44 protein-coding genes and 7 pseudogenes (1 of these 51 running past the window's edge) are annotated in these 57,671 nt (G+C 58.7%); 12 read left to right on the forward strand and 39 right to left on the reverse strand.

Translation table 11 applies throughout. From position 1 onward, the window contains the following. The 7 genes and pseudogenes from IU397_RS23325 to hmgA form a co-directional block, all read right to left on the reverse strand. A pseudogene (locus IU397_RS23325) lies at positions 1-165 on the reverse strand (IS3 family transposase); the annotation flags it as partial. Positions 166-180: 15 nt separating this feature from the next. Next, a complete protein-coding gene (locus tag IU397_RS14520; RefSeq protein ID WP_204415011.1) occupies positions 181-351 on the reverse strand; it encodes a hypothetical protein in 171 nt (56 codons plus the stop codon). Next, complete coding sequence (locus IU397_RS14525) at positions 348-530, reverse strand: DUF2783 domain-containing protein (protein ID WP_204415013.1); 183 nt, start codon at positions 528-530, stop codon at positions 348-350. The genes IU397_RS14520 and IU397_RS14525 overlap by 4 nt, the downstream gene beginning before the upstream one ends. 4 nt (positions 531-534) lie before the next feature. After that, positions 535-2,145: an FAD-dependent oxidoreductase gene (locus tag IU397_RS14530; RefSeq protein ID WP_204415015.1), complete on the reverse strand. Its 1,611-nt coding sequence runs from the start codon at positions 2,143-2,145 to the stop codon at positions 535-537. Between the two features lie 24 nt (positions 2,146-2,169). After that, positions 2,170-3,120: an MBL fold metallo-hydrolase gene (locus IU397_RS14535; protein WP_204415017.1), complete on the reverse strand. Its 951-nt coding sequence runs from the start codon at positions 3,118-3,120 to the stop codon at positions 2,170-2,172. Between the two features lie 61 nt (positions 3,121-3,181). Next, entirely contained in the window at positions 3,182-4,438 is a 1,257-nt protein-coding gene (gene fahA / locus IU397_RS14540) for a fumarylacetoacetase (protein WP_204415019.1), read from the reverse strand. Between the two features lie 70 nt (positions 4,439-4,508). Beyond that, positions 4,509-5,801 (reverse strand): homogentisate 1,2-dioxygenase, encoded by a 1,293-nt coding sequence (gene hmgA / locus IU397_RS14545; protein WP_204415322.1) that lies wholly within the window; start codon positions 5,799-5,801, stop codon positions 4,509-4,511. A 138-nt stretch (positions 5,802-5,939) separates the two neighbouring features. Here hmgA and IU397_RS14550 point away from each other — a divergent pair, with 138 nt between their 5' ends. After that, the gene (locus IU397_RS14550; RefSeq protein WP_204415027.1) at positions 5,940-6,398 is read left to right on the forward strand and encodes a MarR family transcriptional regulator; all 459 of its coding nucleotides are present in this window, start codon (positions 5,940-5,942) and stop codon (positions 6,396-6,398) included. 215 nt (positions 6,399-6,613) lie between these two features. Here IU397_RS14550 and IU397_RS14555 read toward each other — a convergent pair whose 3' ends face one another. From IU397_RS14555 to IU397_RS23330, 3 genes and pseudogenes are all read right to left on the reverse strand, one after another. Then, positions 6,614-6,763, reverse strand: coding sequence for a hypothetical protein (locus IU397_RS14555; protein ID WP_204415029.1), 150 nt, complete (start codon positions 6,761-6,763; stop codon positions 6,614-6,616). A gap of 50 nt (positions 6,764-6,813) precedes the next feature. After that, positions 6,814-6,939, reverse strand: a pseudogene (locus IU397_RS23935) (integrase); the annotation flags it as partial. Continuing rightward, positions 6,933-7,790: pseudogene (locus IU397_RS23330) on the reverse strand (carbon-nitrogen hydrolase family protein). The pseudogenes IU397_RS23330 and IU397_RS23935, both read right to left, overlap by 7 nt. Positions 7,791-7,940: 150 nt before the next feature. Between IU397_RS23330 and IU397_RS14570 the strand changes: the two are divergent. Together IU397_RS14570 and IU397_RS14575 are read left to right on the forward strand one after the other, a co-directional pair. Continuing rightward, positions 7,941-8,456: pseudogene (locus IU397_RS14570) on the forward strand (hypothetical protein); the annotation flags it as partial. Continuing rightward, on the forward strand, positions 8,441-8,692 hold the full coding sequence (locus IU397_RS14575; RefSeq protein WP_204415033.1) for a helix-turn-helix domain-containing protein: 252 nt from the start codon (positions 8,441-8,443) through the stop codon (positions 8,690-8,692). The pseudogene IU397_RS14570 and the gene IU397_RS14575, both read left to right, overlap by 16 nt. 633 nt (positions 8,693-9,325) lie before the next feature. Here IU397_RS14575 and IU397_RS14580 read toward each other — a convergent pair. The 23 genes and pseudogenes from IU397_RS14580 to IU397_RS14690 form a co-directional block, all read right to left on the reverse strand. Further along, on the reverse strand, positions 9,326-10,105 hold the full coding sequence (locus IU397_RS14580; protein WP_204415035.1) for a YHYH protein: 780 nt from the start codon (positions 10,103-10,105) through the stop codon (positions 9,326-9,328). Positions 10,106-10,327: 222 nt separating this feature from the next. Further along, positions 10,328-11,209 carry a DMT family transporter gene (locus IU397_RS14585; RefSeq protein ID WP_204415037.1) on the reverse strand — a complete coding sequence of 294 codons (882 nt, stop codon included), beginning with the start codon at positions 11,207-11,209 and terminating at the stop codon, positions 10,328-10,330. Between the two features lie 4 nt (positions 11,210-11,213). Beyond that, the gene (locus IU397_RS14590) at positions 11,214-12,026 is read right to left on the reverse strand and encodes an ABC transporter permease (protein WP_204415039.1); all 813 of its coding nucleotides are present in this window, start codon (positions 12,024-12,026) and stop codon (positions 11,214-11,216) included. Continuing rightward, positions 12,023-12,967 (reverse strand): ABC transporter permease, encoded by a 945-nt coding sequence (locus tag IU397_RS14595; RefSeq protein WP_204415041.1) that lies wholly within the window; start codon positions 12,965-12,967, stop codon positions 12,023-12,025. The genes IU397_RS14590 and IU397_RS14595 overlap by 4 nt, the downstream gene beginning before the upstream one ends. Beyond that, positions 12,964-13,731 (reverse strand): ABC transporter ATP-binding protein, encoded by a 768-nt coding sequence (locus tag IU397_RS14600; protein ID WP_204415043.1) that lies wholly within the window; start codon positions 13,729-13,731, stop codon positions 12,964-12,966. The genes IU397_RS14595 and IU397_RS14600 overlap by 4 nt, the downstream gene beginning before the upstream one ends. 4 nt (positions 13,732-13,735) lie before the next feature. Then, the gene (locus tag IU397_RS14605) at positions 13,736-14,524 is read right to left on the reverse strand and encodes an ATP-binding cassette domain-containing protein (protein ID WP_239479822.1); all 789 of its coding nucleotides are present in this window, start codon (positions 14,522-14,524) and stop codon (positions 13,736-13,738) included. Then, positions 14,514-16,076, reverse strand: coding sequence for an ABC transporter substrate-binding protein (locus IU397_RS14610; protein ID WP_204415045.1), 1,563 nt, complete (start codon positions 16,074-16,076; stop codon positions 14,514-14,516). Before IU397_RS14610 ends, IU397_RS14605 begins: the two co-directional genes overlap by 11 nt. 253 nt (positions 16,077-16,329) lie before the next feature. Further along, positions 16,330-16,884 (reverse strand): annotated as a pseudogene (locus IU397_RS14615) (IS5 family transposase); the annotation flags it as partial. 377 nt (positions 16,885-17,261) lie between these two features. Beyond that, a pseudogene (locus tag IU397_RS14620) lies at positions 17,262-18,871 on the reverse strand (IS66 family transposase). A gap of 106 nt (positions 18,872-18,977) precedes the next feature. Next, positions 18,978-19,279 (reverse strand): annotated as a pseudogene (gene tnpB, locus IU397_RS14625) (IS66 family insertion sequence element accessory protein TnpB); the annotation flags it as partial. Then, positions 19,276-19,659, reverse strand: coding sequence for a transposase (locus IU397_RS14630; protein WP_204415053.1), 384 nt, complete (start codon positions 19,657-19,659; stop codon positions 19,276-19,278). The pseudogene tnpB and the gene IU397_RS14630, both read right to left, overlap by 4 nt. 527 nt (positions 19,660-20,186) lie before the next feature. Next, positions 20,187-22,958, reverse strand: a complete 2,772-nt coding sequence (gene tssH, locus IU397_RS14635; RefSeq protein ID WP_204415062.1) for a type VI secretion system ATPase TssH — start codon at positions 22,956-22,958, stop codon at positions 20,187-20,189. A gap of 41 nt (positions 22,959-22,999) precedes the next feature. Further along, the gene (gene tssG, locus IU397_RS14640; RefSeq protein ID WP_204415065.1) at positions 23,000-24,001 is read right to left on the reverse strand and encodes a type VI secretion system baseplate subunit TssG; all 1,002 of its coding nucleotides are present in this window, start codon (positions 23,999-24,001) and stop codon (positions 23,000-23,002) included. Next, on the reverse strand, positions 23,998-25,959 hold the full coding sequence (gene tssF / locus IU397_RS14645) for a type VI secretion system baseplate subunit TssF (protein WP_204415069.1): 1,962 nt from the start codon (positions 25,957-25,959) through the stop codon (positions 23,998-24,000). The genes tssG and tssF overlap by 4 nt, the downstream gene beginning before the upstream one ends. Next, the gene (locus tag IU397_RS14650; RefSeq protein ID WP_204415071.1) at positions 25,956-26,510 is read right to left on the reverse strand and encodes a type VI secretion system baseplate subunit TssE; all 555 of its coding nucleotides are present in this window, start codon (positions 26,508-26,510) and stop codon (positions 25,956-25,958) included. The genes tssF and IU397_RS14650 overlap by 4 nt, the downstream gene beginning before the upstream one ends. 105 nt (positions 26,511-26,615) lie before the next feature. Further along, on the reverse strand, positions 26,616-27,104 hold the full coding sequence (locus tag IU397_RS14655; RefSeq protein WP_204415073.1) for a type VI secretion system tube protein Hcp: 489 nt from the start codon (positions 27,102-27,104) through the stop codon (positions 26,616-26,618). A 59-nt stretch (positions 27,105-27,163) separates the two neighbouring features. After that, positions 27,164-28,654 (reverse strand): type VI secretion system contractile sheath large subunit, encoded by a 1,491-nt coding sequence (tssC, locus tag IU397_RS14660; RefSeq protein WP_204415080.1) that lies wholly within the window; start codon positions 28,652-28,654, stop codon positions 27,164-27,166. Between the two features lie 56 nt (positions 28,655-28,710). Continuing rightward, positions 28,711-29,226: a type VI secretion system contractile sheath small subunit gene (gene tssB, locus IU397_RS14665; protein WP_204415087.1), complete on the reverse strand. Its 516-nt coding sequence runs from the start codon at positions 29,224-29,226 to the stop codon at positions 28,711-28,713. A gap of 90 nt (positions 29,227-29,316) precedes the next feature. After that, a complete protein-coding gene (locus IU397_RS14670) occupies positions 29,317-30,636 on the reverse strand; it encodes an ImpA family type VI secretion system protein (protein WP_204415096.1) in 1,320 nt (439 codons plus the stop codon). A gap of 83 nt (positions 30,637-30,719) precedes the next feature. Then, positions 30,720-31,232 (reverse strand): OmpA family protein, encoded by a 513-nt coding sequence (locus IU397_RS14675; protein WP_204415098.1) that lies wholly within the window; start codon positions 31,230-31,232, stop codon positions 30,720-30,722. 95 nt (positions 31,233-31,327) lie between these two features. Continuing rightward, positions 31,328-32,848, reverse strand: coding sequence for a type VI secretion system-associated FHA domain protein TagH (gene tagH / locus IU397_RS14680; RefSeq protein ID WP_204415105.1), 1,521 nt, complete (start codon positions 32,846-32,848; stop codon positions 31,328-31,330). 202 nt (positions 32,849-33,050) lie between these two features. Then, on the reverse strand, positions 33,051-33,644 hold the full coding sequence (locus IU397_RS14685) for a hypothetical protein (RefSeq protein ID WP_204415107.1): 594 nt from the start codon (positions 33,642-33,644) through the stop codon (positions 33,051-33,053). Positions 33,645-33,661: 17 nt separating this feature from the next. Beyond that, positions 33,662-35,662 (reverse strand): type VI secretion system Vgr family protein, encoded by a 2,001-nt coding sequence (locus IU397_RS14690; protein WP_204415115.1) that lies wholly within the window; start codon positions 35,660-35,662, stop codon positions 33,662-33,664. Positions 35,663-36,028: 366 nt separating this feature from the next. Here IU397_RS14690 and IU397_RS14695 point away from each other — a divergent pair, with 366 nt between their 5' ends. From IU397_RS14695 to IU397_RS14725, 7 genes are all read left to right on the forward strand, one after another. Then, the gene (locus IU397_RS14695; RefSeq protein WP_204415117.1) at positions 36,029-40,252 is read left to right on the forward strand and encodes an S-layer family protein; all 4,224 of its coding nucleotides are present in this window, start codon (positions 36,029-36,031) and stop codon (positions 40,250-40,252) included. Positions 40,253-40,376: 124 nt separating this feature from the next. Continuing rightward, the gene (gene tssK / locus IU397_RS14700; protein WP_204415124.1) at positions 40,377-41,711 is read left to right on the forward strand and encodes a type VI secretion system baseplate subunit TssK; all 1,335 of its coding nucleotides are present in this window, start codon (positions 40,377-40,379) and stop codon (positions 41,709-41,711) included. Next, positions 41,708-43,219, forward strand: a complete 1,512-nt coding sequence (gene icmH / locus IU397_RS14705; protein ID WP_204415132.1) for a type IVB secretion system protein IcmH/DotU — start codon at positions 41,708-41,710, stop codon at positions 43,217-43,219. Before tssK ends, icmH begins: the two co-directional genes overlap by 4 nt. Positions 43,220-43,243: 24 nt before the next feature. Further along, positions 43,244-46,837: a type VI secretion system membrane subunit TssM gene (tssM, locus tag IU397_RS14710; RefSeq protein ID WP_204415137.1), complete on the forward strand. Its 3,594-nt coding sequence runs from the start codon at positions 43,244-43,246 to the stop codon at positions 46,835-46,837. 4 nt (positions 46,838-46,841) lie between these two features. Next, positions 46,842-48,068 carry a type VI secretion system-associated protein TagF gene (gene tagF, locus IU397_RS14715; RefSeq protein ID WP_204415140.1) on the forward strand — a complete coding sequence of 409 codons (1,227 nt, stop codon included), beginning with the start codon at positions 46,842-46,844 and terminating at the stop codon, positions 48,066-48,068. A gap of 70 nt (positions 48,069-48,138) precedes the next feature. After that, positions 48,139-48,915 carry a PP2C family serine/threonine-protein phosphatase gene (locus IU397_RS14720; RefSeq protein ID WP_204415141.1) on the forward strand — a complete coding sequence of 259 codons (777 nt, stop codon included), beginning with the start codon at positions 48,139-48,141 and terminating at the stop codon, positions 48,913-48,915. A gap of 6 nt (positions 48,916-48,921) precedes the next feature. After that, entirely contained in the window at positions 48,922-51,168 is a 2,247-nt protein-coding gene (locus tag IU397_RS14725) for a serine/threonine-protein kinase (protein ID WP_204415142.1), read from the forward strand. A 20-nt stretch (positions 51,169-51,188) separates the two neighbouring features. On the opposite strand, the gene IU397_RS14730 is transcribed toward IU397_RS14725, so the two are convergent. The 6 genes from IU397_RS14730 to IU397_RS14755 all read right to left on the reverse strand — a co-directional run bounded on the left by IU397_RS14730 (position 51,189) and on the right by IU397_RS14755 (position 55,448). After that, the gene (locus IU397_RS14730; RefSeq protein WP_204415143.1) at positions 51,189-52,673 is read right to left on the reverse strand and encodes a hypothetical protein; all 1,485 of its coding nucleotides are present in this window, start codon (positions 52,671-52,673) and stop codon (positions 51,189-51,191) included. A 50-nt stretch (positions 52,674-52,723) separates the two neighbouring features. Then, the gene (locus tag IU397_RS14735) at positions 52,724-53,137 is read right to left on the reverse strand and encodes a biopolymer transporter ExbD (protein WP_204415144.1); all 414 of its coding nucleotides are present in this window, start codon (positions 53,135-53,137) and stop codon (positions 52,724-52,726) included. Beyond that, entirely contained in the window at positions 53,134-53,583 is a 450-nt protein-coding gene (locus IU397_RS14740) for a biopolymer transporter ExbD (RefSeq protein ID WP_204415146.1), read from the reverse strand. The genes IU397_RS14735 and IU397_RS14740 overlap by 4 nt, the downstream gene beginning before the upstream one ends. Before the next feature lie 18 nt (positions 53,584-53,601). Next, a complete protein-coding gene (locus IU397_RS14745) occupies positions 53,602-54,258 on the reverse strand; it encodes a MotA/TolQ/ExbB proton channel family protein (RefSeq protein ID WP_204415148.1) in 657 nt (218 codons plus the stop codon). 78 nt (positions 54,259-54,336) lie between these two features. After that, positions 54,337-54,708, reverse strand: a complete 372-nt coding sequence (locus tag IU397_RS14750) for a hypothetical protein (protein ID WP_239479823.1) — start codon at positions 54,706-54,708, stop codon at positions 54,337-54,339. Between the two features lie 212 nt (positions 54,709-54,920). Beyond that, positions 54,921-55,448 carry a hypothetical protein gene (locus IU397_RS14755; protein WP_204415157.1) on the reverse strand — a complete coding sequence of 176 codons (528 nt, stop codon included), beginning with the start codon at positions 55,446-55,448 and terminating at the stop codon, positions 54,921-54,923. A 165-nt stretch (positions 55,449-55,613) separates the two neighbouring features. On the opposite strand from IU397_RS14755, the gene IU397_RS14760 reads away from it, so the two are divergent. Together IU397_RS14760 and IU397_RS14765 are read left to right on the forward strand one after the other, a co-directional pair. Continuing rightward, positions 55,614-56,018: a DUF1036 domain-containing protein gene (locus IU397_RS14760; protein ID WP_204415159.1), complete on the forward strand. Its 405-nt coding sequence runs from the start codon at positions 55,614-55,616 to the stop codon at positions 56,016-56,018. 204 nt (positions 56,019-56,222) lie between these two features. Then, positions 56,223-57,671, forward strand: partial view of a caspase family protein gene (locus tag IU397_RS14765; protein WP_204415161.1) — the 5' portion only. Its footprint extends 459 nt past the window's final position; only the first 1,449 of its 1,908 coding nucleotides appear in the window; it begins with the start codon at positions 56,223-56,225; the stop codon falls past the right edge of the window.

The raw sequence follows: 57,671 nt of genomic DNA on the forward strand, positions 1-57,671 counted from the left end.
CGCCTTCTTGCCCCACGCGTTCAGCGTCTGAGATGCGCAACCGATCTTCGAGGAAATCGACAGGATCGCCGACCAGCGGCTCCCATGCTGCCCGGCGTGGTCCAGAACCATGCGAACCGCTCGTTCGCGCAGTTCGGGGGAATACTTGTTCGTCGTCTGGCTCATGATGCTCCATCCTACTCAGGAGTTGGAGCCTCCAGAAAACACGGCGCGGTTCAGGGCTGTCCTGTTCGCACCGTCAGAGAGGTCGACCATAGCGGTCTCATAAGGTTCCCCGGTCATGTTCAAGGCGATACGGACGCGGTAACTGGCCGAGGATTTGGGGTAGTCCCAGAGGATGGCCCCCGTCATTTCGCCGCTTCCAGGGCCAGGCGCAGCAAGTCGCGGTCGCCGATATGATTTGCAAGCACCAGGACAAGCCGTGCGGTCAAGGCATCGCTTTGATCCTTGTCCAGCCCTTCATGGGCGGCCAGCAATTCATCATAGAAGCCATCAGGATCAGTAATGTTCGGCGTCAGGATCAATGCCATCCGGTCAATCCTTGCCCAACGCCCGGTCCAGGGCGACCCGGATCGTCCGGGCATCGATACCGGGCCAACGTCCGGCAATGTGTTGATCCGGTCTGATCAAGTAGATGGCCCCGGAATTGCCCCCCAGATAGCGCACGGCAAGCTCCGGCGTGGGATCCGGAATATGGACGAGCCGCAGCTCTGGCATGTCAGGTGGTGTGGACCCGCCCAAGACAAGCAGCACAAAGTCATGGCCCAACAGGTCCAGAAGAAAGCCGTTGCCCACAGGCGCATCGACACAGGCCGCTCCGGGCCGCGTCGCTGCGGGCCCGTCCAGCGCATCGGCGCTGATCAATGGAAGGCCCTGGTAAGTGCAGGGGACAGAGAGACGTCCGGAATTGACCATGGGGCGCGCGAAGGGGTGGCGACCTGCCAGGTTAAGAACCGCATCGCGAAACAACCGGCTCGCTTGCGTCTTGGGGGTCATGAAATCGGTGGCGCGAGAAGAGTTCAGGATGTTTTCATCTGCCCCATGACCGCGTTCCTGGCTATAGCTGTCTAGCAGCGGTTCGCCGGCCAGCCCCTTGATCACGTGGTCCAGTTTCCAGGCCAGGTTTTCGGCATCCTGCACCCCGGAATTCGCGCCCCGCGCCCCAAAGGGAGAGACTTGATGGGCGCTGTCACCTGCAAAGAAGACGCGACCATGGCGGAACTCTTTCATGCGGCGGCATTGGAACGTGTAGATCGAGGTCCAGACAAGTTCATAATCGGGCACTTCGCCGGTCTGGCTGGACAGCATCGCATCCACCCGGGCGCGAATGCGATCTTCCTGCAATTCTTGGTCGCGGTCGATATCCCAGCCAAGCTGAAAATCGATCCGCCAGATATCATCGGGCTGTTTGTGCAGCAGGGCTGATTGACCGCTATCCTTGAAGGGCGGTTCGAACCAAAACCAGCGTTCGGTGGGAAAATCAGCGGTCATGCGCACATCGGCGATCAGGAAGTTATCTTCGAACATGCGACCGTCAAAGCTGAGCCCCATCATGTCACGCATCGCGGAGCGGGCGCCATCGCAGGCGACAAGGTAATCCGCCTCGATCTGGTAGGGGCCGTCCGGTGTGTCGATGTCGAGCGTGACGAAATCCGCATGGGTTTTTAGGCCGATGACCCGATTGCGGCCACGGGTTTCGATGGGGGCCCCTTGGGATTGAACCCTGCGGATCTCGTCCATCAGGAAACGCTCGAAATAAGGCTGTTGCAGGTTGATGAAGGCTGGGTTGCGGTGACCCGCCTCGGGCTGAAGGTCGAACGAAAAGAGCCTGTCATCGCCATGGAAGACCCGGCCCACATTCCAGATCACGCCTTTGTCGATCATCGGTTGTGCTGCGCCCAATCGGTGGGCAATGTCGAGCGTGCGTTTGGCGAAACAGATGGCCTTGCTGCCCAGACCAGCGCCCTCATGGTCATCAAGGACCAGCGCAGGTGTGCCCTTTTTGCCCAGATCAAGGGCAAGCGTCAAGCCCACCGGGCCGCCACCGACGATGACGACGGGATGCCGCACGGGGGTGCCTGTCTGCTCCGGCACCTTTTTGTAAGGGTATAGCGTGAACGCGGTTTTGTAACGAACGGCAACCATCGAGCTCCTCGCTTGTCTTTTTGATCAGCCCTGAAGGGCGGCCCACATGTCCAGATCGCGTGTGTCGGTCCAGATGCGGGGATGGGCGATGCCGCGGGCCTCGTCATAGGCGCGCGAGACATTGAACGGCAGGCAATGCTCATAAATGGCATAGTCGCTGAACTTGGGATCGCAGGTCGTCCGCACTGCCTCCCACGCGTCCTTGAGGGACCCGCCGCGTGCGGCAATCCGGGCTGCCGGGGCATAGGTGCTGTCGACGAAATCCCGCGTGCTTTCAATGGCCCGGTCGACCGCCTGCTTGCCGACAAGGGCTGCACCCCTTCCCGGGGCGATGGCATCGACGTCATAGGATTTGATCCGGTCGAGGGTGTCGCCCCAATCCGCGAAATAGCCATCCCCGCAATAGCAGGCGGAGTGATCCTCGACGATATCGCCGGTGAACATCACATTTTCATCGGGCACATGGATCACGGCGTCACCGGCGGTATGGGCGCGGCCGATCTGGCAGATATCAACGCGGCGCTTGCCCAGATAAACGGTCATGCTGTCGCTAAAGGTCGTGGTGGGATAAGTCAGGCCGGGGATGCTTTCATGGCCTTCGAACAGCCGGGGGAAGCGCTGGAATTCGCTATCCCAGTCTTCTTGCCCGCGTTCTTCGACCATGGCGCGGGCCGCATTGGACATGATGATCTGATCGGCACCATAGGCGCTGGCCCCAAGAACCCGCACGGCATGGTAGTGGGTCAAGACCAGATGGCTGATGGGTTTGTCGGTGACGCTGCGCACCTTTTCGATCACCTTTTGCGCCAGGCGCGGTGTCGCTTGCGCCTCGACCACCATAACGCTGTCATCGCCGATGATGACGCCGGAATTGGGGTCGCCCTCGGCGGTAAAAGCCCAAAGATCGCGCCCGACCTCGTCAAAGGTGATTGTCTTTTCGGTCATGTCGCCTTGCGAGGCGAATGCTTTGGCCATGGAGTTCAGTCCTTTGATCGGCGCCGGAACCTCCGGCAGTGGGCATTGGCTGCGGAGGATATCATGGAAATTGACGCGCGGGTTTGACGGTGCCGGTGCAGCTGCCAAATCCGATCCGGTAGCCGTCGCCGTGTGCCGCGCCATGCAGGGTCAGCGTGTCACCATCCTCGATAAAGGTCCGTGTCTCACCGGTATCCAGGGTCAGGGGCTCCTGGCCGCCCCATGTGAGTTCCAACAGGCTGCCGCGTTCTGATTTTTCCGGGCCCGAGATTGTGCCGGAGCCTATCAGGTCGCCGGTAGTCATGGCGCAGCCTGACGAGGCATGGTGGGCCACCTGTTGTGCGGCAGAATAATACATCTGCTTATAGTTCGTGCGGACGATGGTCGTTGCGGGTTTGCCCGGCGGGGCCATCGTGACGGACAAATCGATGTCATACAGCATTGGCCCCGGCTCCTTGAGATAGGGAAGCAGGTCTTTTTCCCGCGCAGGCGTGGATGTGCGAAACGGCTCAAGCGCTGCTTTGGTCACGATCCACGGGCTGATCGAGGTGGCGAATGCCTTGGCTTGGAACGGGCCCAACGGCTGATACTCCCATGCCTGGATGTCACGCGCCGACCAGTCGTTCAAAAGCACGTAACCAAAGATCATGTCATCGGCTTGCCGGACGGTGACCGGTTGGCCAAGAGGCGTTGTGCCGCCGATGATCGCCCCCATCTCCAGTTCGATATCAAGCCGCGCGCTGGGCCCGAAAGAGGGCATATCCGCACCTGGCGCCTTGATCTGTCCATTGGGGCGGATGATGTCCGTGCCCGACACGACAACGGAAGACGCCCGCCCGTTATAGCCAATGGGGATGTGCAGCCAGTTGGGCGGCAAGGCATTGTCCGGCCCCCGGAACATGGTGCCGACATTGGTGGCGTGGTGTTTGCCCGCGTAGAAATCGGTGAACTCCGAGACACAGACGGGCATCACGAGCTTTGCCCCTTCCAAAGGGTGCAGATAGGTCTTTGCGATCTCGCGCTCCGGTGCTCCGTCATGCAGGAGTTCGATCATTCGGCTGCGAAACGCCGCCCAAATTTCGGGCTCACGGCGCATCAGCCCGGTCCAGTCGCCCAGGCAGGCCACTGGCAGCCCGCCCAGCGCGATGACATCGTCCAACTCGGCTTCATGGGCATCAAACAGGTAATCGCCGATCGCCACGCAACAGCGGGGAAGGTCGTCACCGTCAGGCACATAGGCGCCATAGGGCAGGTTGTTGAGCGGGAAGGGCGTGTTTGGATCGTTCGCACTTTCAACCCAACTTTGCATCAATGGCATTTGATATCTTTCAATATGACGGCCGCCTTACTCCGGGCGCTGGCTAAAAAAGGTGCACCGATGCCAGCGGTCATTTCTTGCCGGGCGTGCCGTCGAATTTCTTTTCCAGATCCGACCAGCAATCGATGTAGTCGTCCTGCAACGGTGCCTCCTTTGCCGCAAAAGCTGTAAGGTGCTGTGGAAACCGCGTCTCGAACATAAAGCTCATGGTTTTGGCCAAGTATTCTGGCCCAAGTGTCGCGTTCGACGCACCCTCAAAGGCGTTCTTGTCTGGGCCATGGGGCAGCATCATGTTGTGCAAGCTCATGCCGCCTGGCACGAAGCCCTTGGGTTTGGCGTCATAGATACCAAAGATGTTGCCCATCAGTTCTGACATGACATTCTTGTGGTACCAAGGCGGACGAAACGTATCTTCGGCCACCATCCAGCGGTTGCGGAACAGGACAAAGTCGATATTGGCCGTGCCTTCTACCCCGGATGGCGCTGTCAGGACTGTAAAGATCGACGGATCCGGGTGATCAAACAGGATCGCACCGACGGGGCAATACGTGCGCAAGTCATACTTGCAAGGAGCGTAATTGCCATGCCAAGCCACGACATCCAGGGGCGAATGCCCGATACTGGTTTCATGGAACTGGCCCGCCCATTTGATCGTGACGGTACTGGGTGCATCGCGATCCTCGAACGCGGCGACTGGCGTCTTGAAGTCCCGCCGATTGGCCATGCAATTCGCGCCGATCGGCCCGCGACCGGGCAGATCGAATTTCTGGCCGTAATTCTCGCACACGAACCCGCGGGCTGGACCCTCCAGCACCTCAACCCTGTACAGCAGCCCGCGCGGCAGAATTGCGATCTCCTGCGGTTCGATGTCGATCACGCCAAGTTCGGTGCAAAACCGCAGACGGCCCTCTTGCGGGACAACCAGCAATTCGCTGTCGGCGGAATAGAAATACGCGTCCACCATGCTTTGCGTCACCAGGTAGACATGGCTCGCCATGCCGATCTGCGTGTTGACGTCGCCAGCCGTGGTCATGGTGCGCATGCCGGTCAGCCAGGTCAGCGGCTGATCGGTGTGGGGTACCGGATCCCACCGGTATTGCCCGAGAGAGATCACGTCGGGGTCAATCAGCGGCGCTGATTTCCAATAGGGCAGATGGGTCTTGGTGAACCTGTGGGTGTGCTTGACCGATGGCCGGATGCGATAACACCAGGTGCGTTCGTTCTGGTGGCTGGGCGCGGTGAAGGCTGTGCCGGACAACTGCTCACCATACAGACCGTAATTCACCTTTTGCGGGCTGTTTCGCCCCTGCGGCAAGGCACCCGGCAGCGCCTCGGTCTCAAAATCGTTGCCAAAGCCGGGCATATACCCGGCATGGGTTTCGGCTGTCTGACCTGCCGGATGCAGGCCGGGTTCCGCTGTCTGTTTGTTCACCGCAACCTCCCTTACTTGGTTACAGAATATTGGTTGATTTTGTAACTAACAACAGATCAAGTTACGTTTGTGACTGATTTTGACCTCAAAGACTTCACCCCCTACCTGCTGACTATCGCAGCGGAGACATCCAGCGCGGTGTTCCAGGCCTATTACAAAGACCGCTATGGGATGTTGCGTACGGAATGGCGGGTCTTCTTTCATCTTGGGCGCTATGGCCCGATGACCGCCAAGGAAATCTGCGACCGCGCGCGGATCCACAAGACCAAGGTCAGCCGGGCCGTCGCCGCATTGGCGGCCAAACGGTACCTGACCCGCAAGGAATTGCCCGAAGACCGCCGACAGGAAATATTGCGCCTAACGAAATCCGGTGAACTTGTGTTCAAGGAGCTTTATCGGGATGCGGCGGATTTCAATGTGCAAATGATGGCCGATTTCACGGTTCAAGAGCAGATGATCTTGCGCAAGTGCCTGATCAAAATAGCTGATCTTGATGCGCCGGAACCGGCACCCACTGACACCGGGTAACGTCATCGTGGCCTGTCCGGTCTCAGGGCGTGCCGTGCGATATTACTCGCTATGCCGAACAGATCCAAAGGCCCGATGCGCTATCATGGTCCCGGTCATGATGTGCCTTGAGACACTTCTTCCAGGTATTCTTCCTCGGTGATGGTGCCATCTTCGCGCTTCGCCTGACCCTGGTCATCGGGATGGAGGAAGGGTTGCAAAGGGTGTATCCGCTTTCATGCCGGGAAGAGCTGTTTGCCCGTGACATCCGGCACATACGGGGAGGATTCGATGCGTTTGTGTTCGTGAATGCAGCGCGCACAATTCTGGAACACGACCGTGACCCCAACATCGACCACCATGTTGCAGCCCGGGAAATGGGCCATCAGATCCGCGTCCTTGGATAACTTTGTGAGCGATACTTGAACTGCGACGCCTATTGCTTCTGAGGGTAGGGGGGCCGGCCCATCTCTTCGATCATCTTGTCGCGGAACACCTCGGCCAGTGTTTTCCATCCGAGGCATTTTCGAGATGTCGCGTTGAGGCGGTCACTGATCAGGCGTTGCCATGCGGGGCCTCCTTCATCGGGTCTCCGTCGCACAGCATGTCCTGTTGTTCCTTGCTGACAAGGGCGCAGGCCGCGATGACGAAACAGCCCCCTTCTACGGCATAAATCATGCTGGCGCCGTTGTTCACCTGGTGGCCCAGCGCGCAGGCCCCGCCTTCATACAGCGCCAGGTTTGGCCACGCGGCGCAGTGGATCTGCTCATTCTGGGCATACATCGCGTATTTCGAAAGCGGTTGCAGATGCGCCCAACAGGATAACTGACCGATCCGACCGATGGCGATATCATTGATCACAAGGTCACTTCCATCCCCCTCACCAAAAACCATGCGTTCGACATGGGTTGGCTTGAGCTTGCGACGGCGCCGGATGATCTCTCCGTCTTGTCCGTAATGCCACTGCGCGATGTAGAGGCTGCCGCCAGCACGTTGGGACAGGCCGAGCGAGACCTAGATATTGTCGTCGCGGGCGGCCTTGACGATGGCCGTATCGTGGTCACTTCCGGCTTCAATCGAATTGTCGAAATAACGACCGACAAATTGCATGCCCCAGGCAACGGGGCCAAGCCAGATATGGTTGGGATAGCCGGGCAACCAGGTTTCGGGGAAGACGACAAATTTGGCTCCCGCCGCGGCGGCCTTTTCGATATGATTTGCGGCGCGAGCAACACCAGCATCGATGTCAGGGAAGGACGGTGCGGCCTGAACAGCAGCAACCTTGAACGGTTGCGTCATGACGTGGCTCCCTGTTGGATTACACGATTGAATTGACAGCAGGTTCCGTCCAATCGTCAGCAGTTGCCTTTGAATACGGGCGGAAAAACTTGTGTTTTTAGGCAAAGCAGGCATTGTTGGGTGAAGTTGAGGTCAGTGGCGATGGATCTCCAAACCCGATATGACACGGACGATATCGCAGTGGCTGACCGTTTTGCCTATTGGCGCGGGTCCATGTGCGACAACTATGTGCAGCTGGGATGAGAGGCCAAAGACAGGCTTCGGTTCCAGGGCTCCATCAACATTGCGCGCCATTCATTGTTGTCGATTTCCTGCGTTTCGGGGCAAGCCCATCAGGTTGAGCGGCGCGAGCGGGATATCCGGTCCGCGTCGCAGGCATTCTATCTGTTGAGCCTTCAGATTGCTGAATCGTCACGTGTTTCGCAATTTGGTCATGACGCCGTTTTGCATCCCGGTGACATGGCGCTGTACTCCAGCAGCGAGCCCTATCGTCTGGATCTGTCCGCCGGTTTTGGGCAGATGGTGGTGCAATTGCCGGCGGAGATGCTGACGGACCGGTTGCCCCAAGCCAGATCACTGACGGCCCACAAGATCAGTGGCCAATCGGGGATCGGGAAACTGGTGCAGGAGACATTGGTTGACTTGATTGCCACGTGTCTGGCGGCGTCGGGTCCTGAGAAATACGCATTGTCCCGTCCTGAACAGCAGGTGATATTGCGCGCAAAGGCGTTCATCCGGGATATCCCCAGCTTGACCGCACGCGCGTGGCAGAGGAGGTGAGCCTGTCGGTGCGGGGGCTTGGTGAGATTTTTCCCAAGGAAGATCAGCCGATTGGTGCCGACATCCGGGAGCGTCGGCTGGAGAGGGTTGCCGCTGATTTGCGCGAGGCGCGGTTTGCCCGCCAATCCATCGGTGAGATTGCCTTTCGATATGGGTTTTCGAACATGCAGAATTTCTTGACCCTGTTTCGAACCCATTTCGAGCGCAGCCCGAGGGATTTTCGCCGGTCGCGCTGAGCGTACGATACGCTATTAGGGGGCAGAAGGATCGTCTGGGGTGGGACGGGGACGACGCTCGTGCTGCGCACATCGCCCCGCCCGCCGTCCCTTTGGCTGTTGCGGGTTTAGCGTGCGTGCGGTGGGCTGGCATCTACGACTTTGAGGATGTGAGCTGGGCAGCTTTTCATCCATGGATCATCCCATGATCAGCCTAGGACTTCGAGATGCGTATCAAAGGTATGTGCTCAACGCCGTGGCGGCATACTCAGATGGATGGTCCCAGCTTTACCGGCGTTTTCTTTGTCGAGGTGCGGTCATTCTAGACTGCCGGAAAGGAACTCCGCAGGGAGAGTGAGGACAACCGGCGTTAATTTGGAAAGCGGTATTTTGAGAACCAGCGACACCAAACTTTTGGCCTGGATTATCGTATTACAGTCCCACCGCGGTGGTCCGACAAATGCGCCATTCGATGCCAGCACTTGCCGCCACATGCTGATGCTGCACGTCAGCCACCAACAGCGTCTCCGGCCATCGGTGGTGCCAAGCGGTGTCCAACTGGTTGCGATGTCGCTGAATACATGACATCGGAAGCCCCGCACTGTTTGAGGCCCTCCAATAACCAACGCGGCAATACAGCTTGCGTGTGGCGGGTTAAGGCGACCTCCTTCGGCCGTCGCGGCCTGGCCGGGGTCGATCGCCGCGTCCACCACCGATGAACTCGGTCGATACCGTTCCTTTGAAACAGCGCGGGAAAAACGGGTAGGTATCGGTTGCGAAATAGACATATCGCCCGTCGCGCATTCCCCCGTTGCATTCATCCAAAGTGCCTGATCCCGTAACAAATTCGTAATCCTGCACATAGGTGCCGTCATGTACGCCACCCGGACCAGACTCGCGCTCTCCGCTTTTCAACTGCCAGGACGGCTGTGCCTCAGCACCGACGTAATGGATCTCGAACCCGTCGGCGGCATAGCCAAACAGCGTATCCTCAAGCTTGTCGACCACCGCAGAGGGGATGCCGTGATAGTGGTACATCCCATCCCCATCGACATGCGCGTTCTGCGCATCCATCCTGAGCCCGCCCATGCCTTCGACATTCCATCCAGATGACCGATCACGTGACCAGCCAAGTTCGGCAGATGGATCGTAGTATTCCGCGGTGCCCGGGCGCAGGGGGATGCCGGTCACCGTGATGCCAGAGATGCGGACGTTGCGCGCAATAGTGCCTGTCAATTCGGGCGTCGCATCCATGCAGAACCGGTGGTCCTGCGGTTCCACGGTGGCCCCGGGTCGCCATGTGCCGACCTCGTGATCGGGCACGCCATCAGATGTGATACAGCGTTGATCCTCCTCCATCGTGATGATCGCGTGCGCATGAACCGCGCCGCTGGTTAAAAGCGTCAGAGCGAGCGTGGTGCCGAATGTTTTCATGATACCCTCAAGATTTCGTATGATAGTGTAACGGGTGTGAAGGGTATTTCCGTCGTTCTTCCAACGCAGGATATTGGTGCGCGTTCCATCGCGCAGGCCCTGCACCGATGTGAATCCGCACGATCTACCATGAGGGAGCGGACAGTCGGCACCCTATCCTTGGAAGGGCATGCCTAGCACCACCGAAAATCGGTCAAGCGGAGGGGCTCTATCGGATCGTTGCTATATCGTGGTTGGTCTTATGCGTTTGGCGCGCTTGGTCACAAGCCAGAGGGAGCCGAGTATCAGCGCCGTCGCGTAGTAGAACTCCATTTGCGGGGCGAGGCCGAACACTGCGACATCGGCGATGATCGCGAAAAGCAGAGCCAGATATTCGAAAGGTGCGAGTTTTGACACCTCTGCCCGCTGCAAAGCCAATGTCATCATGATATGGGCGATGCCGCCGGCCATGCCAGCGCCGATGAGCAAGGCCAGTTGATAGCCATCGGGTCTGATCCAGCCAAAGCTCGCTGTGGCCAAACCGGCCAAGGCGCAGGTGAGTGCGAAGTAGAAGGCAATGGCGCCTGCATTTTCGGTGAGTGCTAGGGACCGGATCTGGATCTTGGCTCCAGCGGTAAAGAGCGCCATGGTCAGCGCCAATGCGGCACCGATCAGGTAGGCGCGGTCGAGATCCACGTCATTGAGTTGCGGGATCACCAGCACCAGAATGCCCAGGAACCCTACGGTGACGGCAAGCCACCGTGCGGGTGGCACGTCTTCGCCCAGTACAAGCCGGGCCAGCACCACGGACACAAGAGGTGCCAGATAGCCGATGATCGTCGCATCAGCGAGCGGCAAATACTTCAGCGATGCGAAGCTGGCAAAAAGGGCTGTGCAACCCAACATGCAGCGCAGGACGTGGGCCATGGGGCGGCGGGTGCGCAAACCTTGGGGAAACTCTCTGGTCCAGATGAGAAATCCGATCAGCGGGATCAAGGCTACGGCGGAGCGGAAAAATACGACCTGTCCCACAGGAACGGTATCTGCCAATAACTTGGCGCAGATCACCATCAGTGTGAAAAAGAACGTGGCGCCGATGCGCAGGGTGATGCCGGATGTGTCCAAGGGTTCACATGGATTGCGGGGCCAGAAGATCGCGCAAACGGTCCCCTGCCAGGTTGATCGCCAAGACCGAGATCAGCACGGTCAACCCGGGAAAAATCATCAGATGCGGGGCGCTTTGCATATAGGGTTTGCCGTCAAGCAGCATGGCACCCCATTCGGACTGGGGGGGCTGCACGCCGAAGCCCAAAAAGCTGAGCCCCGAAATGGCCAGGATCGTCCGCGACCAGCTGTTGGTACCCAGAACCAGGATTGATGGCAGAATGTTGGGCAGGATGTGAACCAGCAGGATCCGCGCCTGGGACAGACCGTTTAGCCGCGCTTGGGTCACGAAATCCTGCTTTGATGTGGTCAGGGCGAGTGTGCGCGCCAAGCGGGTGAATTTCATCCAGCTGACAATCATTAGTGCGATGACCAGATTTACGGTGCTGGGTCCGAAAATGCCAGCCACAGCCACGGCAGCTACCAGTTCGGGAAAGGCAAAGAAGCTGTCGGTCACGCGCATGATGGCAAAGTCTCCGATCCGCCCCGATTGCGCGGCGATGATCCCGATCAGGGTGCCCGTGACCAACCCGAACGCCGTGATGGTCAGGGACAATCCCAAGGACCAAAGCCCGCCATGGAGCAATCGCGTTGCAATATCGCGGCCCAGATGATCGGTGCCCGCCCAATGCTGCGCAGTCGGTGGCGACAGACGGTCGAGGAAGTCAGCGGCTGCGGGATCGTAGGGCGTGAGCCACAAGCCCGCGATGACCGCACCCGCGATGCATGTCACGGCCAGGGACAGACGGCGCAGAAAACGGCGCAGAGCCGCTCTCATGGGCCGTTCCCTTCGGACATGCGCGGATCGCTCAGGCGCTGCACCAACTCCACGCTGGTATTGATCAGCACATAGATCACGGCGAAGAACATGACCAGGAACATCACTAAGGGAAGGTCGCGCGACAGGACCGAGGCCGCGAAGAGTGAGCCGATGCCCGACCGTGCAAAGGTCAGTTCGATGATGATGGCGCCTTCCATCAGACTGGCGAAATCAAGGCCGATCATGGTCAAGGCGGGTGCCATCGCATGGCGCAGCGTGTGCCGATAGAACAGCTCAGATTCCGAATGGCCCCGGAGGCGTAGGGTTTCCATGAAGGGCTGGGCACGCGCGTCGAGGAAGAAACTCCGCAGCAGCCGCGTTTGCGAGGCCATGACCCACAGTGCCAGCGTGAGAGCGGGCAAAACCAAATGCGCCGCGGTTCCGGTACCATAGGCCGGGAGCCATTGCAGATGTACGGCAAAGGCCAGGATCAACAAAAGCGCCAGCCAGAAGCCGGGCATTGCCGCCCCGACCGAGGCAATCACCACCGCTGCGCGATCAATGATGGATCCGGGATAGCGCGCGGCCAGACTGGCAAGAATGAAAGCCCCTGTGAGCCCAAAGACCAACGAGGTTATGGTGAGTGTCACGGTCTCTCCCAAACTTCCCAGGAAAATGGCCCACACACGTTCACCGCTGGAATAGGACACGCCGAAATCCCCGCGCAGCACTTGCCCGAACCAATTCAGGAAATGCAGGTGGAATGGGTCGTCCAGCCGGAATTCGGCACGGATATCGATCAAAATCTGGGGCGGGATTCCCATCGCGTCGGGGTAGCGCGCATGGGCAATGGCTTGGGCCTTGTCTCCCGGGGCGAAATGCGCCAGCGCGAACGTGATCAAGGCGATGCCAAAGATCACCACAAACAACCCGGTCAGACGGATCAGGGCATGTGTCATGCGACCTGGCTCTCGGGTAGGGCCCCAAGATTGCGGGCGGCATCAATCAATGCGCGTGCATAGGCATTGGCGGGGCGGATAAAGAAGGCCTCACGCGTTTGGGAGGCTTCCATATGGCCCTGCCGCAGCAGGATGATGTGATCGGCATAGGTGGCGGCAAATCCCAGATCGTGGGTGACCACCACATAAGCCATGCCGGTTTGACGGCGCAGCTCATCCATCCGGCGCGCGATCTTTTTCTGCACCAACGCGTCGAGTGCGCTGAGCGGCTCGTCAAAGAAGATCAGCCGCGGTTCGGCAATCATAGCCCGAGCGAGGCAGGCCCGTTGCGCTTGACCCATGGACACTTCAGTGGGGAACCGGTCGGCGAATTCGGGCCCAAGCTCTACAGTTTCAAGCGCGGACTTTACCCGTGACAGGCGTTCATCAACGGGCAGGTTCAGCCTGTGCAGGCTTTCGGCGACAGACCGCCCCAGCCTGAACCGCGGATCCAGCGCAGCCAGTGGATCTTGCATCACCCACCGCGTGTTGGGAAGCCCGACCATATCGGGCAAGGCGCCCTTCAGGTCCAACCCGATGGGATCAAAGCGGAAATGGTCACATGTGCCGGGCATCAACCCTTGCAGGGCTTTGATCACAGTGGATTTTCCCGCGCCGCTTTCGCCGATGATGCACAGCATCTGACCGGGCTGCACGGTCAGGGACACGCCTTGAACCAGGGTCTTGCCCTGGGTTCGAACCGTTAGATTATCGACCGACAGCATGTGTTTACTCCGCCACCAGCGGCAGCCGCGGGGCGCGGGCCCAATGACGATGGGACACCAGGTCTTGCGTGGCTGCATGAGTGGGGTTTGCAAGGATCTGGTCCGTGGGGCCCGCCTCTACCACGCGCCCCGCCTCCATGATGGCCACGTCGTTGGAAAAGCGCGACGCCATGGCCAGATCATGCGTCACCATCATCACGGAAATTCCTGCGGCTGAGGTGATGCGCTGAACCTCCGACAGCACTTGCGCGGCGATGATGGGGTCAAGCGCTGATGTCGGTTCATCCAGCACCAAAAGTTTTGGCGTGTCGATCAATGCCATGGCCAAGAGCAGCCGCTGCTGCATCCCGCGGCTCCATTGATGGGGCCATTGGTTGGCCGGGCCGGGGAGGCCCAGCGCATTGAACAGCGCGGTGTGCTGGTCTGTCTGGCCCGCAGAGCCCAATTTCAACCGTGCCAGCTGCGCCCATTGCCACCCCAAGCGTCGCAGTGGGTCCAGCCCATGGGCCGGGCTTTGCGGAACAAGCGAAATGTCCGCCGGGCGACCGGGGGCAGGTTTCGTCAGATCACGCGCCACCCCATCAAAGGTCATAACCCCGGATGTGGGACATGCCGGACGGCGCAGCCCCAGGATCATCCGCAAAAGGGTGGATTTTCCCGCTCCGGAACTGCCCACCACCGCCAACCATCCCGCTGATTTGACGGACAAGTTGACGTCTCGCAAGACAACCTTGCCGCCAACGCGGGCGGACAGGCCGTTCAATGTCAGGACAGCGGCAGCCTCAGCGGGCAATTGTCAACTCCGGCGAGGCGAGATAGGTTTCGGATGGGTGGATGCGAAAACCTTCGATTTTGCCATTACCGACAGACACTTGGGTCTTATGAAACAGCGGGATCAGAGGCAGGTCACGGTTCAGAATGGCCTGTACCTCGGCATAGATCGGCTTGCGCTCGGCGTTGTCAAACAGGGTCCGACCTTTCTCCAACAGTTCGTCAAGCTCCGCGTTTTGATACCCGCCGACATTATAACTACCGCCTGTGGCCGCCAGCGTGCTTGGGAAGTAGTCGGGATCGCCCTGGGGCGCGGTGCCCCAGGCCTGCAGGTGAATGTCGATCTCACCAGCCTGGAGCGCATCATTGTTTGCATTCCATTCGCCCATCGCGATCTCGGCCCCGATACCGATCTGGCTGAGCATCGCCTGCGAAATCTCCAGCGTTGGGCGCAAGGCTGGACGACCTTCGTAGCTGCGAATTTTCAGTATTACATCTTCGCCGTTCAACTCGCGGATGCCGTTGCCGTCGCTATCCACGATGCCTGCTGTGTCCAAAATCGCCTGGGCCTCGGTCGGGTCGTAGGGCAACGTGAGGTCGGCGTTCACCCAACTTTCCATATTGGTCGGGAAAACCGTTTGGGCCGCATCACCGCCGACACCGGCCAGCGCCGCTTCGACGATCGTGTCCCGGTCGAGGCCCAGTGAGATGGCCTGACGCAGCGCCGGTTCGGCCAAAGGTCCGCCATTGACCCGTGCCTGCATGAAGTAGAGGCGGGTGGTGGGCACGGCGAAGAGTTGACTTTCCCCGGCCTCTTGCAGCTTGGCAAATTCCGGTTCCGGGTAATGTGTGACCAGATCCACATCGCCTGCTTGCAAGGCCAGTGCGGCCACGGATGCGTCGGGAATGGTGTCAAAGACCAACCGATCCAGTTTTGGCGTGCCGCCCCAATAGTCCGCGAAGCCACGGGCGGCATAGGTTTTGTCGGTTTGCGCCATTTCAAACACGAACGGCCCGGTGCCGATTAGGGGAAATGCGTCTGTGCCGTCTTTCATTACCGCGGCGGCAGGTTCGGTGAGCGACCACAAGAACGCCGAATTTGGCGCGGTGGTCGTGAAGACCAGGGTTGTCTCACTGGTAACGTCGATACTCTCCAACCCCAACAGCTTGGACAAGCGCGGGTTGTGACCGGGGTGCCCTTCGACATCGAACTTCTCGAACGATGCCTTGACCGATTGCGCGGTCATCGGGGTGCCATCGTGGAACAGCACACCTTCGCGTAAGGTCACCTTCCACTGTGTGGGCGACAGGTTTTCATAGGCAACCGCCAATCGCGGCTGCATGCTCATGTCATAGCCCAGTCCGATTAGCGTCTCGGACACCCCCGCGCGGTTGGCAAGCCAGCCGTTCTGGCGTGCCCGCGGATCGGGTACATCGCTGGTCGGTCCGAACCCCGATGCAATGACCATTTCCACGTCTTCGGCCAACGTCATGGTTCCAACAAGTGACGTGATTGTTGCCAGAACAAGGGTGAGCGCGGAGCGCGTCCAACGGGCGACGGAGCTAGAGGGCATGGGATTCTCACCAGTTCATATTCAGTTATGCCCTCGGTTTAGGTGTTATATTATAACGCAACAAGACCTGATTAACCTTTGTGAGCGATGCGCCACTTCGAACGTGTTTACTGGCCCTCCGTATGACCGTAGGCCGGGGAAAAATCCACGACTACGCCTGATAGGCCAGTGTCCGTCGACCTTGCTTGACGACCCTTGTGGCGCGATCTGATCAGCTGATGGTGTTTGAGATGGGACGGGGACGACGCTCGTGCGCCGGAATCTGTTTGAGCAGGTCGGGTAACACCGGCGCATCGCCGATGTGGCTACCTGTGATCTCCACGGCCCGAACCTCCAGCGTTTCCTCATCAATCCCCAGATGGATCTTGCGCCAGACGCGCCGTTTCGGGCCGCCATGCTTGCGTGTGTGCCACTCGCCTTCGCCCTCAACCTTGATCCCAGTGCTGTCGATCAGCAGGTGCAGCGGCCCCTTGGACCCGCGATACGGTATGTTCACAGCCAGGGTCTTCTGGCGGCGGGACAGGGTGCTGAAGTCAGGCACCGTCCAGTCGAGGCCAACCAGCTGCAGCAGGCTCTCGACGAAGCCGGTCGTCTGCCTGAGCGCCATGCCGAATATCACCTTCATCAAAAGGCACATCTGGATGGCGGCATCGCTATAGGTCTGCTGGCGGCCACGCCTGCCTGTCGGCGAGGCATCCCAGCTCATCTCGGGGTCGAACCAGATCGTCAGCGAGCCACGGCGCTTGAGCGCTTCGTTATAGGCCGGCCAGTTCCTGGTCCTGTAGATCGGGGGGGTAGGTCTGCTCATGCAGCCCAGCTACCACGCTGGATTCACGTGATGAATCCTCCATAGGATTTGTGCAACAGAGCCTAACGAAGGCTTAACATAATTGCCATGGGAATCTTGCTACGAGATAGTTGAGAATGCAGCTGAAGCCCTTGGAATAGAGATTGATAGAGATACTGTTATTCGTATCGCGCGGATTAGTGACGGGTTCCCTCATTATGTGCATTTTATTTCGGAGAAGTTATTCTGGCGTGTCTTCGAAGCCAAAAATGGCGGTAAAGTGACCCCACATCTATTTGAGCAAGCCATGAATGACGCCTCTGAAGCTTACGAGGTCATATGATTTGGCAACACAAAAATATCAAGAGTAACCGCCCGGTTTGGGCCACCTTGTAGTTTTAGGCGTCTTTGATCTCAGCGGTTTGCTTCAAGGGCTTCCAGTTCCAAGGGAGGAGTTGGTGGAGCTGTTTGTTGGGATGGTCGTGGATGCGGGTAAAGATGTCGGCGAGACAGGCTTGTGGGTCTAGGCCGTTCAACTTGGCGGTCTCAATGATGGTCATGGCGCGGGCGAGGGTTTCCCCGCCGGTGTCTGAGCCCGCAAAAAGCCAATTGCGTCTGCCGACACCGATGGGTCTGAGGCCGCGCTCTGCCGCGTTGTTGTCGATGGCAATGCGGCCGTCTTCGAGGAACAGGGTGAAGGCGGGCTAGCGGCTGAGGCCGTAGCGGAAGGCTTTTGCCAGGTCGCTTTTGCCGGGGATGCGGGTGAGTTGGGCTTCGGCCCAGGTGCGGAACGCCTCGACCAAGGGCTTGGTGCGTTCCTGGCGAACGGCGCAGCGGGTCTCAGCGGACAGGCCGGTGATCTCGCATTCGGTGTCGTAGAACTTGCCGATCCAGTCCAACGCCTCGCGGGCGATCTCGGATTTGGTGGCGGTCCAGACGTCGTGAAAATCGCGCCGCAGATGGGCCCAGCAGGCCGCCTCGCGGAACTGCGCCTCCCCGCCCAGATCGGTGGCGTAGAGCTTGGCATAGCCTTTGTAGGCGTCGGCCTGGAGAATGCCGCCGGTTTTGCTGAGATGATCGAGGACGTGCTTTTCCTTCCAGTCCGGGGCGAAGCGGTAGACGGCGCCGGGTGGGGCCTGGCCTGCCCATGGCCTTTGATCGCGGACATAGGTCCAGATACGGCCCTTCTTGACGCCTTTTCCCAGGCCCTTGTCCTTCTTGGAACGGTCGAGCACCCGGATGGTGTCTCGTCAGCGTGGAGCAGATTGCTGCCCAGGATGTCCGCCTCGATCAACTCGATCACAGGAGCCAAGGTCTTCATTCCGGCGCTGCACCAATCGACCATGGTGGTGTCCGGGATATCGGCCCCCATGCGGGCGAAGATCTCGTTCTGGCGATAAAGCGGAACGTGATCGTCGAACTTGGCGGTCAGGATGTGCGCGAGGAGACCGGGGCCAACCATGCTCCGGGGGATCGGTCGGTTTGGTGCGGGTTCCTGGACCATCTTCTCGCAACGTCGGCAGGACTTCTTGATCCGGCCGATCTCGATCACTTTGAGCTTGGCAGCGATCAGGTCGAGCAGTTCGCTGACGTCCTCACCGACCACCCGTAGCTCACCCCCACAGTCCGGGCAGGCATCGCCGGGATCGAGCTCGCGCCGTTCCCGAGGGGTCCCGTCCGCGACACGGGGCTTTGGTTGATCGGCTTCGGTGGCGTCCGAGTTCTCTTCTTCGGAGTCTTCGTCCAGCGCCGTGTCACGGGCCTCGACGATGGCGATCTGAAGATCCTCAAGGGCTAGTTCGAGTTACTCAATCTCGCGTTCGATCTTTTCCGAGCTGGCCCCGAAAGCCTGCTTCTGGAGCTTGGCGATGCGGACCCGAAGCGATTGGACCAGCAGATCATGGGCTCCGAGCGTGGCCGACCTTTTGTCGTTGTCGGCCTGCAGTGCGGCGATCATCGCCTTCAAGACAGCCGGATCGTTGGGGAGATCAAGGGCGTCGGTGGACATGGCCATGTCTACCACAGCAAGGTCAGGCAGGCCATAAAAATAAGCTAAATCAGTCATGTAATCATCCAACCCGAGCTGGTGGCGCGCCCCAGTCCGGGTGCCGCCAGTCAATGCCCTCCCAGAGCATCGCAAGTTGTGCCGGGGTTAGTCGGACCGCGCCATCCTTCACAGAAGGCCAAGGAAATCGCCCTTGCTCCAGCACCTTGTAGAAGAGGCGAACCCTTGCCCGCCCCAATACAAGAGCTTGATCCGATCCCCGCGCCGCCCTCGAAAGGCGAAGACGGCCCCGCTCGTCGGCCGCTGCCGCAGAACGTCCTGGGCAATGGCCGACAGCCCAGCGATCCCTTTGCGCATATCCGTGAGACCGCAAGCGAGATATACCCGGACGCCCGTACCTGGCCCGATCACGCGGTCACTACAAGCCGGATCAGCCGTGCCAGATCCCGGTCATCCACGCCCCCGCGACACCGCAGGCTGCGTCCATTCGGAAAGCCGATCTCGACCTCGGCTGGCACGGTCGCAGTCGCGTTTGGCTCCGGCCCATCCAAAGCCAAGAAAACAGACCCATCCGGCGCCGGCAAAAGGCCCTTCTCCCGCATCTGCCGCCGCCACTGATAAGTATGCTGCCGCGTCAGATCGTAAGTCCGCGCCACATCGGCCACCGTCGCCCCCGCGACACCCACTTTCATCAAAATCGCCAGCTTCTCCTCGTCCGACCAACGCCGCCGACGCTCAACGCCAAAGATCACCTCATGTCGCAAGATCTGCCCCCGCCGATACGACGTCATTAAACACCTCAATAACGACGGATCATAAGATCTTACCCCGACCCACGGCAGGCGATACAAATCGGGCGATTACTATCAAGATGATCATGAATTCGTTCTCTGGGCAGTAGCTGATGGACATGAACTAAGACGACGAAGTTCAGACATCTTCGGTTCTTATGAAAGAATAATGGAAATACTTCCCGAAAAGGTGTTGGATCGTACAAAGTTCAATCAACGAATAAACAGCCTAAAGAAAGCTACACATGCAAGCATTCTGACCGGAACTAGGCAAGTTTGGTATGAGTTTAATGAGATTATAGTGCGAGGATACCTCCGGCTCCGAGCGAAGCAAGCAGGTATTGAACTAGAAGTAGATCATCCTGCTGTTGCCAGTCGTCTCAATCGTGAGTGATTTCCTCCAGGTCGGGCGATGCCCTTGGTGCTTCTTTGCGACGGATAGCTATCGGCGGGGTGAGGTGGGTTGGAAAACCGACCCTACCTGGCTTTTTGGTGCATTTGAGAGGTATGGTGGGGTGAACCCCGCCCTACTCGATGGCATAGGTGAAGGTGTCGTCGGCGGTATCGATGGTGACGGCGGTGATCTCTTCTCCGGCCATGGCTTTTGTGAGGATGGCGCGGGAGAGGTCGGGGAGGATGGAGTTGGTGATGATGTTGTCGATCATGCGGCCGCCTGAGTCCGGGTCTTGGCATTGGGCGACGATGTGGTCGGTCACGGCGTCGGAATAGGTCATCTCGGCACCGTGATTGGTTTTGACTCGTTTGACAATGCTGCCGAGTTTCAGTTTGGTGATCATGGCCAGCACCTCGGAGGACAGTGGATAGTAGGGAATCGTCACGATGCGGCCCAGGAGGGCGGGGGGGAAGACCTCCAGCAGCGCGGGGCGCAGGGTCTCGGCCAGGGCCTCGGGGTCGGGGCGGGCAGCACCCCGGGCGGTCATGTCCATGATGACATTGGTGCCCGCGTTGGAGGTGAGCAGGATCAGGCAGTTCTTGAAGTCGATCTCGCGGCCTGAGCCGTCTTCCATGCGGCCCTTGTCAAAGACCTGGAAGAAGAGCTCGTGGACGTCCGGATGGGCCTTTTCGACCTCATCGAGGAGGACGACGGAATAGGGTTTGCGGCGGACAGCCTCGGTGAGCCTGCCGCCTTCGCCGTAGCCCACATAGCCCGGGGGCGCGCCTTTGAGGAGGCTGACTGTGTGGGCCTCCTGGAATTCGGACATGTTGATGGTGATGACGTTTTGTTCGCCGCCGTAGATGGCCTCGGCGAGCGCCAGGGCGGTTTCGGTTTTGCCGACACCGGAGGGGCCGGCGAGCATGAAGACGCCGATGGGTTTGTCGGGGTTGTCGAGTTTGGCGCGGTTGGTCTCGATCCGTTTGGCGATCATCTTGAGGCCGTGATCCTGGCCCACCACGCGTTCCTGGAGGCGGTCTACCAGGGTGAGGATGGCTTGAACCTCGTCGGTGACCATGCGACCGACGGGGATGCCGGTCCAGTCGCCGACGACAGAGGCCACGGCCTGGGCGTCGACATGGGCGTAGATCATGCGGTCATCGGGGTCGCGGGCTTCGAGTTCCTGGACCTTGGTGGCGAGGGCTGCGCGTAGGGCTGCGGCGTCTTCGTAGGTGAGGGGTGCGTGGTTTGGGTCGGTGGTGGGGGCGGCCTCCTCAGGGGCCCCTTGGGCCGCTTCGTCGGCCGCGTCGGCATTTGCCTCCGGCCCGGTGTCGGAGGGTTGATCGTCAACGGGGAGCGTGGCGGGGGTGTCGCCGGTGAGTTGGGCGCGCAGGTCGAGGATGTCGGCCACGACCTGCTTTTCGGTTTGGTACTTGGCGTCATGTTCGGCGAGGTGGGCCTCGGCTGTGGTGAGTTCCTCGCGGATCTCGGCGATGCGGTCTTCGTTGACCTCGCCCAGGTCGGCCTGGCGTTCCTTGGCGCCCAGTTCGGCGGTGAGGCTGGCGATCTGGGCCTGGATGTCGGCGATGGCGGCGGGGGTCGTGGACTGGCTGATGGCGACGCGGGCGGCAGCGGTGTCGAGCAGGCTGACAGCCTTGTCGGGGAGCTGGCGGGCTGGGATGTAGCGGTGGGAGAGCTGGACGGCGGCAACGATCGCCTCGTCCGAGATGCGGACCTGGTGGTGGGCTTCCATGGGGGTCATGATGCCGCGGAGCATGTAGCAGCAGCGGTCGATATCGGGTTCATCCACGCTGATGGGCTGGAAGCGGCGGGTCAGGGCGGGGTCTTTCTCAAAATATTTCTGGTATTCCATCCATGTGGTCGCGGTGACCGTGCGCAGCGTGCCGCGGGCGAGGGCGGGCTTCATGAGGTTGGCGGCATCTCCCGTGCCGGCCGCGCCGCCTGCGCCGATGAGGGTGTGGGCCTCGTCCACGAAAAGAATGATAGGCGTGGGGGAGCCCTGAACCTCGTCAATGACCTGGCGGAGGCGCTGTTCGAACTCACCTTTCATGGAGGCGCCGGCCTGCATGAGGCCAATGTCCAGGCTGAGGAGGCGGACGCCGCGCAGCTGCGGGGGCACGTCGCCGGAGGCCAGGCGTTGCGCGAAACCTTCGACGACGGCGGTTTTGCCGACACCGGCCTCGCCCGTCAGGATCGGGTTGTTCTGGCGGCGCCGCATCAGGATATCGATGATCTGGCGGATTTCCTCGTCGCGGCCGACGATGGGGTCCATCTCGCCCGATTGGGCCTGGGCGGTCATGTCGATGCAGAACCGGTCCAGCGCGGTGGTGCCGGTTTTGGTCGCGGGCGCGCCATCGGCGGCAGGGGCACCGCCCATGCCTGCACCATCCATGGACCCCATGTCTTCTTCTTCGGAGAGCTTCCAGGCGCCGCGGGCATCGTTGGCGACCGTGGTGGGATCGAGGCCTGCGAGGGTTTTTGAAATGGAGCCCAAAGCGGGGTTGAGCCGGTCGTCCTTGAGCAAGGCCACAAGCATATGGCCCGTGCGGATGGAGGGCTCCCCGAACAGGAGCGTGGCGTAGTGCCAGCCGCGGTCAAGCATGTCGATGATGTGGGAGGAAAATCCCGGCATCTCGGTCACGTTTTTCTTGAACGTATCGATGGCGGCCTGCACCTCCATCATCACCTTGGCGCGGTCGATGCCGTAATGTTGGAGCGCCACGGTGATGTCGGAGCGGTCATTCATCAGCATGTGGAGTAACCAATGGCTGAGCTCGACATTGCGGTTGCCTTCGTTCTTGGCGTGGCGCAGGGCCTTCATGAAGGCGTCATAGCCGGTGCGATTCAATTTCCCGGCGACCGTTTCGAGGCTGATATCTGACATGTTGGTCCCTATCGGTGTGTAAATGTTTTTTGAGGTAAATCTCAGGGCGCACCGGATTGATGCAAGCTAAATGTCGCGTCGGCGATGTATTCGCCTGGTTCTCCGTCTTCGGGGGCGGACCAGGAGGTCCAGCCGAGTTGCCCACTTTGACCCAGCTGGGCGGCGGGGCGGTTCGCCTTGGGTAGCGCCAGTTGCAGATCGAAATCAACAGTGTCGCCCAGGTAGAAATGCACCAGATCGGCGAGCCGTTGAAATTGTGGCCCGCCGGGGAGGAAGGTGCGGTAATCCTCTACATCCTCGGTCCGGATCTTGATCAGCGCCTTATCATTGATGGAATAGACGCGGGCGCCAAGATAGGTGTTTTGGCCCAGGCTTGCACCGGATTGGCCCGCGCGGCTGAGATCGCTGTCTTCGAATTCGAGCCAGATACCCTTGCGTTCCTCAATCTCGACCTCGACGCCCAGGATGCCACGCAGGACCTGTTCCAGGCGGGAGGCGGATTTCACACGGCTGCCCAGGACGCCTGCATAGGGCAGCTTAGCAATGTCAGGCACGCCGTCGCGGTCGCGGTAAGGGGACGTGCCGATGCCCACCATGCTGCCGACATATGCGGCAAACCGATCCTCGGCGGGGCGGTCGAACTGGGTGATGGGCCGCGCATCGGCCCAGGCCCGGTAAAAGAGCTGGAGCATCCGCGTGGCGAATATATCGGTGAAGCGAATGAAGCTGTCATCGTTGCGGTCGTTCCAGCGATAGGCCTCGATCGTGGTCAAAAGCGGCAGCGCGCCTTGGGGGCCGAAGAAGCCAAGGAATTTGGAGCGGATCGATGGTGGCTTGCCGTATTCCACGCGGAAATCGCTGATATTGGAGGCCGGGAAATCCAGGAAAGGGTCCTGACCCAGACGCACGATTTCCTGGGCTGTGACGGCCGCCTTGCCTACGCGCGGCTTGTCGGGGGAGGCGCGTTCCAATTCGCGCAAAAGGGCGAAGAGGTCGAACCGGTAGGGCTCCGTCTCCAGCAGGTCTCGGCGGTCCGTCTTCATAGCAGGGGGCCGGTGCCGGAGCGGGGTGGAAAGCGCATGACTTCCCCCCGTTGTTCAGAGATCAGGACGGTTTCGGTAAAGCTGTTGATATGGGTGTAATCAGCAAAGAACCGGTCAAGGACGGCGCCCAGCAGCATGATGCCTGACCCCTCAAAGGCGCGTTCATCGAAGGTAAGTTTCACTTCCGTCCCGCGCGCGGCATGAAAGCCATCATCGCGGCGGAGCGAGCGCGTGATGGGTCGGCTGGCGATGCCGTTAATGCCGCGAAGTTGCCGTTCGGTGACCGAGTCGCTTTGATCGGAGAAAAGCGACAGGATCTCGCGCAGACCGCCTGCGGGGTCGGTTGGGTGGCGGTCCTTGAGGCCCAGATGGTTGAATGAGAGCAGGTTCACCAGCCGCCAGAGAACCTCCCCATGATGGCCAAGGCGGGGATCGGCGCGTTCCATCTCGGCAATGCTTTCGCGCGGGGCGGTGGGGCCGCTGATGCAGCGCAAGGCGACGGTGACGTCGTCGGTCAGGCGGAAATCAACCTCTGACTGGCCGATGGGAAGCTGCGTTACGAGGTGGCGGTTAGAGCACAGCGCGACAACCTGCAGGCGTTGGACGCGTTCTTCATCATCAAGGCCCGCTGGCTCAAAAAGCGACATGTAGGTTTCGGTCCCCACATAGCTGCCGCCAAAGCCAAAGCGGCGCTCCTTTTCGGTCAGGCGTCGGGGCCGATGGCGCGTGGTGAAGTAGAGAGCATCTTGGGGGCGAACCTCCCCGTCGGGCAGGGAGTAGAGCGGGTGGACCTGAACCTTTTTGCGCACGCCCGGGTAGTGGGCTTTGACATCGATGATGCGGTGCAGTTCGTAATTCACGGCAGGCGAGCTGTCGGGGACCACGATGAATTCGTTGAATTTCGGGTCGGGGCGGACGCGGCTGCAGCGTTCTTCGAACAGGTTGATCGCGGGGGCGGCATAGAGGCGGATATTGTCGGGCGTGATCAGGGGGGCGAGTTTGGGCTGAGCCGTGTCGAATTCAATGATCACGTCGAACATCGGCGACGGGATTTGCTTGAGCAGAGCCTGGAGGCCCGTGAGGCGGAAGCCAAGGAATTTTTGCGGCAAGGTGTAGAAATCGCGCAGGAGCGAAAAGCCCTGGAAAACGCGATCGTCCTCGGGGTAGAGGCTTTCGGGCTGATCGAAGCCAATCTGTTGGATGAAATCCGGGGGGCAGCGCAGAAAAACCGGGTCACCGCGCCGGTCGAGATAGCGCAGGGTCACGCGGTTGGTGTTCGAAAAGAGCTGTTCGTACAGCATGATCATATCGGCAGTGTTGCCGGTCAGGTGGATAGGCAGTTCATCACAGCGCACCTCGTTCACCTGGAGGGGTTTTTCGCCTTTCTTTGGCTTTGCCTCGGGATCCGCCGCCTCGTTCGTGGTGCGACGGAAGAGGCGCAGGCGGAGCCCGGCGGAGGTTTCCGGCGAAACCTCGATACCCAGGGATTGGATCGGGCCGGGGCTGGGCAGGTAGGCGGCGCGGTCGATGTCGAAGGGCCAGAGGGTGAGGGGGGCCGATAGGCGAAAGCGGGCGCTGACCCGCTGTTCCCGTTCGACGTATGTGGCGTCCAGATAGGCGCCTGCCGGGAATTTCTCGCCCTTGGCCAGGTCCTTTTCGCTATAATCGGGGGTGGCCTGGACGATCATGGCTGCGGGCGTGGGGGCCAGGTAGTTAGGCAGTAGCTGGTCGAGCAGGGCGCGGGTGAAGGTGCTGAATTCGCTTTGCAATTTCAGCTGGACGCGGGCTGCTAGAAAGGCGCTGCCTTCCAGCAGGCCCGCAAGGCCTGGGTCCAGCTTGTCTTCGGTCAGGCCACCCAGGCGTTCGGCGATCCCTGGATATTCCTCGGCAAATTCGCGGGAGCGTTCGTAAAGAAGGGCGAGTTCCTGGTTATAGGCTTCCAGAAATTCCTTTTTCATTCCGGGGCCGCCAGGTTGGTGAACTTCATCTTGCCAGAGCCTACATCAATCTCGGCGGTGAATTCCATGGGGATATCAAGGGGTTTGCAGGCCATTTCCGCATAGATGTCAAAGACGAGCTTCTGGTTCACGTCATCGAACTCTTCGTGCATGTCGACTTGCATCGTCTCCGGGATGAAACGCGGTTCGCAGTTCAGCAGCGCATCCGACAGACGGCGGGGCAGGTTGGAATATTTCACGTCCTCGCTGGTCATGTTGGACATATCTACCACGCCATAGTTCAAGACGGAGCGGTTGACATAGCTATATTCATCCAGCTTTTGGATCGCATCCAGGTTTATGGTGTTGGCGAGGTGGACCAGATCAATCTCTAGGTTGCGCTTGAGCTGCGCTTCGTTCGCGCCGCGGCGGCGCATGGCAGCGCGTTCCGACAGCACCCGTTCACCATCGCGATATTCCAAACCGTCCGATTTCGTATCTTTGGCCTTATGAGCCTCGCGGAAGGCATACATGATCGGGATTTGCAGCTGTTTTTTGATCTCACGTGCCATGATCCGCATCCGATCCCGGTAAGAAAAAGGCGGGCTGCATAGTGCAGCCCGCCCGAAACCATCGTGCTATCCGCCTGGAAATTCAAGCGGCGCGGCAGGGGCCGCTTAGCTGCCTTCGTTTGTTGCGACGTTGTAGGTCATGCTGCCACCATCGGACAGGATACCGTCGGCTGCCTGAACCATGTACTGGGTCTGGATCTGGCGGAAGTTCAACGAAAAGTTTTCACTGATATAGTCCAGACCGTCAGCCGAACCACCGATCGAGTAGGATGACACGATGCAGTCATTCAGAGTGATCGTGTAGTATTCCTTCAGGCCTTCACCTGTGGATTTGAAGACTTTCAGGACTGCTGTGGCATAGTGGGCACCAAGGCAGACTTTTTTTGCCAAGTCGGAGGATGACTTATCGAGCTTCTTCGACATCATCAGGTCGCCGCACGAGCACTGACCACCGCCACCACCGCCACCGCGGTGGAAGGTGCCCGACTGGTGAAAGTCGAGGCTGTACTGATCAATGTCGATTTTGTTTTCGTAGCCCTTGAGCTGGCTTTCGCCGTTAACGGTGTTCAGGTCCAGGATCATGCTGAGAGCCATGATATTATCTCCTAAGTTTTGCTATGCATATGTTATGACAATTCGAGTGGTCGTGTGGGTTAGCTGCCCGAGGGCAGCCGGGATACCAGGCTCATGCCGATATCCATGCCTTCCATCTGGAAGTGCGGACGTAGAAAGAATTTGCCCATGTAGTAACCCGGATTTTCCTCATCCTCGATCACCTGAATTTCAGCACCGGCGAGTGGCCGACGGGCCTTTGTTTCTTCAGACGAGTTTTGAGGATCACCATCAACATATTGGTTAATCCAGGTCTTCAAATACCGTTCGAGCTGATCTTTCTCCTTCGTCGCACCGATTTGGTCACGTACCATGCATTTCAGGTAGTGGCTGAACCGGGACACAGCGAAGATATAGGGCAAGCGGCTGCTCAGATTATCCGAGGCGGTCGCAAGCTCATCTTGATAGGACTTAGGCGAGTACAGCGTCTGTGCACCGATAAAGGCCGCCTTGTCCGTATTTTTGCGATGGATCAGGCCTATAATACCGGCCTTTGACATCTCTCCCTCGCGGCGGTCGCTTATCGCGATCTCGGTCGGGCATTTCATATCGATCCCACCATCATCGGTCGGAAAGGTATGCGTCGGCAGGTTGATCACCTCACCGCCGGACTGGACGCCGCGAATACGGACGGTCCACCCATGTTCCTTGTGCGCGCGGGCGACGTTAGCGGCCATCGCATAGGCCGCATTCATCCACGCGTATTTTTCGCCAGTATGGCCGTCGGTCTCTTCCTCGAAATTAAAGGCTTCCACCGGCAGGCTGTTCTGACCGTAGGGTTCCCGTGCCAAGACACGGGGGGCCGTGAGTGCGATAAAGCGGGAGTTTTCGCTGTCACGCAAAGACTTCCACCCGGCATAATCTGGAGTTTCCAGAATTGAATTCAGGTCGGCGGGGTTGGTCAACTCATTCCAGCTGTCCATGTTGAACAGACCCGACCCGATTGACGACAGGAACGGCGCACAGGATGCCGCCGCGATCTTACCCATGTCGCGCAGCAAGCGAACATCGGCAGGGCTGTGGTCAAAGTAGAAATCACCGATGAGCGCACCAAACGGCTGGCCTCCAAGTTGACCAAACTCCGACTCATACACTTTCTTAAAGAGCGGGCTTTGGTCCCATTTTGCACCGGGGAAGCGACGCAACTCTTTTTCCAGTTCACCCTTCGAGACGTTCATGACCTTGATCTTCATGGACGTGTCGGGTTCGGAGTTGTTCACGCAATACGCCAAGCCACGCCAAGCGCTTTCGACCTTTTGAAATTCCTCATGGTGGAGGATTTCATTCATCTGTGACGTCAGTTTAGTGTCCAACTTTGAGATCATCTCGTCGATCGTATCGAGGATGTCCGTTTTGATCACAGTGCTATCGGACAGCGCCTCTTTGACCAGAGTGCCGACGGCATTCTCAACTTCGGTGGCCGCGGTCTCGCTGCGTGGTTTGAAATTCTGCTTCAGAAGTGCGGAAAACTCATCGACTTCTGAGATTGCGCCGCCATCGGCAGCTTGGTCCTGTTGGGCTTCGGTGGCCATGTCTGGTCTCTTCCCGTTTTTGTTCCATCAGGCGGCTAGGTCGCCGCGCGGATCAATCAGGCGTCTTCGCCGCCGTCACCGTCTTTTTGTTCGTTCATCAACGCCATCATCTTAGGATCTGCCAGAAGTTGTGCCAACTGATCCTGTGCCGCCGATTTACCATTCATGTAACGCTGCAGATTGGCCAGTTGATCGCGTGCTTCCAGCAACTTCGCCAGCGCTGGCACCTGTTTTGCGATCTCACCAGGGTCAAGATCTTCCATTTTGTGGAAATCGAGCTTGACCGACAGCTTTTCGTCTTCTTCACCCAGTTTGTTAGCAACATTCATGCTGACGCCTGGAGCAACGGCATGCATGAAGTCATCGAAGTTTTCCGTGTCAACGAGCGTAAAATTGCGATCTGCGATGGCATCTTTCTCCACCTCAGACGAATTTCCCGACAGATCAGACATCACGCCCATAACAAATGGCAATTCAATGTTTTTTTCGGCGTCGTAAGGATCGGCATACGCGATCTGAACACGCGGCGGACGATTCCTACGAAGGAACCCTGATGCTGAATCAGATGCCATGTATTTTCTCCCGATCTTTGCTGGGAAGGCCAGCGTGTAACAACTTCGTCAATTCTAATACGCTCAATGTGGTCATCCTATTGGCTGCGGTCAAGACCCCTGTTGAACATGCGCAAAAAGATCGTTGATGATGGCGGAGAAGTCCCTGTTCAAAAAGGTTTTTGCCTTGAACAGAAGGATCGGTACCGGACTGGACGGTTCGGTCTGGCGGAAGAACGCTTCGACATTCGAGATGAGCGCTGCGGCCTGGTCGCGATTTTCGGCCTGCATGGGGTTCGCAGGCGGGGTGTCACTTTCGGTCACATCCGCGTTTCCCGTATCCTCGGACAGCATGCGCATGCGGCCGACTGTCATACGGAACCCTGTTTCCGAGCCAAAGTCGATGCGGGCTTGTTCCGCCACTTCCGGCAACAGTGTTTCAAGTGCGACGATCAGGGGTTTGCCGATCAGCAACCGGGCCTGACGGATCAAAAGCAGCCCTGGGGAGGAGGGTTCGACCCGGGCGAAATAGCCTTCGACGGCTTCCAATGCCGCCCGTGCTTCGCCGTGATTCCCGATAGGGCCAACGGCCACGGGCGGTCCGCCTTGCACCAATGCGGGGCCGTCATCCTCTACCGCAGCATCCCCCTGATCTGCAATCTGTGCATCATCTTGCGCGGCGTCATCCGAGGTGAGGTCCGGTCGTGCTTCCAGGATGAAGGCGATCATATCCGCCAGGATCTTTTCGATATTGTCGGTCTGTGGGGCGAATGGTTGCGCACAGGTCTTGCTGCGCAGGTCAATGGCCTTTATCGCGGCCTGGGCTGCACTGAGCGCCGCAAAGATCTTATCGACTTCAGCAGCGTTTTCAGAAGTTTTCAATGCACCTTGTATGGATCCGGCATCGGCCGGATTTTCCCCCTCGCGGGCATCCTTTTTGCCTGAGGCCACCAAGAAGTCACGATATGTGATCATATCCAACCGTCTGTCGCGCAGCAGCGGCGCATGTTCCAGTGGCATAACGACGGTCGACAGATCATCCAGAAGCTCGAATTGATTGCGCCGCTCTGTGACGTCGCCATCGACAATCCGCGGGTGAACATCTTCCCAGAAGGTTTCGGTCAGCGTGTTACAGGCCTGGATGCATTCGCTAACGCCGACGATATTGCCGCCAAGCGCCTGAAATTTCGCCTCCAGCACCAAAAGTCGCAGGTCCCGGGAGCGATCCAGAAGGGTTGCGATTTCCTTAACCTCTGTCTTGAGATCGATGTCCTTGCGGTCAAAGGGTTGGCCATTGGTCAGAAAACGTTCGGGGATGCGGGCCAGGGCTTCGTAGTAATAATCAAGATATGCGTCGTCCCCTTCGGCATCCAAATCTGGACCACAGGGATGGTCATCGGAAATCGGTTCAAGCAGGGGGTCAAAACGCATCGGGCCGTCCAAAATGATCTATGCCGCCCCGAAAGGGACGGCATATCGGTTGGCCCGTCAAGGCCGGTCTGGGTCCGTCGGGTTTACTGAACGGCGATGCGCAGTTCCACACGGCGATTTTCAGGATCCATCGCATTATCGGTACGTGGCTGGGTTTCCCCCAAACCGATGGCATCCAAGCGGGCAGCGCTCACACCAAGGTCGACCAGATATTGCTGCACCGAAGCGGCCCGCGCTTTTGACAATTGGTCATTGTAGCCGTCGATTCCGCGGGCATCCGTATGCCCTTCGACCACAAAACTGGCATTCTGCAGGCGATCATCCTGCAAAGCGTTTGCAAACACAGCGAGGTTTTCGCGTGCTTCTGCGGTCAGGTCGGCTGAGTCCAACTCAAAGTTGATCAGCATATCCATGCCGTCGGGCTCGGGCGGGGCACATTCCTCTGATGTGCCGATGCAGATACCGCGGCTCAAGCCCAAATTGGCAGATTCGACCATGAAGTCGACAACATCCTCTGCCTTGATCCTGGGCTGCTCTGCGACGACGGGCAGCGCAGTCATAAGTGCGACGGCAGACACGAGAATAACACGGTGCATGAGATTGACCCTTAGTGAAATGAATTACCATTTGTATGTGAATTCGACCAACAAATGTCAAGATTTGAGGCCAAAAACAGAAGGTATGGATCCCCCTACTTGTTGCCGATCGTATCGTCGTAAGCTTTTGCGAAATAAGCCAAAAACACATCAAGCATACCATTTTCATAAGGTTGCGTTTTTGCGTCCCAGCGTTCCACGAACAGTTCCCAGGATTTCGCGTTGCGCGATGAAAATCTGTTGCCTTCGATCTTGTTCTGGATCGCGGTGGGGCTGAGATCCTCCAGCAATCGGCTGATCGCTGGCTGCAGGGCGGCATGCACGGCGAATTGATGCTGTTTGACGTCATCGAATGATGATTGGATCGCCTGACTGCCACGTTGAAAGCCGGGGCGGCCGGGACCGAACATAACCTCAAGTGCTTCGGGGCTTGTCGGGATGAACTTCAGGGGGTTATTGGCGTCGTGGCCAATCATCGTCCGGCTGCCGCTCTTGACCATCTGCTTCGCTTCCGCCCGAACTCGCAACAAACCTGCCAGTTCATCCGCCATGATCCGCAAGGTGGCGCCAAACTCTTGGGCTGCATGTTTCGGATCAACGCCATCCAGCGCGTCAGGGGCCATGCCAGCACTTTCACAAATCGCTGCCAGAATGTCGGTGTCGCCTTTGGTCTCAGGTTTGGTGGCCGACCCTTTGGGAGCTGTCGGCTTGCGAAATGATTCCGCCTTGGGCGGAGGCGTTTTCGGGGGTGGCGCCTTTGCTGATGATGGGGCCATGTCCGGCGGCGCCGTGATCGCGGTCTTTGCAGGCGCTTTGGGCTCGGGTGGCGTAATCATGGGTGGGGCCGTATGTTCCGGTGCGCCAAACGGGGATGGCGGGCTGGCTGGCTGATCCGACAAGGCAGACCTCGCCGATGGCGATGGGCTGTTGGAAAACGGATCTTTTGGCGGCGTCGTCGGTGCCGGGACCGGATCCGCCCTTGGTTCGGGCGGTGCGGGATCGGGGCTTCCGAACGGGCTTTCGGCGTCTTCATCCTGCAGAGGCTCCGAACCGAACGGCGTACCAGAGACGGGCGCATTTGTGACGAATGCGTTGCCCGCATCGGGTCGTTGAACGGCCGGTTCGGCAAATGCAGGTGTGGATATGTGCTGTGATCCGAAATCGGGTTGCGATACGGGCGGTGGCGTTGGATCGAATGCGCCGCCGGGTGCGGCCGCACCGCCAATGGACCAGATATCGGCGCCGGAAGCGGGTGGCGGGAAGCCAGCTGTACCACTCGGCTGCGCCGCGGCCACATCCGCGCCTTCCAGATCAGTCAGAACGACGTAATGACCAATCTGCAGCCGGTCGCCATGTTGCAACTGATGCGGGCTTCGGACCCGCATGGAGCCGCCATTGACGAATGTTCCGTTGGTCGAGACGTCGTATAGCCAGTAATTGCCGCCTTCATACCGAACCTCGATATGACAGCTGGAGACGAACCTGTTGGGGTCTGGCAAGGTCCAGTCCATATTGGTGTCGCGCCCGATCTCAAACCCCGCCCCACTGACGGAATATTCCAGCGGACCGCCGTCGGGCAGGCTGGAAAAATTGTCAATCCGCAAGGTCAGGGTCATGGGCAGGCTACCTTGGGCCGTTCATCTTTTCGCGCATCGAGGCAGCGCGTGAGTTCGGACGGACAGCCGGTTCAGATGATCCGACTGCGACATGAAATGCCAAACGCGCAACGCGATCAGCATCCTACTGTTATGGTGTTCAAGCGGCGGGATGCAAGTCAGTCGGACCATACCCGCCAGCCCGGGCGATGTTCGGGCCGGTTCAGTTGTCCTGACCCAATCGCAGGGCCATGCGCGTGAACCGTCCCAGATGCTCTGCCCGTTCTGACACATCCACACGGGCCAGAACCGATAGAATCCCGGCGTTGACTGCGCGCGCGGTAAGATGCGGGGCAGGCGGAACAGGCGGCATTTCCGGGCCAACCATGGAGCCGCCGGACCAACCCGCCCCCAAGGCGATCCAGACACCTGGCGTCTTTGCCTTGGCATCCATGGCCGTATCTAGCGCATCATAGCGGCTTTCTTCTTCGGGATTGCCCACCCAATCTGCGGCCAGCACCATCATGTCCCGATCATGGTCGTCCAGGGTGTGATCCAGCATCTTGAGGCATTCATGCCCCCACCAGACGGCAAACCGGCGCGGCAGAACATAGGCGCAAAACGTGATGGCCTCTTCAGGGATGTCGCCTTTGACGATCTGGTTGATGAAATCGACCGTGCTGTGGCCATCAGGCCGCGCGGTAATGTCCTCGGTCACCTCAGGGATCTCGTCAAACAACTCCTGCGCCATGGCAAAGCGAAAGTTGCTGCGTGCGGTTGGGGTGGTGGTGGGTGGCCCGACTTGCGTGTTGCTCACATCTCCTCTCCCGCTGGTTAATTGATCTTCACCAAAGCGCCCTGAACGGTCATGAGCGCACTGGCTTTGTGGGTCGACAGCAAACCTTCGGTATTCAACGTGGTCAGCGCCTTCACATCGACCTGGAGCCCTTCGATCTTGACCCCGCTCTGGTCGATCTTGATTTTGTTCATTCCCACTTTCAGCTCAATCGATTGCATGCTTTCAATCGTAATGGCCTGCAGGCCGTTGATATCCGTGGTCTTGGTCACGGTCAGCTTTTCGGCCCCCATGACATCGCTGGTACGGTTTTTGGTGACCTTGTGAGTCTCGGCTCCCTTGATCTGGGTATCGTGGTTGCCACCGATGGTTCGTTTCTCTCCGCCATCGATCAGATAGGTCGAGTTCTTCTCAATATGGTGGGCTTCGTCATTCTTGACCGTGCGGGTCTCGTCATGGCCGATGACCGTGTCGCGGTCATTGTCCACCTCGCGCGTTTCGTTCTGCAGAACCTTGGTCGACATGTCCAACTGGGCGTGCTGCCGGAACAACTCCTCCCCCTTTGTGTCGTCAAAGACCAGTTCGTTATAGCCACCGCCACCAACGGTGCTGTCGGATTTGATGCCGCCCAGGTTCTTTTCGCCCGGCAGGTCATAGGGCGGCATATTGTCGGCATTGTAGACGCAGCCCACAACGAGCGGCTGGTCGGGGTCCCCCTCAATGAAATCGACCACCACCTCCATCCCGATGCGAGGGATGTACATGCTGCCCCATTTGTTACCCGCCCACATCTGTGCGACGCGGCATCGCATGGAATGGGCCCCTGCCAGATCCCAATGAAAGCGGACAAGGATGCGACCGTATTCATCGCAATCGATCTCTTCTCCATCCGCGCCGACCACCCATGCAGTTTGCGGCCCGTGCACGCGCGTTTCCTCGGTTTTGCGGATGGGTGCGAACGGGACCTCTGTCGTCACGAACTCATAATGCCCGACATACACTTCCTTCTGACCACCGGTTGAACCAGATCCATAGGCCTCGGATCGGAAGGAATGATGGGCACGGGCGCACAGATATTCCCTGTCCACCAAGTCATCCTTCAAATGGCCCGTGGCAGTCATCCGCATGCCGGAACATAGCGTGATTATGTTCCCGCTGGCGGAGTGGCGCTTGTCGGCAGAGCGTTCCTGTTCGGTCCGCAGCCGCGCCACATCCTTGCCCTGACCCTCATCCAAATAGGTGCCTGGATAGTCGAAGCTTTCGATCTGCCCGTTTTGGTAGGCAGCATCACCGGTCTGTTCGACCCGCATGTTGGCCGTAGGCGTTTTAAAGTTGTAGCCGGTCATGACGATCTTGCCTGTGGTCAGGTTCCGCTTGGGTGACCAGGCCCAAAAATGCTCTTCATCGCTGCTATGGGCGCCACTGACGGTGCCATAATAGGGGCGGCTACTTCCAAGGATGGCTTCGAAGTTGTCATGGCTGTCGACGAGGGCCATGACATGTTCGCCTTCACCGTGGGCGAAGTAGTAATTTATACCATATTTTTCCATGATGCGGCTGACAAAGGTCAGATCGCTTTCGCGGTATTGCACCGTATATTCCAGAACGGGATAAGTCCGGGTCAGCCGATCCTCAAAAGGACCGCTCCCGTATTCACCAAGGACTTCGGCGATGATTTCGGGAGCGGTTTTTTCGTGGAAAATGCGTTGGTTGCGGCGGCGACTGCCCAGCCAGATCCAAGGTCGCAGGACCAGGCGATAGATATTTCCCGTCTCGCCGACACCGACATATTGCCCGTCAGCCAGGATGCCGTCATACCACTTTTTGTCTTTATAGACATGGGTCAGCTCTACCGAAATATGGTGTCCGATCAGCGCGTCAAAATCGATATCGGGATCGTCGCTGATCGCCTCGATCCGGTATTCGAAAAGATCGTTGATCGCGTCGGTGCCATCGAACCGCAATAGACCCAGCTTGTCTGGGCCCAGCGGCGTGTGCAGGATCCCGAGCCGACCCTGCTGGGAAATATTCAAAGCCATAGCCAGGCGTCTCACTCTTATTTTGTTCAAATTGGTCGAGGGAATGTGTTCGACCGCGTGCGTCAAAAAATAACTTTTGTTACAGTTGCATGGGGGCCTTTTTGTTTCAAGGCCTGTGGATGGAGACAGACTTGTGCCGTCTTTGCTCCATGGCTGCCTTTATTTTGAGCCGTGTACCGAGGCCGTGATACAGATCGCCTCAGGAGGTTGTTGCGCTGCAGCAACACAACCCGTTTCACAAGATATCTAGGCGACCGATTTGGGCATTACACTGCGTTAAGTTGTTGAGGGTCCACGGGGCCGATCATAGGGTGCGGACCAATCGTGCTCGTTGGGAATCCGGGCCTGTTGAGAGGATGGATCGCCATGACCGCCCCCGCCAGCACCTGTCTGGTTGTGCCACATGCCTTGAATGCTGGCATTGATTTTGCCCATGGCTTGAACTCCTTGACATCACCTGTGGCGCTGGCCGCGCTTGCCATCGGTCTATCTGGCACCGGCGCGTTAGCGCAGGCCACCGATACTCTGACTGCGGACTTTGAAAATCCGAGTGGCCAGACCGAAAGCATTGACAGAAATCTGGATGGTGCGGGGTTCAACTATACCAATCGCGGCCGGACCGAGGTCTTTAACGGCAACATCAGCAATGTGGGGACTTACACCAACGCCGAGGACACAACCGCTATTTCTAATGGCACAGGGCCGCGGTCCCTTGAGGCAGGGACGGTCGTCAATCAGGCGGATCTGTTTATCAACGTGCAGGGGCGTGTCACGTCGACTGCCGGGAACATCACCAGCAGCGGCACGATCCGTTTGTCTAACAGTGCCAGCCTGATCAGCCAAGGCAATATCACGCTAGATGTGGGTGGCACCTTGACGGTCCGCGACGTGACCACCCGGCCCAATGGCGCGGTCACGATCACCGCGATTGGTGGCACGGTCACCAATGCAGGGGAGATGGATCTGCTATCCGACACCCAGACCAACGTGAACGGTGCGCTAAATACGACTGCCTCCGGCGAGATCGATATCGCGAATGACGGTGAGCTTAATGTCAGCGATGGGATCCAGAACCAGGGAGATATCACATCGGCCGGAACGATTGGGGCCGATATCCTCAATGACGGCTCCATCACAGCCCAAGGGCGGATCAACGGCGCCATCACCAACCAAAGCAATGGAGAGATTAACGTAAATGCCGCTCTTGCAGGGGTCGCCAGGCTAACCAACAACGATGATGCGATTGTTCGGATCGATGGTGGGACGCTGGATGTGGTTGGCGCGATCCAGAACAATTCCCGGATGATCGTCGATGGTACGGTGTCGGCCACGACCATAACCAATACCGATGTTTTGAATGCCGAAGGTGCGTTTACCGGCAACGTTATCAATACTGGTGCTGGGGCGCGGATGACGGTTACCGGCAACCTGACCCAAGAGGGCACTATTGAGATCGGCAACAACACTTTCCTCGATGTCTCGGGTGGCAATTACACCGAGGCGCGGTCCCTGACCAACCGGGGGACCGTAACGCTCACCAATAATCGTAGGTTTGAGGCGACCACGATAAGCAATCAAGGCGCAGGCCGTGTTACGGTTGAGACGGATTCAACCCTGCAGGCTGATACAATTACCAATGGCGGTAGAATCACCAGCACTGGCACGATTGCCGGTGACCTGACCGTCAACACGACAGGAATTTTGACCGCCAGCGGCACAATTGATGGGGATGTGACCAGCGCGGGCGCTTCAGTTGCGTTGGGCGCCTTGGATGTCGATGGGGATGTATTGATCAGCGGTGGGACTTTTGATGTTGCCGCCGATGCGGATCCCAACACCACTGACCGCACCGACGTGAGTGGTACTGTGACCAATGGCGCGACATTGCGGGTCAATGCGGATACCGAGTTGGAAGCGACCGACGTCATCAACCAAAGCGACGGGACATTGACATCCGCTGGCACGATTGATGCGGATGTGAGCAATCAGGGGGCGGCGACGTTACAAAATCGGATTGAAGGCGATCTGAATAATTCCGGTGATGGGGTGGTGACACTTTCCGACGATCTGGAGGTGACATTGGATGTCGACAACCAGACGGCCGGCCGGATCGTTGTTGGCACCAACACATTGATCACACGCAGCCTGACGAACGGGTCCGGCGCAGAGGTCACCAGCGATGCGGGCGGCGGTCTTGTGCCTCCCGGCGATATCGACGTGGCAGGCGCGATCGTCAATGCGGGCACCATCACCAGCAACGGCATCTTGTCTGGGAGCCGTTTGGATAATTCCGGCCAGGTCACGACGGGCGCAAATGCCGCCACATTCACTGGCGTCTTGGATAATAATTCAGGCGGTACGTTCACCCAGGGCACGGGCACCACAACAGCGGCTAGCATCACCAATGACGGCGACGTGGTCATCAATGGTGGACTATTGGATATCGCAGGCACTGTTACCAATGACGGTAATATCGACGTCAATTCCGGTGAATTGGAGGCGAACCGGCTGGCGGTGGACGGGACGGGTACGGTCGACGTGGCCACGGGTGGCACTCTGGATATCAATACAATTGTCAATGCGGGGCGCATCACCTCGCTTGGGACATTGGACGGGGTAATCACCAATAACGGAACGCTTTCGGCAGCGGGAACCGTCACTGGCAATATCCGGAACAATGATACGTTTACAGTCAGTGGCCCGCTGGCCGCGACCCCGTCGATCAATCTAACCAATCTCGGTACGTCCAACATTAACAGCGCATTTACTGGGCTGGGTGACATTACTAATTCCGGCGACATCACGGTGGCCAATGGCGTGGCGCTGGGCGCAGTCCGGTTTCGGTCCACGGATGGCACGGTCAGCTTGGGGACGGGGGCTCAACTGAACATTTCGGGGCCAACCTTCAGCAACACCGATGACGGGGAAGTTGCGCTTGGATCAAATGCGGCCATCAACCATGCTGGCACGGTGCGCAATACCGGCCTCATCAGCGTAACGGGGAGCGGCGCGAGGATCAATTCCGCCACCAATGTCATCAACAACAACAATGGATTTATCGATATCGGGGCGACAGGGGCGGGCAGTGCGGCGCTCAACGGTGATGTCACCAACAGCAATGGGACGATCCGCGTCGGTCGGGGCGGGTCAAGTACTGTTACGATCAATGGCAATCTGAACAACAACAATGGCGTTGTCGGTCTTATCGCCGGCCGTGGGGAGGCCGGGGACCGACTCGTGGTCAACGGCAATATGAGCAGCGCCGGAACATATCGATTTGACGTCGACCTGCAAAGCCGCACCGCTGACGTCCTGACCTTGAACGGGACCGTCACAGGTGGTCAGGTGGCGTTGGAGTTCAACCTTGGTGGTCAGGAACCAGGATTGTTCGGTACCCCGATCACCGTCGTCAATGGCACCGGTGCCAACCTCGCGAATTTCACATACAACGAAGCGGTCTTTGACAACCCGCTGGTCACCTATTCCCTGCAAAGCCAAGGCAGCAGCCTGGTTCTTGCCAACGTCGTCGATCCTGCGATTGGTGCGTTGTCGGGCAGTTTTGCGCTGGTCCAGGGTTTGATCGGATCGGTCATCAACCGGCCCTCCAGCCCATTCGTGTCTGGCTTGGCATTCGAGGATGATGATCCCTGTGGCAGTGGGACCTGGACGCGCGCGCTTGGTGGCTCTGCCACGGCGACGGGCGACACGAATAGCGGCGGTGTTGTCTTGCCCGCGACGGTTGACGCGACATTCGGAGGCCTGCAGGTCGGTTATGATTTCGGGTGTTTCAATGCAGCGTCGGGTGGCTGGGATCTGGCCGGGGGCGGTGTGATCGGGTTTAATGCCGGATCGACCGAACAGGAAAACTTTGAGTTCGATACACAGAACTTTGTGTTCACGGACCGGGTGGAAAGCGTCACCAGATCCGATTTCAGCCAGACTTCGGTTGGTGCCTATGTCGCCTTTGCCCGGGACCGGTTCAACGGCGACGTTCAACTGCGGTTCGACCGGACGGAATTTGAATTTGACAACCCCGACATTGATTTGCGTGGAGCGGAGACGACCAGCGACTCCGTCACCCTGTCCTCCAGCCTAAGCTACACCGTCCCGCTTTCAGATACCTGGACGATTGTGCCAACGGGTGGCTTTGGCCTGACATGGAGCCAGACAGACCCGATTGCCTTTACTGACGAAACGGGTCAGCAGACTGGACGCTTGAACATTGATGATCATCTGACGGCCATCGGATTTGCGGGCGTGACTGTGGCAAACACGACTGTCCGGCCCAGCGGTGACAGTGCGTTCAACCGGTTTGCGACTGCGACGGTTTATTACGACTTCTCGGATGAGCGCGACACGTCATTCACCCAGTTCGATGCTGCCGGTAATCCGATCCCCGGCGAGGCGCCTTTCGCCAGTGAGAACCTGGGAACCTTTGGCGAGGTGTCGCTGGGGCTGAGTTACATCCGGATATTGGATGGTCAATTCGGCAGCGCCAAACAGCTGAACGCCTCCATCCGGCTTGATACGCGCTTTTCCGAACGGATCGATGCCGTCAGTCTGACCGCGCAAGCGCGTTTCCAGTTTTGAAGCATGTAGCAACCTGAGCTTTCTGAAAAATGTCGGGCAATGGTCGGAATTTCCCGGCTTTTCGCGCGTAAGCTAAACTGACACTATAGCGATATTAAAACTTTGAACGGCGGTACACTGCACGATGTCCTGGTATTCCAAAGTCGCCTGGAAGGAAGGGCTCTTTCTTCAGCCTCACCATTTTCAGCAAGGCGATCGTTATTTTGAAAAGCTGTTGGAGAGCCGCACGCGGCTGATGTCCCCTTATCCTTGGGGGTACTCCCAGATCGAAATCGATCGCGATATTGCTCAGCAGATGAAGTTTGGGTTGCGCTCGGCCACGGGTATTTTTCCCGATGGTACGCCCTTTGACATGCCGGGCACCAACCAGTTGCCCGACCCCATCGACATCCCCGACGGGTCCGAAGGACAGATGGTTTGGCTGACCCTTCCCATGGCGCAGATGAACGGGCGTGAAGTGGGGACAGAGGATGAAGCGAGCCGGTCATCGCGCTATCGTCTTGGCGCCGAGACTGTGGCCGACAGTACAGCATCCATGCGGCTGGAACAGGGGATTGAGGTCGCCCATCCCCGCATCGAATTTGACATCCGCAAGACCGAGAAGCCGGGATACCACTGCTTGAAAGTCGGCCGCATCGTCGAGGTACGCGACAAGACGGTGATCTTCGATGAAAAGTTCGCGCCGCCTGTCCTGAGCATTCAGGCTCATCCCGTGGTGGCTGGCTGGATCGAGCGGGTCGTGGGCTGGACCGAAACCAAACTGGAGAGTCTGGCGCGCTATGCTTCTGATCCATCTTCGGGCGGGGGGTTGCAGGCCACCGACTATTTCATGTTGTTGGTCCTGAACCGCGAGATCAATTTGCTAAAGCATTACCGCGGCAGCAAATACATTCATCCCGAAGAGCTGTACCAGTTGTTGCTGCGGCTTGCGGGGGAGTTATGGACGTTTGACACCAAGCGTCTGGCGCCGGAATACAAACCCTTTGACCAAGACAATCTGGAAGAGGTGTTTGAACCCGTCGTGCGCGACATCCAGCGGCTGCTGAGCCGTGATGTGGGGCGTGCCGTGAGGCTTGACCTACAGGAAGTGCATCCGGGCAGCTTTATTGCCAAAGTGGGCGACCGAAACCTATTCCGCGATGCCAGCTTTGTGGTGGAGGTTGCGGCCAACAAACCGCTGACCCAGGTGCAGCAGCAATTCCCGGCCCTTTGCAAAGTGGGTCCGAATACCCAAATGAACGCCATTGTGAACAATAATTTGCCTGGACTGGAGCTGGTACATACGCCCACGCCGCCGCGTCAGATCCGCGCCGTGACGAGCCACGTCTATTTCTATATTGATAAGAATAACCCGATGTGGCGCGAGTTTTCGACAGCGCCGGCGATCGGGATGCATTTCGCAGGCTCATGGCCAGACCTCAAGCTTGAGCTGTGGGCGATCCAGGAGAACCGTGCATGAGCGATAAGAAGGACGGGGGAAAAACTGTCATCCGTCCGATGCCTGGCGGTGGATTTGGTGGCGCACGTCCCGCGGGTGGTGCGCAAAAGACGGTGATTGGTGGGCTGGGTAGTGACCCCTTCGCGCCTGGTGGCGCCTTTGGCTCTCCGCAAAACGAGGGCGGGTTTGGCGGGGGCCAGGTGGGCGATACCAACGCCTGGATGGGGGCGAAACCTGTCGATCAGGGATTTTTCCCCGATATGAATAAGCCCGCACCGGTCCAGCGGGCGCCTGCCAAAAAGATCAGTCTCGACAAAGCGCTGAATGCGAAGATTTCTGGCCACTCTTCCGAAGCCAATCCGCTGACTGCCGCCGCGGCTTCGCTGTTGATCCTTTTTGGGCGATTGCGCAGTCAGGTTGTAGATATGCACGCCGTCCCGCTGATGCAGCATGTCACGGAGGAGATCGAGAAATTCGAAGAGCGCGTTCTGGCAGAAGGCGTCGATCAACATGATGCATTGGTCGCCAAATATTGCTTGTGCGGAACCGCCGATGACATTGTGCAGAACCTGCCGGGGACGGATCGGTCCGTCTGGTTGCAGTATTCTATGGTTGCGCGGTTCTTTAACAAACGGACCTCTGGCGTCGGTTTTTTTCAGGAAGTCGAAAAGGCGCTGCAAAACCCGATCCACAAATATCACTTGCTGGAGCTGATGCTGACCTGCCTGCAATTGGGTTTTGAAGGGCAGTACCGGGCCATGAATGGTGGCGATATCCAGCTACAGAACGTCAAGCGCGCCATCTACGAGGCCATGCGCCGGGTGCGGGGGCGTGGGGATGATGACATCTCCATCCATTGGAGGGGCGTTGAGCTTGCCGCCGGCCGCGCCTTTCGCGGCGTGCCGATTTGGGCGGTGGCCTGTTTCGCGGCTGCCTTGATGGCGGGTGCTTATTTTGCCATGCGTCTGCTGCTGGTGGATGAAGGCAATACGCTGGCCGCGCGTATGGTGGGCCTTCACCCGACGCAGATGATCAAACTGGAACGCAGCACGCAGGTCGCGGAATACACCCCGCCGCCCGAGTTGACGGAAAGCGATCAGCTTGAGCGCATCACCGAAGCCTTGGAAGGGGAGGCGGTTAATGTAGGCCAGAAAGGCGATTTCATCGTTCTGGACGTCAATAACGTCGTGCTTTTCGCCTCAGGAAAGTCTGACGTGAAGCCGGAATTCGACTCGCTGGCGGAGAAGATTGCAGAGGCCCTGAATGACGAACCTGGTCCGGTCCAGATTGTTGGGCATACCGATAATGTTCCGCTGTCCGGCCGTGGCCGGTTCAAGAACAACTTTGAACTGTCGGTCGCCCGCGCGGAGTCGGTGGCGGACAAGCTGAAGCCGCTGTTTGAGGAAACCGACCGGATCGAGGTGATTGGGAAAGGTGAAGATGAACCCGCTGCGGACAATGCCACCGATGAAGGCAAAGCGCAGAACCGGCGGGTCGAGATTATGATTCAACGAGAAGATACACTTTAAATCACGCAAAAGAGGTCTGTTCTGATGAAGAAATGGATCATTGGTATTTTGGTCGTTTTGGCCCTTATTTCCTGGGCTGCCGTCGTCTGGTTCGCTTTCCCGCTGATTGGCTTTGGGGAGACCCGGCCGTTTGACGCGATCTGGGTACGGATTTTGATGATTTCTGTCGTCTGGCTGACGGTCGGCACGATCTATCTGATCCGCTTTATCCGCCGCCGTCGCGCGGCCAAGGCGCTGGAGGAGGCGATTGCCGAACCCCAGATCACCGGCGATGGTGAGGTGTTGTCAGAACGCATGACCGATGCGCTGAGCGTGCTGAAGACCTCCTCCGGCTCAAAATCCTTCCTGTATGAGCTTCCATGGTATGTGATCATCGGCCCGCCAGGCTCAGGCAAAACCACGGCTTTGCTAAACTCTGGCATCAAGTTCCCCTTGGCTGAGAAGGGCGAGGGTGCGGTGGCAGGTGTCGGCGGCACGCGGTATTGCGACTGGTGGTTTTCGGAAGAGGCCGTGCTGATCGACACTGCCGGTCGCTACACTACCCAAGACAGCGACAAGGCGGCTGACCAGGAAAGCTGGCTAAGCTTTCTGAAGCTTTTGAAAACGCATCGCACCCGCCAGCCCATCAATGGCGTGATCCTGGCGATCAGTCTGCAAGAGATCATGACCGACAGTCCCGAACAGCTGGAGGCCCATGCTGATACCATCCGCAAGCGTCTAATGGAGATTCAGGATCAGCTACGCGTGGACTTCCCGGTCTATCTGCTGCTGACTAAGGCCGATCTCATCTCGGGATTCATGGAGTATTTCGGTTCATTCTCGGCATCCCGGCGGCAAAAAGTCTGGGGTCATACATTCCAGACGGAGTCCAAGAAAGAGGCGACTGTTGAACGGTTCAGCCAAGCCTTTGATGAATTGGTGGGCCGTTTGTCCGAAGAAGTCACAGACCGCCTCCAGGAAGAGCCGGACGGTGTCAATCGCATCGCCATCTTTGGTTTTCCGGGTCAGGTCGCCATGTTGCGCGACCGACTGGAAGGGTTCACCAAGGGAATTTTTGGCCATACCCGCTACAAGGTGAATGCCAATCTTCGGGGGTTCTACTTTTCGTCCGGCACACAGGAAGGCACACCCATCGACCAGGTTTTGGGAGCGATGGAGCGCAACTTTGGCGGGGTCGCGGCGGGTGGCCTGATGTCGGGCAAAGGCAAATCGTATTTCCTGCATGACCTGCTGCGTCGTGTGATCTTTGCTGAGGCTGGTTGGGTTTCAACCGACCGTCGCGCCGTGCGTCGTGCGGCGGCGTTCCGCTATGGTGGCTATGCGATCCTGTCCATTGTGACCTTTGGCATGATCGGGTTATGGGGCATGTCATTCCTGCAAAACCGGGAACTCGTTCGCACGGCACAGGCGGCCATTGCGGATTACGAGGTCGTCGCAAAGGATGAGTTGGAAACAGCACAGCTGAGCAGTTTCGACTTGCAGGAAGTGCTCCCTTACCTCGACCGGTTGCGGGACATGCCGCTTGGCTACGGCGATACAACGTCCGAAAAGTCGCTGACCGAACGGTTTGGCCTGAGCCAGCGGGATCGGTTGCGCTCCGCTTCTGAAGCGACCTATCGCCAGGCCCTGGAGCGGATGTTCCGCTCTCGCCTGATCCTGCGGGTCGAAAACGAGTTGGAGGGGAATATCCGTGCCGGTGAAGTGCTGGCGGTCTACGAATCCCTCAAGGTTTACAAATTGCTGGGCGTCGATACGGCCCCCCAATCGGATGATGATTTTGTCGTGGGCTGGTTCCGTGATGACTGGGCCAACATCCTTTATCCGGGTCCCCAACTGCGCAGCACGCGCGAAGCGCTGGAACAGCATCTGCGCGCTATGCTGGAGCTTGACGCCGCGCGGGAGCCGTCTTTCGAGTTGAACGGATCTCTGGTGGATCAGGCGGAGCGGACGCTGGCGCGGATGAATGTCGCTGATCAGGCCTATTCCCTGATCCTGTCCACGGCGGAGTTTTCGGGGATCGAAGAGTTCACGGTGGTCAATCGCGGCGGTCGCGATGCCGATGTCGTCTTTGAAACCGTTGATGGCAAGGCCCTCGAAGAGCTGGTGATCCCGGCGCTCTATACCTACCGGGGGTTCCACGAATTCTTCCTTCCGCAATTGGCGGAAATCGCCGAGGCGCTGATCGAAGAGCAGTGGGTTATGGGCCAGTATGCCGAGGAAGCCCAGTTTGAAGAACAGATCTCCAAAGTTGGTCCCCCGCTACTGCGCCGGTATTCGCAGGACTGGATCCGCGAATGGGATACTGTGCTGAACAACATCAAGCTGCGCCCGATGGCAGCCGACAAACCACGTTACGAAGCCTTGAGCGCGGCATCGGCCAGCACCAATTCGCCAATCCTGCGCCTGTCGGAGCAAATTGCGGCGGAAACCAAGCTGACAAATGAGTTTTCAGACCCCCGTTTGGTATCAACTGATGATGCGGGGCAATTGGCTGAAAACGTCGCTGGAGAGGTGGGGGAGCGCGCGCTGGATCGGTTTGTTGCCAGTCAAACCGGCTTAAAGCGGATCGGCCTGGATGCGATCCTGAACAATACAAAGAACGACAACCGTGCTGGCGCCGCTGGCGGGGGTGGGCGCCCGCAGCGCCTCCCCGGTTCCGAGATCGAGCAATACTACACCGATTGGCACGATATCATGGAGGGCGAGCAGGGCGACCGCATTGCGGATCGCTTGATCACCACCTTGGGAGAGATGCAGCGACTGTTGTTCACCGCCAGCAGTCAGCCGGAAATCACAGGATCTGCGCTACCGCCGCTTCTGGGTGCGCTGAAACAGGCAGCGACACGAATGCCGGATCCGATGAACCGCATGATCGCTGACGTAGTTGATGATTTTGAAGGCGATGCTGCCAATACATCGATTGCGCGCCTGAACGATGCATTGGCTCAAAGTGTGACACAGCGTTGCGAACAAATCATCTCGAACCGCTATCCTTTTTTTCAGGGCTCGGAACGGGATGTGGCGATCCCCGAATTTTCGCAGCTCTTTGCACCCAACGGTGTGATAGACCGGTTCTTTCTACAGGAACTGTCGCAATTCGCCGACCTGTCCGGGGCGAATTGGACATGGAAGGATGAAGGACCGCTGGCGGGCAAGCTCAGCAATGCGACGCTCAAGCAGTTTGAACGGGCAGCGGCGATCCGTGATGCCTTTTTCCCAACGGGCAGTGCTCCACCCAACATCCAGATGACTGTTCGCGCACAGGTTGGTCGGGGCATTGACTTGGCTGTGCTCAATGTCGGCGGTGCCCAGGTACGGTCGGCTGCTGGAACAAACCCCCCAACCGATATCACTTGGCCGGGATCCGGTGCCGGTGAGGTGTCATTGGATTATACTCCAAAGTTGAGCCGGCGAGAAAATGAAAGAGGTTTCGGGCGGGGAGCATGGTCGTTCCTGCGGTTCCTAAAATTGGGCCAGCCGCGCGTGAAAGGCAACGAGGTCGTCGTAGCGTACAATTTGGACGGGCGGGAGATGCGATATCTGTTCGTCGCGGCGGCCAATGAAAGCCCGTTCTTTATCCGCGAACTAGTCGAGTTCAAATGCCCGAAAGGGCTATGATTTGATGCAGATCGGTCTGTTTGGTAAACTGCCCGCCAACGGGGACTTCGTTAGCCGGGCTCTTCCGGCGGCGGTTCTGCAGCCTTGGGAAAGCTGGTTGAACCGGGTCACGTCTGGCGCGCGTCATCACTTGGGGGAGCGCTGGGATGACATCTATGCCGCCGCCCCCGTCTGGCGGTTTTGGTTAGGCGAGCTTTTGTTCGGCCAGTCGGTTGCCGGAGCGATCGTACCATCCGTTGACAAGGTCGGGCGGCAATTTCCGCTTTGCCTGATCCTGTGTGACGCTGGAGGGGATCACCCCGCCCCACCAGTTGTGGATGCGGGGAACGAGCGTTGGTATGCCCGTCTTGACGCGGCCTTGCTAGAGTTAAGGTCTGACGGATTTGATGGTAATATCGATGGGCTTCTTTCGCAGTTGCCCTTGCCTGCGGGATCGCCGCAACCCCTGGTGGAAGATAAGCGTCAGGCGTTTTTCGCTTATGGGGAGGAAGGGTTGGCCCACCTGCTTCGTGATGTGGGCACCCATGACCATCAGCTTGCCGCGGCATCGCGCAGCTATTGGTGGACGGCGGGCAACACGCGGGTCGGCCCAGCTTTGCTTGCCATGAACGATATGCCCGATGCCGCGGGCTTTGCGGCGATGCTGGTTGGTTTCGGCCCGCCGTCCAAAGTTGCCCAGGCCGAAACGAAATCTCTTCTAGAAGAAGCTCCGGCTGATCCCGTGGAACCGATGCCGGATCCAGTGGACGATGAACAGGATGTGGAGGTACCCGAAAACGCTGCCTGGGCCGTGGATCCCTCCATTGATCCGGTGCCCAAGCGTGGAGACACGCGCCCACTGGCTGAACCACCAGACTCGTCACAGCTGCAAGTTGCCGAGCCCGTGACGCCGTCAGATGCGCCGGTAGATGTCGGCAATCCGTTCGACACGGAAGCAGGTTGGAGTTTGTCCGCGCAAAAAAAAGCAGATATCTCGGCCGCGTCCGGAGATGCGGCTAAGACGGATGATGAAACGGACAAGATCCTGCAATCCGTGCGCCAGACGATGAGCGAGGCCGAACCGAGCGACGCGGTGCCCACCACGCCACCATACGTCCGCGATTTGCAAGATCATGACGAGGACAGCCCCTTTGGCTCTCTCGACCCGAAACGAGGCTTGGGCGCGGGTAAAGGTCCCGGTCTGAGGGGTATATTTGCCCTACGCAACCGCGGCCCGGAGGGTAAGGATTGACCCTCTTTGTTCCCTGGATGATTATTCCGGCACGTTATCCAAGATATTCCTTTGGTCAGTTTTCCGTATGATGGGTAAGTCCTTTAGGTTCGAGACTGGCGCGGTCAGCCATACCGGGCTGGCCCGCGACCATAACGAAGACCGGTTTTTGTCAGAACCGGCCAGTGGTTTGTGGCTGGTGGCCGATGGGATGGGTGGGCATCTGGGCGGTGAATACGCCTCCGGCTCCATCGTGGATCATCTGGCGTCTATCGGGAAACCATCGTCGGCACCGGATCTTCAGGCGCGTTTCGTTGAACGGATCGGCCGGGCCAATGATGAAATTCAGAACCACGCGCTGAGCTCTGGGGGGACGATTGGATCGACCGTCGTCGCACTTTTGACCTTTGAGCAGCACTTCGCCTGCGTCTGGTCGGGGGATAGCCGGATCTACATGGTGCGCGATGGCCAGCTGACCCAACTGAGCCGCGACCACACGGAAGCGAATGAACTGCTGGATCGCGGGGCCATAACCGCTGAGGAGGCCGAAAGCTGGCCACGCAAGAACGTGATCACACGTGCCGTGGGGGTTGGGGAGGAGGTCGATCTTGATCACAAATACGGCACCCTGCGCAATCGGGATACCTTTGTGCTGTGTTCCGACGGGTTGACGGCCCATGTAGATGATCCGGAGATACGCGAGATTGCCAATGGCAATCAGCCTCAAAAAGCGTGCGAGATGCTGTTGGACATGACCTTGGATCGGGGGGCCACAGATAATACAACGGTGATGATCGTGCGGGCCTTCGACAAGACCGAAGTCGCCGCATTCAGTGAATTCTTCGATATCCAGCAGCAGGGAGCCTAACCGGCGATGGCGTCTGAAGAGAGAGGAAAGACGCGGATCCTGCCCGCCACCAATATCGGGGTCGAGATCGGGACAAAGATCGTAGGAGGCACCTACGAGATTATCGAGCACATCGCTACGGGCGGTATGGGCGAAGTCTATCGCGGGTTGAATATCCACACCCAAGAACCGGTCGCGATCAAAATCGTGCTGGCGGCCCTGGCCCATGATGAAAAGATCATCGCGCTGTTTCAGAAGGAGGCGACGGTACTCGGCCGCCTCCATCACGATGCAATCGTCCGTTACAATCTGTTCACTGTCGATCCAATGATTGAACGAGCCTGTCTCGTCATGGAATATGTCGGTGGTCGCCCGCTGGCGGATTACATCGCGGAACAACCGATGGAGGCGGAGGATGTGAAGATCCTTCTGCGCCGTCTCGCCCCGGGTCTGCAGAAAGCCCACGACCTGGGCGTTGTTCACCGTGATCTGAGCCCGGACAATGTGATTATCCAGGACGGCATGGTCAGCCATGCCAAGATCATTGATTTCGGGATTGCCAAATCTGAAAACTTTGGTGGTGGAACCCTGTTGGGCGGACAGTTTGCTGGCAAGTACAACTATGTCTCGCCTGAACAGTTGGGGCGCTACAGGGGCGAGATCACGGCGCAATCGGATATCTATTCCTTGGGTTTGGTCGCGGCGGCTGCCTCCATGGGCGAGCCCTTGGATATGGGCGACAACCCGGGAGAGGCCGTGGATCGCCGGGCCGAGGTGCCTGATCTCACTTGGGTCCATGACGATCTACGCCCGGTGATTGAATGCATGCTGCAGCCAGATCCGGTAAATCGCCCGCAATCGATGTTGCAAGTGGTGGAGATGCTGGATCAGGGCAGCGCGGGCACCTTGCCGGGGCACACCACCCAGGTTCCATGGCTTGAGCCCGACCGAACAGTGATCGCCCCGCCTGGCAGTATCGCGCCGGGGATCAGCCGCCCGCCGGAATTCGGCTTTTCCAACACACCGGCGACTGCGGCGCCACAGGCGGTAACCACGCCGCCGATCTCCGATAGCCAAAGCCCGTTCGGGGTGGGTTCGGTCGCCTCGGGTAAAGCCGATCCGGGCGATCCGGGATCCGTGCCGTCGAAGGCGCCAGCCTCGCCGCAGGTTGCACAGCGCCGTCGCGGTGCGAGCCCGTTCATCCTGATCGCAGCCGCGGTGCTCGCGTTGTGCGGCGGTGGGGCCGGTGTGTATTATGCGGGGCTGTTGGATCCGATGATTGTCTCTTCGCCACTGGCGCCAAAAATTGGTTCCGGCGGTCAGACGGCGGGACGGCAACCCGAAGCCCAGACCGCCGAAGCGGACAATGATCCTCCCGCAGGAGATCCCGATCTGAGCGACGTCCTTGCGGCCATATCGCCCGACGACCCGGACCCTGATGCAGGGACTGACAATGAACCTGTCAGCCCGGCCATCCCCGACCCGGACTCTGACACGGCGGCGATCACGGATTCCGACAGCCAACCGGTCGTTCCCCAGCCAAGTGACCCTGACCGCGACCCATCCGTGGCCATCGATAACGATCCTGGGCCCGATCCCGTACCGCTGGCCATTACTGATCCGGATGACCCGCTGGCCATCATCGGCAATCGTGTGGAATGGATGCGTCGATACACTCTGCCGTCTTGCGTCTATGCATCGGTTTTGAGTGCGACGCCTAGTAGTTTTGCCATCGAAGGCTATGCCACCTCGGACAAACCCTTCTGGACCCTTCTGGCCGATTTTCAGAAGGCGCATGGCATTGAACCGGATATTGGTGTGCGCATCGTCAAACCAAGCCAGTGCCCGGTGATCGAGTTCCTGAAAGGTCTGGATCCTGACCGATCCAAGGCCCCGACATTGACTCTGGACAAAACCGTTCTGAAAAGCAGAGAGCCCATCCGGGGCAATGTCAGCCAGATTGGCGATCGTGAGATCTGGTTGATGCTGGTTGATGCCCAGGGTGGGATTTACGATTTGTCAGGTTTGTTGAAACCGCAAGATGATGGATCCGCCGATTTCGCATTGTCCCTTCGCCCAAATACGCGGGGAGCGGATGACGGCTTGGTGCCCCAATTGATCGTCGCCGTAGCGACCGATACGTCGATTGATAACGCCAAAGCGCCACCGGGCACCCCGGCCGATGTTTTGATGGGGCTGATCAAAACGGAGTTGCGCAGCAAGGGTATCGAAGCCACTGCCGCGGCGGGTTACTTCCGCTTCACATTTAACTGATCGAAGATGTGGCGACGGCGCTAAGGTTGGACGGAAAAGGCGACCATCGATAGGTCGATATCCAGATCCTTCTGAGCGCGCTCCGCCTCCAATGCGGCAAAGAAGGCAAAGGCACTTGCGCCGTTCAATTGCTGGATCGTGTCCAACCGCCCGGGTGAGCCGACGGCCATGATCAGTTGTTGCGTGTCAATCGGCCCTCCCTGGTAGGTCATCGGGATTGAAAACTCGGCGGCGCCTGCCCGAAACTGCAAGAAACTGTCCAGACCCTGCACGGTCCCTTCATCATCGATCAGCAACAGGTGTAGAAACAACCCGCTGGTGTTGCGGATGCGTCCGCTCAGTTTGCCGCCGCTTTTGATATCGCGGGCCCCGATCTCGAAATACAGGCCAAATTGCGGATAGGTCGGAAGTTGTTTTATGAAACTGACGGCAGCGCATTGTGCTGTACTCACCGGTTTAAGATAGGTGCCGGGCACGATACCTGCGGCCTCCTCCAGCCCGGTGCGGAACCGATCAAGGCGCTTTGTGGTCTCCCCAAAGGCGTCGAGCGTCAGTTGACCAGCCTGGTCACCGATGGCGGGGAGGGCTGCAAAACAGTTGCCGCCGCTGTAGCGCTTGAGATGCTTCAGGATTGCAGCATAACGGGCGCGATCCTCAACAGTGGTTGATCCTGCCGGAGCGGGCGCGTCGCTCCCCGTCGGTTCACTCGCGTCAGATTGCGGGCTGTTGGGCGATACGGTCTGGGCGCTCGGGTTTGACGGGGTCACCCGCTCTGGCACCAGTCCCGCCGGAACCTCAGGTTGCGTGGCAGGGGCGGCAGCCTCAGTCGGGCTTGGAGTGGTCGATGATGTTTCTGGCAGTGCGGCCACGCGGTCGGACGTGCCGGTTGTCGTCGCACCGGGAAATACGGGTGCAGACGGATGGGTCGTGGTCGAGGGCGATTGGGTTTCAGCACCAACGCGCTGACCGGGACGAGCCTGTGGGCTTTGTTCCGCAGCGATTGAAGAGGTTGCGGTCGCAGTGCTGATCGCCCCGACACTGGCTGATTGGCCAATCGTCACCTGTCCGGCGACGACCGGGGCTGTGGCGACGGGCGGTGGTGACACTGTGCCGATACGGTCTGGCAGTGTGGTGGTACCGCCAACCTCCTCCCCCGCTATCCGTTCCGCGTCGGTTGGGCTGTTGTCTGTGCTATCCAGTTCGGCTGGCGCCGCGGTGATCCGCTCTGTTGCCGGGCGGACTGTGGATGCCTTCTGCGCGGGCGAGGTGGCTTTGACCGCGTCCGGTGTCAAGGCCTGGTCCGGGGCTGTGACCTGTACCCGTTCCGCGGTCGTTGCGGGTGCGCTCGGGGGCGATGGTATGCCAGGGCGCGCCTCAACCGCTGTGCTGCTGGCCAGCTGGATGCTTTCCAGAACGACTTCCGTTTCTGGCGGTGGGGCAGGCGGATCGATCCGTTGAAAAGACATCGCGCTGAACGCAGCGCCATGCACCACGAGTGCCATCATCAAAGCGGCGCATAATTGAAAGCCCTCGCCGTTTATTGCCAGCCGTTTGATCACGGCCCAGTATCGCCTTTCAGCGTGACCAGCGTCACCCCCAGTCCGGTCGGCTGAAGCACTTGCATCGCGGCCAGCAGCTTATCCGCAGGCAGGTCACGGGCGGTCAGAATATGGACGTTCTTGGGATCGTCGGGATATGCCATCAGGCGCTGGGTAATTTGCACAGGGCTGCCTTTTGTGCCGTCTAACGACCAAGTGCCATCCGTCGCGAGCAGTAGCAAAGGACGCGGCAGACGTTCCAGCGGCAGATCCACCGTTTCGGGCAGCTCGACCGAGAGCTCATCTGTTTCCACGATGGTGCCCACGACCAGGAAAAACAGGACCAGCAGCAAGACGATATTCACCTGGGCCAGGCCGAAATCGGGCGGCCTGCGCGGCGTTTCAGGAACAAGGCGCGACCGAATGATCAAGGGGATAACCGCCCGGGCCGCGCGATGAGCCGAACGCGGGCGACCTGCCCGACGCGGATCGCCTCGATCACCGTTGCCACATCCTGTGCGGTGGCCTGCGGCGTGGAAAATAGCAGGACCTCGGTCAGGCCATGATCCTTCAACGCTGGGATCGCCTGGCGCAGCTCGGCCATGGTCAGGATAGCAGATCCGGCGCGAACCTCACCCCGCGAGACGTGCCAGATGACCTGGCTGCGCGAGGTGGGCGCCGCGTTCTGTGAACCGGTCGCGGCCTCTGGCGCGGTTGGCGCGCCCAGCGGGACAAGCGCGTAGGGGGCCAGCGATGTCGACAACATGAAAAAGATCAAAAGCTGAAACATCACATCCGCCAGCGGGGTCAATGCAAAAGCCGCGGCAGGGCGCCGACGCGGCAGATTGATGGTGAAGGTTGCGTCACCTCGGTTCATGACCGGAACCCTAGCACGTTATGCGATTGTCTGGGTCCGTCCCGGTCGCGTTTCGACACGGCCATGCAGGACGGTGGAAATCAGCCGTTCAATCGCTTCTCGTTCCCGGTTGATCCGGCCCTCCAGCCATGTCGCGATAAAGTAAAAGAAGATGGCGATGGCCAATCCAACTGCCGTTGTGATCAGCGCTGTCCAGATGCCCCCTGCCAGGACGGATGGATCAACTGCACCGGAACTTTGCGAAAGCTTTTCAAAAGCCTCGATCATTCCCACGACCGTACCCAGCAAGCCAAGCATTGGTGCTGCCTGCACGACTGCCTCAAGCGCGCGCATCCGTCGACTCATCTGTGCCAACTCATCGAGGGCTGCCTGGGTTGCAAGTTCGCGGACATATCCCTTGTCATTGGGGGCAGCTTTCAACCCCGACAATGTCGCAAAGAGCACCCGCACCAGCGACGTGTCACGTTTGACCGCCAGTTCCAGTGCCGCATCGCCTTCACCTTTGAGCCAGCGATCCACGATCTGATTGGCATGTTTGCGGCGGCCGACGCCGAGGGAGGCAAACTGCAACATCTTGTAGAATGCGATTGTGAGCGCCACGACCGAAACAACAGCCAGCACGCCAAGAATGATCCAGGCAAAGCTGTCGAGTTCATCGGGTAGCGCTGAAAACATGGAAGATGGCTTACCAGAAAAGTCGAAACATCTGGTTAGGGTACAAGACGGGCCTCAATCGGCCCGTCCCGCCACATATCAGATGCCGAATTGAATATCGCCACGCGAGCTTGTGACCAACCCGTCCATGCAGTTGGGCGTTGTGCCGTCAGAGGCGGTGCATTCTGCCACACTGTTCACCAGCAGGCGCGAGATATCTGCGCAGGGCTGTTCGGCCAGGTCGAACTGAACCACCTTTGTCTTGCCGTCCTGCAACTGGCCGAATTCCAGGATCAGCAGACGTGACACGACACCTTCTTGATCGAACACGGCAACCTCGTACGAAGTTTTCTCCAGCGCGACCCCGGTATTGTTGGTGGCGACATAGGTCAGGCGGCATCCCGCGCCCACATCGCGTGCATTGTTCAGGTCCAGCGCGAAATTCCCACCCTGAGCGTAAACTGGTGCCATCGATAAAGCCGCCGCTGTAATCCCCCCAAGCGCCAGCGATGATAGTGTTCTTAACATATTGTTAACGTGCCCCTCGTTTCGTAGTGCCGTGACAGGCAAGAGCTATCATGCGTTAAGTATTACGCAAAGCCCCGTCTGCGCAATTTTCATCCAGGCAATTCAACTGTCCGAGACAAGGATTAGGGCATGGGTTTGTGGGGACGGTTTGGATGTCAGCGAAACTCGCCAGTGCTCCACGTTGTCCCCGGTCGAATGCGGGCAACGCGGCGCTCAGATTGGTGCATCACATTGGTGGATGGCTCTCGTGGGGTGGCAACGTCAGCCCGTGGCTTGGACGGTCGTGCAACCGGGCGGACCACATCCATGAGCCGTTTGCCCTGTGGCCGCGGGCGCAACACGGGCGGACCGGCCAGATCGGCATCGCGGGCGGATGGTGCGGTGCCGTTTGGTTCGGCCAAGTTACCCACGGACGGCGCTGTCCTGTTGACGATTGAGCGCCGCTCCACATCCTTTGGCCAGCTCAGCTCAACCTCGTCCGGCGGCGTAAGTCCCCGAGTACGGCCGACCTGCGTTTGATCCACGCGTGCTGTCGCTGCCATGCTGCGTGTCTCTGACAAAAAGTCGTTGATGCGTGCGGCATTCGGATCATCGGGCGCATGTGCCGGGGTGGAGGGCGACTGCTGATCGACCGCCACCGGACCTGCAACACCAGGAGATATGGTGTAGAGTGTAACAGACATCGAAACGACGATAGCCGTGCATGCTTTCCCCAGTTTATCAACTCTCAGCCCCACGCGGTTCTCCGCAATTTGCTCTGCTGCCCGTTTCGCCGCGGTGGCAACTTTAAGCCGAGCCAAGGCAAAAAATCGCCATGCAAATAAAATCGATAGCAAGTATAAGCCATTATGAGACTTTTTTACAGCACGATCTTGCTCACCGGGTTCGCTTTTTCAGCCCAAGCCGATTTTTCAGTGTGCAACCAGTCATTTGATGTCGTCAATATCGCTATTGGTCAGGACAACGGTGCTGAGTTTGCCACCGAAGGCTGGTGGACCGTCGGCACCAACCAATGCGCCACTGTAATAAAAGGCGATCTGACCAATCGGTATGTGTATGTCCACGCGACAGATGTGTTTGGTCAGCCGATTTTAGATGGCGTGACGACGATGTGCATCGGCTCCAAACGCTTCACTATCACGGGAATCGACGATTGCTGGCGGCGCGGATACAAAGCCGCGGGCTTCTTCGAGGTGGATACAAAGGCTGTCGAGCGGTGGACATTGTTTCTATCTCCGCTGGATTTTAATTGAACTGCTATCGAAATAGACAAAAAAAGCGAAAAGTCTGGAAAACCCGGCTCCAAGACTCGCATTGGATCCGTAAGCTGACATATATCACGCGTGGGGAGTATGATGCTGTTTTGCAGGGGTTTGACATATTTCATGTTGCGACCATCGCTTAGGTTTGTCTGCCGTATTGTTTTCAAAGTGTCGCGGATTGCTCCGATAGCTGTCATGGCGGTATCGGTGCTCGTCGAGGCGGCTGAAGCACGTCGTCTGGCGTTGGTCGTGGGCAATGCTGACTATGACACCGTCTACTCTTTGAAGAATGCCAAAAGCGACGCGACGGATGTGGCGGCAGCCCTAGAACGGCTGAATTTTGAAGTTACCCTGTTGACCGATATCGATGGCGCTGACTTTTGGAAGCAGCTCGAAGCGTTTGCCACCGATGCGGAAACTGCCGATAGCACGCTTTTCTATTTTTCAGGCCACGCCTTTCAACTAGATGGGGCCAATTATCTTGTCCCGAGCGATGCGCGCCTGACCAGTCGTGCAGCGATCCCGGATCAGACTTGGCGGTTGGATACCATCATAAAAAAACTGCAAAGCCGGGATCGTCAAACACTGATCTTTTTGGATGCCTGTCGCAACAACCCGCTGCCTGTGTCACAGCATGGGGCATCGGGCCAAGGTCTGGCTAAGGTCGAGACTGGTTCGGGCACCTTTGTGGCCTTTGCTACCCAGCCCAACAACACCACATCCGATGGGGTGGGCGACAATAGTCCGTTCACGACGGCTTTGCTAAGTTCCATGGAGAGCAAAGGTATCTCGATCTCGGACATGATGATAGACGTTCGCAATTCCGTAGAAGAGGCGACGTTTGGCAAGCAGACACCGTGGGATCAGTCGTCCCTGCGCGCACAATTCTATTTCAATCCCGAGGTTGAGAGGATCGCACAACTGACCCAGGCCGATTACGAGATGATCGCGCGGCTGGATCCGGATACACGAAACCGTTTGCTTTCGACCCTGACGCGCGCTGGTCTTCAAATTGAAGAAGCCGAGATAGCGGATCAGATCCAGGCGCGCGAGGCCGCCGTCAATCCGGGGCTGATCATTGAGGATGTGCCGGATATCGGAGGAACCGCCGCGCTGCCACGTACAGTTCCGGTGGGACAGCCCGATGATGCACCGGTTGCCGTTGCATCGCAGCCTGGCTTCATCATCGAAGATGTACCTGTCGGTGGCGGTCCGTTTACCAGTACCGCATCCGACCGTGACGGGACTGTCGCAATGGCCCGGCCAGTGTCCCGGGTACGCCAACCGCGCGAGAGCAATTCGGCGCTGGTGCCGCCAAGTCGCCTGCCAGGTGACACTGATCGGACGCCGGTTCTGATGGAGCGGCCGGAGGATGGCCCGAAAGCACGGCTTGATACACCGTCGGCCGCTGGGGAAGTGATACAGACGACGCCAATCAATCAACAATCTCGCGCGGTGACTAACCCGCGTGCTCCGGCTGCTCGGGCATTCGCAGCCACGGCCCGCCCGGCTGTTGACCGCGACTTACCCGCCTACAGCACCGACGGGATGGTCATTCTAGCGTCGATCTCAGCCGACAATATTCTTGAGCCCGCCTTTACGGCTCGGCCCCGCTTGCCTGGCGAAGATCTGACACCGGAAGAA

It is taken from the genome of Actibacterium sp. 188UL27-1 (genome assembly GCF_016901225.1).
GTDB lineage: Bacteria > Pseudomonadota > Alphaproteobacteria > Rhodobacterales > Rhodobacteraceae > 188UL27-1.

Coding starts and splice junctions, on each gene's coding strand:
- tssG (WP_204415065.1), bottom strand. CDS start 24,001: ATGAAGACGGACCGCCGAGACCTGCTGGAGACGGAGCCCTACCGGTTC.
- IU397_RS14520 (WP_204415011.1), bottom strand. CDS start 351: ATGACGGGGGCCATCCTCTGGGACTACCCCAAATCCTCGGCCAGTTAC.
- tssK (WP_204415124.1), top strand. CDS start 40,377: ATGTCCTGGTATTCCAAAGTCGCCTGGAAGGAAGGGCTCTTTCTTCAG.
- tssH (WP_204415062.1), bottom strand. CDS start 22,958: ATGTCAGATATCAGCCTCGAAACGGTCGCCGGGAAATTGAATCGCACC.
- hmgA (WP_204415322.1), bottom strand. CDS start 5,801: ATGCCCGGCTTTGGCAACGATTTTGAGACCGAGGCGCTGCCGGGTGCC.
- tssM (WP_204415137.1), top strand. CDS start 43,244: ATGAAGAAATGGATCATTGGTATTTTGGTCGTTTTGGCCCTTATTTCC.
- tssB (WP_204415087.1), bottom strand. CDS start 29,226: ATGGCATCTGATTCAGCATCAGGGTTCCTTCGTAGGAATCGTCCGCCG.
- IU397_RS14650 (WP_204415071.1), bottom strand. CDS start 26,510: ATGGCACGTGAGATCAAAAAACAGCTGCAAATCCCGATCATGTATGCC.
- tagF (WP_204415140.1), top strand. CDS start 46,842: ATGCAGATCGGTCTGTTTGGTAAACTGCCCGCCAACGGGGACTTCGTT.
- icmH (WP_204415132.1), top strand. CDS start 41,708: ATGAGCGATAAGAAGGACGGGGGAAAAACTGTCATCCGTCCGATGCCT.
- IU397_RS14730 (WP_204415143.1), bottom strand. CDS start 52,673: ATGATGGCACTCGTGGTGCATGGCGCTGCGTTCAGCGCGATGTCTTTT.
- IU397_RS14750 (WP_239479823.1), bottom strand. CDS start 54,708: ATGGCACCAGTTTACGCTCAGGGTGGGAATTTCGCGCTGGACCTGAAC.
- IU397_RS14595 (WP_204415041.1), bottom strand. CDS start 12,967: ATGACACATGCCCTGATCCGTCTGACCGGGTTGTTTGTGGTGATCTTT.
- IU397_RS14760 (WP_204415159.1), top strand. CDS start 55,614: ATGAGACTTTTTTACAGCACGATCTTGCTCACCGGGTTCGCTTTTTCA.
- IU397_RS14695 (WP_204415117.1), top strand. CDS start 36,029: ATGACCGCCCCCGCCAGCACCTGTCTGGTTGTGCCACATGCCTTGAAT.
- IU397_RS14525 (WP_204415013.1), bottom strand. CDS start 530: ATGGCATTGATCCTGACGCCGAACATTACTGATCCTGATGGCTTCTAT.
- IU397_RS14670 (WP_204415096.1), bottom strand. CDS start 30,636: ATGCGTTTTGACCCCCTGCTTGAACCGATTTCCGATGACCATCCCTGT.
- tagH (WP_204415105.1), bottom strand. CDS start 32,848: ATGACCCTGACCTTGCGGATTGACAATTTTTCCAGCCTGCCCGACGGC.
- IU397_RS14690 (WP_204415115.1), bottom strand. CDS start 35,662: ATGGCTTTGAATATTTCCCAGCAGGGTCGGCTCGGGATCCTGCACACG.
- IU397_RS14610 (WP_204415045.1), bottom strand. CDS start 16,076: ATGCCCTCTAGCTCCGTCGCCCGTTGGACGCGCTCCGCGCTCACCCTT.
- IU397_RS14600 (WP_204415043.1), bottom strand. CDS start 13,731: ATGCTGTCGGTCGATAATCTAACGGTTCGAACCCAGGGCAAGACCCTG.
- IU397_RS14675 (WP_204415098.1), bottom strand. CDS start 31,232: ATGCACCGTGTTATTCTCGTGTCTGCCGTCGCACTTATGACTGCGCTG.
- tssC (WP_204415080.1), bottom strand. CDS start 28,654: ATGGCCACCGAAGCCCAACAGGACCAAGCTGCCGATGGCGGCGCAATC.
- IU397_RS14590 (WP_204415039.1), bottom strand. CDS start 12,026: ATGAGAGCGGCTCTGCGCCGTTTTCTGCGCCGTCTGTCCCTGGCCGTG.
- tssF (WP_204415069.1), bottom strand. CDS start 25,959: ATGAAAAAGGAATTTCTGGAAGCCTATAACCAGGAACTCGCCCTTCTT.
- IU397_RS14555 (WP_204415029.1), bottom strand. CDS start 6,763: ATGGCCCATTTCCCGGGCTGCAACATGGTGGTCGATGTTGGGGTCACG.
- IU397_RS14720 (WP_204415141.1), top strand. CDS start 48,139: ATGGGTAAGTCCTTTAGGTTCGAGACTGGCGCGGTCAGCCATACCGGG.
- IU397_RS14655 (WP_204415073.1), bottom strand. CDS start 27,104: ATGGCTCTCAGCATGATCCTGGACCTGAACACCGTTAACGGCGAAAGC.
- IU397_RS14725 (WP_204415142.1), top strand. CDS start 48,922: ATGGCGTCTGAAGAGAGAGGAAAGACGCGGATCCTGCCCGCCACCAAT.
- IU397_RS14755 (WP_204415157.1), bottom strand. CDS start 55,448: ATGTCTGTTACACTCTACACCATATCTCCTGGTGTTGCAGGTCCGGTG.
- IU397_RS14580 (WP_204415035.1), bottom strand. CDS start 10,105: ATGAAAACATTCGGCACCACGCTCGCTCTGACGCTTTTAACCAGCGGC.
- IU397_RS14630 (WP_204415053.1), bottom strand. CDS start 19,659: ATGACGTCGTATCGGCGGGGGCAGATCTTGCGACATGAGGTGATCTTT.
- IU397_RS14745 (WP_204415148.1), bottom strand. CDS start 54,258: ATGTTTTCAGCGCTACCCGATGAACTCGACAGCTTTGCCTGGATCATT.
- fahA (WP_204415019.1), bottom strand. CDS start 4,438: ATGCCATTGATGCAAAGTTGGGTTGAAAGTGCGAACGATCCAAACACG.
- IU397_RS14535 (WP_204415017.1), bottom strand. CDS start 3,120: ATGGCCAAAGCATTCGCCTCGCAAGGCGACATGACCGAAAAGACAATC.
- IU397_RS14740 (WP_204415146.1), bottom strand. CDS start 53,583: ATGAACCGAGGTGACGCAACCTTCACCATCAATCTGCCGCGTCGGCGC.
- IU397_RS14530 (WP_204415015.1), bottom strand. CDS start 2,145: ATGGTTGCCGTTCGTTACAAAACCGCGTTCACGCTATACCCTTACAAA.